Here is a 57,671-nt window from a genome sequence, read left to right as displayed (position 1 = left end):
TTAAGTGTTTTCTTCCTAGCTTGATGCGATTCTTGTGATATCTCTTCGACTGCGGTTGACCTCTCTTGTGTTTTCTAGAAAGTTTTTTTTGTAGGCGTTTTCAGGCCTTCTCATCTTTTCTTAGATACCTTGGGTTTTCTATTTGATTACCTTCAGAATCCGTGTAGAAGTGATTTAGCCCGACATCTAACCCTAACTCTTTACCTGTGAATTCGACAGATTCTTTCCGCTCAATCTCAATACAAAACTGAGCATAGTAACCATCGGCTCGACAAACTAATCTAATACGCTTAATTTGTTTGCTTTGGTAGCAGTTTAAGTCTCTTGAGCCTACAAGTTTAAGTTTACCTATCCCAGTTTTATCTGTAATAGTCAGGATTTTTCTGTTTTCAGAAACCCGCCACCCACTGGTTTTGTATTCGACAGAGCGACTAAATTTTTTGAACTTTGGATATCCCTTTTTACCTGGAATTCTTTTCTTGCAGTTTTCATAAAATCGACTAATGCTGGCCCAAGCTCTTTCAGCCATTGACTGCCGTTCGCGAAGCGTGTGCGAAGCACGTAGCCATCGAGTTTAACTTAGCTACAAAAGGTAGTTCCGGATTATCAGCTAAGACTTGGCAATACTTATTAAGAGAGAAAATCGATTAACATGATCTTCTCTAGGTGCATCCATCCAGTATCTTAAACATTTATTACGGATGAATTGTCCTATGCGTATTGCTTCGTCTATTGCCAACAACTGATGCTTATGCGCTTTAATCTTAAATTCGTAGACTAGCATTTATCGACCTTTTAAATACTGCTAAACTCATTATATTTATTTAACTGTACAAATGTCAACTACAAAATTGCCTAACTACAATAACAGTTGTAGAGCTGTATACAATCTCACTGTACATCTAGTTTTTGTGACAAAGTACCGACGCAAGGTATTTAGTGAAATCATGATATGTAGATTGAGTGAGGTATTTAGCTCTGTTGCTCAAAAATGGGATTCTAAGATTATTGAATTCAATGGGGAGTCTGACCATGTTCATTTGTTACTTAGTTACCCTCCTCACAAGTTATTGAGCAATAAGATTGCTAATTTAAAAGCCACAGCATCTAAGACACTGTGGCGTGAATTTGAATCAGAGCTAGCTAAAATTTATAGAAAACGGGTTCTCTGGACAGGTTCTTATTTTGTTGCCAGTTGTGGTGGTGTTACGATTGAGCAACTTAAAATCTACGTTCAAAATCAAGATTGTCCGGATTCATCCCATCACTAAAAGTGAGGGTCTTCTCCGAACATTAAGATAAGATTGTCTTTATTCCTAATTTGGAGTGAAGCCCCAACTTCAGCACAGTCAGTTAGGGGACTTCACCCCTCTAAACCCTAAAAAAACAGATTAATTTGAGGCAACAGCGATCGCAGATCAATTTCTAGAATTTGAGTTTACTCTCAATACTGGTCAATACTGTAACGGGTTTGTCTTGTCGATTAGCTCAATAAGTGCTTTTCTTTTGAAGATACAGCAGAAGCTTTCATGGGTTTGAATTTAGTATACTCTAACTTTCTTTGTATTGGTTGTCTATATTTTTTGGAGGGTTGAATTAGTTTGGAGGTTTCATTTAATATTGCAAATACAACGATGCCAACCAGAACTAGAGCAACAGCGACCATATAGATCAATGTAGCTGTAATCAGATAAATTTTTCGGAAGATGCTTTGACAATTCACAAGTTTTTCCTAAAAAAAGGTCAATATCAGTTCAAAAGGCTCCATAATTTGTGATTGCTTTCCCCCCAGTGTATAAACTTTAACCCTCTAGCCCAACCAAAGTCAGTGAAGATTTATAAAGTTTATACTGAAAATGGTAGTCTAGCTAGAATATATGCAGCAACACTTTTAGTCTGTTTTAACAGAAGCTTTACAATATTGGCAATAACAATCCCTTTTATCTTTATATCTGGGGGGGTTATGTAAAGCGATCAACAAAATTTTGAGTTGAATTGAAGGGGTCTAGGATGAGGATTAGATGATCAATTTCTGTAAGCTTTACCTGTACACCATCAATCGAGAAAAGTCAACTTTAACCCCCGTCCAGATAGCAGTAAAAGCTGATAATCAGCAAGCTAGATGGAATCATCGGTAATTTTACTGAATGATTGCCCCCCAGAATAACATCCAATACTTAAATATTTGCTACATACGATTGGATTGATAGGGTGATGGGGAGATAGGGAGATAGGGAGATAGGGAGAAAAAAGATATGTAGCATCGGTGCTTCGGTATTTGATATAACATTTCAGCAATTCTTTAAACATCATAAAAATCGGGTAAGCACTGCCTACCCTAGTAATCGTTTTTAGTTTTTCAACCCTTAACAAGTCCTTGGCGATCGCCAAAATTTAACCTTAATTCAGTATACTGATGAGATGATCGCCGACCCGCAGGGCATTCGCAATCACCGTTAAAGCAGGCATCACACCCGAACCAGAGGGGAAGAAACTACTATCAACGACATACAAATTCTCAACATCGTGAGTCCGACAATTGGAGTTCAAAACAGAAGTATTCGGGTCTTCACCAAACCGACAAGTTCCGCACTGATTTGCCATCACTTGAACCGGAACTTCACCCCGAGGATAAACATTCGCCCGTTGTTTGTCAATAGATTTCAACACCTCTAGCCAGCGATAAACAAGACGGTCATGGGCTTCTGCATTATTAGAAGTATAATCAAGATAAAGCTTATTTTCCGACACCCGTACTCTGTTATTGGCATCGGGTAACGTCTCTGTTTGCGCCCACCAGCCAATAGAACGCATGGCTAACTGTTTTAATCCAGACTGGGGTATTGCTTTCGTCAACACAGAAAAAATCGGGGGAGACTCTGCAAAAATCACATCTTGTAACAATCCACCTGTATTGTAAATGTGACCCATGGGATAGGAAAAATTCTCATCCCCCCAATAGAAATCATTCACCGCAACAGACCGAGGAAACTGACCCGAATTCGGGGCGGCATCCAATTGGACAATTGCCGTCATTTGGTGTTTCATTAAATTCCGGCCCACCTGGTCAGAACGATTGGCGAGTCCTGTTGGGTATTTTTCATTGGCAGACCGCAACAATAATACGGCTGAATTAATCGCGCCACAAGCCAGGACGATAATATCCGCAAAAATCAAACAGGATTGTCCGTTAATTTCTACTTCTACAGCTTTAACTTCGGTTCCCGAAGCATTCGTCAGTAAGCGAACCGCCTTTGCACCAGTTTTCAGCGTCACATTCGGATGTTTGAGGGCCAAATCAATCCCATAAACCTGAGAATCACTTGTGGGGTCATCTTCTTGGCGCGTCCATCCCATCGGTAGAGAAGTCGGATGTAGACCTTTTTGGGCAACAGCATCAACCAGCTTTTGAATACAAGGTTCGTGACTAATCGCGGGATAAGGATAGTCTGCACTGTGAGGCGGTTCTGTGGGGTCGTTTGTGACTTGACCATGAACCTGATAAAGCTGTTCGGCTTCTGTGTAATAGGGTTCAAAGTCATTATATTTTACAGGCCATTCGGGAGAGATGCCTTCTTGGTGTTTGACTTCTTCAAAATCCCGTTCACGCATTCTGAGTAATGCAGCGCCGTAAATCTTGGTATTGCCACCGACTGCATAGTTCATTAAGGGAGAAAAAGATTCACCCTCCGGGTCGTACCAGCGTTCAGGCGCACGATATCGAGCTTTTTTGAAAATATCAACTTCGGCTCTATTCTGCTCCTCTAAAGGCATGAAATCACCCCGTTCAAGGATGAGAATTTTCTTTCCTGTCGGTGCAAGTTTTTGAGCTAAAGTGCCGCCACCTGCACCTGTACCAATGATAATAACGTCGTAGTGTTGGTCGTCGATAATCATAGGAGTAATCCGTAATTTCAGTTATTAGGGTTTAGGGCTTAGTATCAGTATTCACTTTCTTCTGGTCAGGGCAATTTTATAGATTGCCCCTACTGTTCCCTGTTTGCTTATTGCCAGATGTAGATGAGGAGAAATAAGACAATCCAAATCACATCAACAAAGTGCCAAAATAACGAAGTTGCTTCAAAACCGAAATGACCTTTATCATAGTTACCGGGATAGAAAGACCGTCCTAACATAATCCCTTGTAACAAAACGCCTGTTAAAACGTGTAAGCCGTGAAAACCCGTTAACAGGTAAAACATTCCGCCATAAACACCACTGGTAAAGCCAAATTCTAAGGCACTCCATTCAATCGCTTGTCCGGCTAAAAAGTAACTTCCCATCGCCATTGTTGCAAAAAGAAACAAACGAAACAAACTTAAATTATGGCGTTTGAGGGCGAGTTCAGCAAAGTAAATGACAAAACTACTGGAAACCAGAACGACAGTATTAATTGCAGGTTCTCTAACTTCTAACCCCTCAACTCCAGCGGGTAGCCAGTCTACTGTCGTTGTTTTGTAGGCGATATAAGCCGCAAAGAAACTCAAGAAAATAATACTTTCTGACAGTAGGAACACCACAAAGCCAAACATACTATTGGCTTCTTCGTCGTGAACGTGTTCACCCACTGCCTCGTGCAAATATTCTTCTAGCTGTTGAGAAGTTAAGGAACTATTCGTTGTCATAATTCTTTCTCCGTAGAGGCCTATGGTATATGCCCTTGTTGTTTATTGGTCGTATGTGGACAGTTAACAGTTCGACAGTAACCCGTCAGCAATTCTCAACATTCACGGGTTACTGTCACAATTCCCCTACTCAACGGGTTCAGGGGCAGGTGAGGGTAATTTCACATTGGGGTCATTAGCGGTTAACGGTTCAGACTTCCCATAACCGTAGGGTTCATTAATCACAATGGGGATAGATTCAAAGTTCTCAACCGGAGGTGGAGAAGGGACTAACCATTCTAAACCTATCGCCTGCCAAGGGTTAGCAGGAGCGGGTTTACCTTGCGTCCATGAACTGACCATATTGAGAATAAACGGCAAGGTTGACATCCCCAACAAAAACCCCCCCAAACTGGCAATCACGTTCCAGAAGGTATATTCAGGGTCGTAGGAAGACACCCGACGCAGCATTCCATTTAAGCCTAACGGGTGCATCGGTAAAAAGTTGAGGTTTGTACCGATAAACGTTAACCAGAAATGCAACTGACCCAAACCTTCGTAATACATCCGCCCGGTCATTTTCGGGAACCAGTGATAGATGCCAGCATATAGCCCCATCGTCACGGTACCAAACAGAACGTAATGGAAATGACCCACCACGAAGTAAGTATTGTTGACGTGAATATCGACGGGAACTGAGGACAACATAATGCCTGTAATTCCCGCAAACACAAACATCACCAGCGCCCCTAAAGCAAACAGCATCGGTGTATTCAGACGCAGTTTACCGCCCCAGATGGTTGCCACCCAAGCAAACACTTTAATTCCGGTCGGTACTGAAACACACATGGTTGACAGCATGAAAATCAACCGCATCCAACCGGGAGTTCCACTGGCATACATATGATGCACCCAAACCAAACCGCTAACCCCGGCGATAATCATCGAGGAAACGGCGACGACTTTATAGCCAAATAAGGGCTTACGAGAATAAACGGGGAAAATCTCGGAAAAAATACCAAAGACAGGCAGAATAATCACATAAACCGCCGGGTGAGAATAGAACCAAAACAGGTGTTGGAAGATAATCGGATTTCCACCATCTGCGGGGTCAAAAAAGCTGGTACCAACCGTTACATCAAACAGCAACATTACCGCCCCGGCCGTTAAGGCAGGCAGTCCAAAAAGTTGAATAATTTGTGCCGCCCAGACCGTCCAAACATAGGCAGGCATCCGAAAATAGGTCATTCCCGGCGCCCGCATTTTGACAATGGTGGTGACAATATTCAAAGCACCCATAATCGAGGAAACCCCGGAAATGGCAACGGCAAGAATCCAAACCGCCTGACCATTCAGCCAAAATCCTAACGGAACTTGGGTACTCACGGGGGGATAAGACCACCAACCTGATTGTGCTGAACCCGAAGGCAGGAAGAAACTTGCCATTGTCAGAATCCCGACAACTGGAATCATCCAAAATGCGGCCGCATTCAGCCTCGGAAACGCCATATCTCGCGCCCCAATCATAATCGGAACGAGATAGTTTGCCATCCCGGCTAAGGCGGGAAACGTCCACAAAAACAGCATGATGGTGCCGTGCATTGTGAACATTCCGTTATAGAAGCTGCGTTCGATTAAATCGGATTCAGGGGTCATTAATTCACCCCGAATAATCATGGCTAAGATGCCGCCAATTAAAAAGAAGAAAAACGACGTCACCAGGTATTGAATGCCAATCACCTTATGGTCGGTACTAAAGCTAAAGTAGGTTTTCCAAGTGGTTACTGTTTCTGCGTGCGAATGACCCGCAGCAGGTTTATTTTCGAGGGGGGTACTACTCATTGATGAATTTTCCTAATGTATATTCTTTCCGTTAACAGTTATCAGTTGTCAGTTCTTTTGCTTGTCACCTGTTGACTGTATTTAGTTGTGATAGTTAACGAGAGGGGCTGGGGCGGGTTTAATCGTCGGCCAACCGACTTTAATGGCTTCGTTTTTTTCTTCGGCGTATTCAGCAGCGGCTTGGTTGGGGGCTGCTGTGGGGGGTTGACTTGCCGCATTTGCTAACCATTGTTGATAGGTGTCAAGAGATTCCACCACTACGTTTGCTGTCATTGTGGCGAAATAGGTACCGCTAAATTGAGAATCAGTCAGTTGATAAGTCCCCTCACGAATGGGGGTAAATTCAAAGTTGATGGTCTTGCTGGGGATGATATCTTGTTTGAGACGAAATGCTGGAATGTAAAATCCGTGGAGAACGTCTTCTGATTTTAATGCCAGTCGAACTCTTTTATGGGTGGGTAAGTGAAGTTCGGTACTGGTGATGTTGTCTTCCGGATAACGAAATACCCAAGCCCATTGTTTACCAATCACTTCGATATCTTCTATGGGTTCCCCCGTTGAGGCTACGGGCGCGGCATAGGCGGCTTCCACCCCGACTGGCATATGCAAATGAACCACTTCCATCGGCCCTTTGATTGCCATTTTTTGGTAGACTTGGTAGCTATATCCGGCAATCCAAAACACCAATAAAATTGGAATTGCAGTCCAAATTATTTCTAAGGTGACATTCCCTTCAATATGAGGGCCGTCGCTCATGTCATATTTAGCTGCCCGATGGAAAATAACGGAATAGATAATGGTTCCAGTGACTCCCAAAAAGATGAAGGCACCGAGAGTCACTAAGAAACTAAATAAATCATCGACCAGGATAGATTCTGCTGCCGCTTGGGGGGGTAGCCAGGAATAGGAAAGTTTTCCAATTCCTATACTAATAACGGCTAAAACAATCGCAATTACCGTTAAAATTAACCACTTGCGAGTCGAATTTTGAGGGGTTGACCCTCCTGTTAAATCACCAGACATAGGAATAAACCTCTTTTACAGTTAACAGTAACCAGCGACCAGTTTTTACAGTTAGCAGTTAGCAGTTATCAGTGTTGACAGTGATTAAAATTTTCGGTTCACGGGTCACTCTATGCACGAACTAAGCCTCGCCGTCAACTGCTGCTGAGTCTCCAGTTTGCGCTGTTCACTATTGACTGAAAAACTGTTTCCTGTAACCTGTTCCCTGTTTACTGAATTTATCGCAGCACAATATTCGGATTTTCACCCATTCTTAAGAGTTGGTCAGCGGTGTTGTGAACTCCGAATTCAGCCGCCAGTTGCGCCCCTAATGTTCCGTGAACAAACATCACCAATAAGATAGCGACTCCTGCCATCAAATAACTCCACTGGACTTGGCGGGTTCTGTCTTTGCGCCAGTAAAACCGTTGAAACCCTCGCCAAATTGTCATTCCAACCATGAAAGCAAACAGGAAGACACCCCCAACACCATGCCACAGCATGGTTTCCATTGCTTGCATTCCCCAAGCACTTTTAACATCAGTATAGGGATTTGCAAGCATGATTTCATAAAAGCCTGCTGCGACGGTGAAGATGGTAATAATGGCGGATGCTAGCATATTGTACCAACCGACATCAAAAAAGCTCGCCCGGGCTGCCGGAATCGCTAAAAATTTGAAGACGGGTTTTTCAAACGGATACAAAACTCCAACAAAATCAAAGGCGATCGCAATAATGAATAAACCTAAGGTAAGATGCACTAAGTTAGGGTGAATGGGAATCGCATAGGGTAAGCCGTTTGCTCCTAGCGATTGTAATTGGTTCATTAGTTCAGCATCCATTATAGAATACCCTCCTTAATCGCTTCAACAACGGGAACTGTATGGAGTCCGTATACCCAAACAAGTTCATCGCCGAGATAGACCTGGAAGCCGACTAACAGACATAGCGACAGTCCAAGTGCTAGATAAGATATTGGTAACTTTTGGGGATTTTTCAGGCGAATAACATACCGCCAACCTGTAATCGCAGCAAGAATTCCCGCTAACGACCAGCCAATTAATGTATGTAAATTGAGAGTCTGTTCGACTGCGTTGTACGGTAAGGCTAACCCGGCTTCCGCCTGACCAAAAATAATGGCGATAAAGATAGAAATTGTAGCGAAAAACAGATTCCACCAACTCACTTCATACAGACGTGTATTGCGTGTGAAATAGCCAATCACATCGCACAAAACAGCAAACAATACCATTGCAATCACAAAATGCACAACGATGGGGTGCATCGTGTCGGGATAGGGTAAATTGTGATCGTTCAATGAGGTAAATAGAGACTCGAACATGGTATTCTCCTCGGCATCCGTACTAAACCTCGGTCACACCTCACAAGTAAAGGCTTGCAATAATGTATCGAGACACAACTAATGCTTGAATATTTCTATTACAAATTTTTAAGGACAATCTGGACTTTTGACAGTATCAAGGTTAACATTCTGAAATATTGACAGACTGTCAGTATTTTGATGAGATTAGAATTGATCAACTGTAACAATTTAAACAGAAGCTGCTATCCTCTGACTTAATGGGGTTTTTGACGACTTCTCCTCAGTTTACAGAGACAATCAGCTCTCTAATCTTACCGCAAAAGTTTTTTATTTTCACGAAAAGTATCAAACTGCCTCATTCTTAATTTTTTCTTCAACAGTTTCAGACTTACGCCTCCCCGAATCAGGGAGACACGAACCCCCGAGACACCAAGAGCGCATCTTTGTCTCTTAATGTCTCTATCGCTACTGATTTTTCTGGTTTCCTGTTCTCCCGTATCCGACGATTCTATTCACCGTAATGGGCGTTGGTGACTTTTCCTCGAAACACAAAATACTGGTAAATATTGTAAAACAACATCACCGGAATTAAAGCCCCGATAAAAATCAGCATAAACACCAACGAACTTGGGTCAGCCGCCGCCTCATAAATGGTGATTTGAGTGGGGATAATATAGGGGAAAACAACCAAACCCAGGCCGAAAAATGTCAACACAAACAACAAAATTGTCCAAATAAACGGCGTTCTCTCGGCTTCATTGTTCAGGCTGCGAATTAACTGCCAAATCAAGACCACAGCTAACACGGGAATCACCGCAAAAAGATAAACCAACGGCTTAGAAAACAAGCGTTCGCGGGCAAAATCTGAGAAAATTGGAGTACCAATGGTAATAATAACCGCACCCACTAAAGTCGTCACCGCAGACAATTTAGCGGTTGCATAATGGATATTTTGCAGTTCTCCTTCTGTTTTCCAAATCAGATAAGTTGAACCAATCAAAACATACCCTTGAATTAAAGTTAATGTGATTAACATTGTTTGCCAAGTTAACCAATCAAAATGACCGCCAATAAAATGACCCGCAGCATCAACTTTAATCCCTTCTAACACCCCGCCCAAAGCAAATCCTTGACCCATAGCTGCTAGAAAACTTCCCACTCCAAAAGACACATTCCAGATAAACTTGTTGCGGGCTTGTTCACGAAACTCAAACGCCACCCCTCGAAAAATAAAGCCAAAAATCATTAAAAAAATCGGGATATAAAGGGCGTTGAGAATTGTACCATAAGCCAGGGGAAACGCTCCAAATAAAGCCCCTCCCATCAACACCAACCAAGTCTCGTTCGCATCCCAAATATTGCTCAAACTCGTCATCAAAATGCCCCGACGTTCTTCGCTAGAAGACGTGAGAGATAAAATTCCCACCCCCAAGTCAAAGCCATCTAACATCACATAAAGCAATAGAAACAGGGCTAAGATTCCAAACCAAATTTGAGGCAAGAAATAGGTTAAAGTTTCCATTTCCTCTCCTTTATTGTTGGGCTTCTACAGGACGTTCATCCGGAATAAACTCCCCCGGTTTTGTATCAACAGCAGGTTGTTCTTCACCCGGAAGCGGAAGATCAAAATCAGGCCCTTTTCTAATAATTCTACTTCCGAAATAAAACGCCGCAAATAATAGAACGGCATAAACGCTGGCAAAACTAATGAGCGTTGTTAATACATCTCCGGGTGGTAAATTAGAAACGGCATCTGTGGTGCGAATATAGTTATAAACCGTCCAGGGTTGACGTCCGACACAACGCACTGTCCAGCCACATTCTACGGCAATATATCCCAACGGCGCGGCTAAAATCCAGCCCCACATTAACCAAGATTGTTGAGTAATATTTTCAGCCGAAAATTGACCCCGTAGCCATTGAATGATACTCACGAACATTAACCCCGCAAAGTAAAACCCAATCGCAATCATTATCCGGAAACTGTAATAAATTAGTCCCAACAAATGAGGACGATTTTCTGGAGTCCATTCTTTTAACCCTTGAACAGGTTCAGAGAGTTCTTTTTTGAATTCTAAAATGTAGCCCAAAGCATTCGGAACTTTGACTTCCCAATCATTTTGCTGCGTTTTTTCATTGGGAATGGCGAGCATACTCCAGTCAGCAGCAACCCCGGCAGGAATCGTTTCCCATTGGGCTTCCATTGCCGCTAATTTTGTCGGTTGATAACGATAAACCTGTTCGCCGCTGAGGTGTCCGACGTAGAGTTGTAATGGGGCAATTAAAATCGCCGCAGCCAAGACAATTTTTAACGAAGTGGCAAAGAAAGCTTCATGGCGTTTTTTGAGAATGTACCAAGCACTAATTCCCCCAATTACAAATAGTGTAGTTTCCCAAGTTGCTAACACCATGTGCATCACACTATTGGGCATATAGGGGTTGAAAATCGCTTGAAAATAGTCTTGGACAATAAACTTCCCGTCTACAAATTCTCCTCCGGCTGGAGTTTGTAACCAAGAGTTGGCAACTAATATCCAAAAACTGGATAAATTTGCCCCAAATGCGACAAGAATTGTTGCCATATAGTGAATGTAGGGATTAACCCGTTGCCAACCAAACACCATAATGCCTAAAAAAGCGGCTTCTAGCATAAATGCCATAGATGCTTCAAAGCCGATAATACTTCCAAAGAAGTTACCAATTGCCTCCGAAAGCGGTGCCCAATTGGTTCCGAATTGAAACTCCATCGGAATTCCACTGGCTACCCCAATCCCAAAGTTGAGAATGTAGAGTTTTGACCAAAAGCGGGCGTGATAGTAGTATTGCGGATTGCGGGTTTTCAGCCAAAAACCTTCTACGATAACGAGGTAAACTCCCATTCCTGTAGTGAGGATAGGCCACAGCATATGGAAGGTCGCAGTTAACGCAAACTGCATTCGTGAAAGTACAAGTGTGTCGGACAAAAATTGCATAATGACTTTCGTGCATTAGTACCGAATCTGATGTTAGGCCAAGTAGAACTTGGTTTATTTGTGAAGTTTCGTGAAACAGATAGCAAGATTGGTCAAAAACAAGCCATGAATGGTTACATTCTTGCCATTAACTCTATGACTTACTGTCCTCGGTGACTTTAGTTTTTCTTCAGATTTTGAGTGGATTGATTTTAGTTGAATTGCTGAAAAACTTTCCATAAAGGCACTTGAGGAAACTGTATCCGCACAATTGCGAGTATTTTAAACTTGAAGTTTATGTGTAGAGTCTTGCTGTTTATTTTGATGGGTTTCTCTGAAGTGAAGGGTGAGTTTGCAGCAGTCTCCATTAACGACTTATCCAACAACAGGAATAATTTTGGGGTTTTAAGTTTAATTAAAATTAAATTGTGTGTTTGAATGACTTGAGGGGGTTTGATTTAATTGCCAAAAGACAACAGGTTTAATTAAAATGTGTTTAGAGATGGGATTTGAGAACTCCATTTAGATAAGCTTCAAGTTAAAATCAGCCAAATATTCTATTCAATAGAAACGACTTAAACAAAATTAGATCGTGCGTCAGAAGTTGATTGTCAAAGCCGACTTAATCTTCTCAAACGGGGTCAGGGGCGAGTCAGAACCTATCCTCTGTGAATGAATTTCTAGTCAGACTCGTTCGTAGATCCGGATTCTGTGCCACAATTAACTTAAACGCTCTGTTGTGTTACAGCACAGTCTATGTCTAGTGCAATAGTGATCAATGACTAGGTTCTGCGACACTAAGCTTGATTTTGACAAGGTTACATCAATTGGATAATGAGTGAGAAAAGCACCATAAGTTAATTTAAAATATACCTATAGACTCTCAATCTCATTCTTATTTTTTTCATCAAAAACCTCTGTTTTTCCTCAAAGAATCATTTTCTTAACTTGGAAAAATGTGAATTTAAAATCAGAACCTTATTCCCATTGACTGCTGTTGAATTTGATAAAACCGATTGTTTTAGACGCTAAACCCTCCTATGCAAATGATTGGTCAACTTTTAGATAGACGGTATCGCATTGTTCAAATACTCAGTTCAGGGGCATTTGGACAAACTTATCTTGCGGCTGATACTCGTCGCCCAGGTCATCCTCAATGTGTGGTTAAACAGCTTCGTCCTCCGAATAATAATTCTAAAATTCTGAAAACGGCGTTACGATTATTTGAAAAAGAAGCAGAAATTTTAGAAAAGTTAGGACGACATAATCAAATCCCTCTGCTTTTAGCCTACTTTAAAGAACAAAGTAATTTTTACTTGGTGGAAGAATATATCGAAGGACATTCTCTTAGTAAAGAACTGGTTCCGGGTACTCCTTGGCCAGAAGAAAGAGTAATCAAGTTATTAGAAGAAATATTAGAAATTCTTCTCTTTGTTCATGAACAAGGGGTAATTCATCGAGATGTTAATCCGTCTAATATTATTCGTCGTCGTTCGGATAAAAAATTAGTTTTAATTGACTTTGGTTCAGTCAAAGAAGTGAGTCATCAATTCTTAAATGGGAACAATCAATCCATGCGGACGATTGCGACTGGAACCCCGTCTTATATGCCGATTGAACAGTTTCAAGGGAATCCTCAATATAATAGTGATCTGTATGCCGTGGGAATGATTGCTATTCAAGCCATTACCGGGTTAGAAGCTTCAGATTTACCCAAACTTCAAGATCCAAATCTCTCTAACCCAGATGATATAACCTGGCGAAATCGCGCTCGGGTGAGTGCAGGTTTAGCGAAAATTATTGATAAAATGGTACATCATTATCATGGAAAACGTTATCTAGCTTGTAATGATGTAATCTCAGATTTAAGGAAAATAACCGGACGATCTGATTTTACCTATATTCCGAATTCGGCTTCTTTAAATCCCGATAAAAGGATAACCAATTGGGGAAAAATTGTAGGATTAACGGCAACGGGATTAGTCGGATTATTAGTAGTTTTTGGATTAATTAAAGCTTTTAATCGTCCTGATCCGGTTAAAGCAAAAGTGGCTTTTTCTCAAGGGGTAGAAAAGCTAGAAAAAGGAAATCCTCAAGCCGCAGTGAGAACCCTAACTCAAGCGATCAACTATAATCCAGACAATCCTGAAGCCTACCATCAACGGGGAAATGCCTACTATGATCTCGAACAATATCAAAACGCGATCGAAGATTATACTCAAGCCATTCAACTCAATCCTAACTACACTAATGCTTATTTTAATCGCGGATTAGCCCGTTATGATGCTCAAGATTTATCAGGCGCGATCGCAGACTATTCTAAAGTCATCGAGTTAGAACCTAGTGATGTTGATGCTTATTATAAGCGAGGACTCGCTCACTATTCCCTCGAAAATTATCAAAAGGCGATCGAAGACTATAGCGAAGTCATTCGGATACAATCGGATCATCCCCTGGCTTATCGTTCCCGAGGAATAGCCCGAGTCAATTCAGGGGATTTGCAAAGCGGATTAGCCGATTATACCGAGGCTATTCGACTGGATTCTAAAAATTTTTTAGCCTACTATGATCGGGGTCGAACACGCTTTCATTTAGGAGATTATCAAGGCGCCCTTGCCGATTATGATCGGGTAATTGAACTGCAACCTGATAACAGTTCTGTTTACGGAAATCGCTGTAGTACCCAAATTAATTTAAGCAAACATCAAGCCGCTATCGATGATTGTACCAAAGCGATCCAACTCGAACCGAACGCTGTGGCTTATAATAATCGCTGTGTTGCTTATTTGAATATATCCGAACTTGAAAACGCTTTAGCCGACTGTACCAAAGCCATTGAACTGACACCAACTGATCACAAAGCTTATAGTAATCGGGGTATGGTTCAAGTTGCCCAACAAGACTTTCAAGCAGCAATCGCAGACTATACAAAAGCGATTGAACTCAACCCAAATGATGCTCAATCTTACAGCAATCGCGCTGTTGCTTACTATGAACTTCAAGATTATAATCAGGCGATCGCGGATTATGTTCAAGCCATTCGTCTCAAACCCGATTATCCCAATGCCTTCTACGGACGAGGAATTGTGCGAGTGGCTTTAGGGGATAAAAGCGGTGCAATTAATGATTTTCGTACCGCCGGACAACTTTATTTAGAACAGGGATTAACTGGAGGATATCGAGATGCTCAATATCAAATTCAACAGTTAAAATAAACGGATCAACTGGGAGATTGATCACAAATCCTGATCCGGATAGTTCTGAGCATCAGAAGTGAAAAACTTCCCAAAACAACAAACCTGAAATCACCAGTAAACTGATTCCGGCTGCCCGTTCGAGGGTTTTGGGTTCAATACGACTGGCTAACCATCGCCCGACTAATACCCCCAGTAAACTGGTCAGAATAAGGGCGCTTCCGGCACCGGCAAAAACAACCCAAGGCTGATGAGATTCTGCTGTCATTAACAGCGTTGTTAATTGAGTTTTATCACCAATTTCCGCGAGAAAAATTGTTACAAAAGTAGAGGCAAAAATTGCCCAAGCATTTTTAGGTTTGCGGGGCTGAGTAGGTTGAGAAATCGGAGAGTCTTGAACTAGAGATGATGTTGGTTCTGTTGTTTCCTTGACCGGGAGTTCAGGAGAACTCTCGTTAGAGAAGTTTGAGGGTTGGTTAGACGAAGGGAATAACTCAGAAGATGGTGTCACAGTTTATCAAAAAATAGTCTGTTCTACTGATTCAATCATAATCTTTTCAGATTTGCCCCAAAGATGCAAGCCTATCGGTTCAAGAGGTGATATTTTCAGGTTCTTCACACCCATCCCACCTGATCATTATACTGCTTCATTTCAGTTGAGTCAGCCCCATAAACCCCTTCAATTTGCTGCTGACAACAATCAATCGCAAAGTCGTTCAACTCTGGAGGTTCTATCCCGAACATTTCTGTAAACACTTCCGGTTGAACTCGACAGAAGCGAGGACGGTTAGAGTAGATGCTACATTCTCGGTTTTGGTGGTTGTAGTGAATGCACCATCCATCTTCTCCGACTAAACTCAAATACAATTCTAACTCCTCTGAGCCGAGATATTCATCTAATTCTGGACGTTCTGAGGGTTCGAGATAACAGCAAGCCCCACAGTTTTTAACACATTGCCAAGTTGCCATAATAATTGATTAAAATTAAGGATGTTTTCAACGTTTAATGTTCGGAGTCGGTTGATTTTTTTTGTTTTTTAGCGGCTTCTTTTAAATTAGGATCAGGAGGATTAGGCCGCTTCAGATTTTGATTTTCATCGGGGGGCGAGGGATTTTGGGTAGAGGATTCTGAGACTATTTCTTCGGCAGAATCTTCGGATTGAACGATTTCGGATTCTTCAGAAGCAGATATCATTTGTTCAAAGGGACTGGCTGAAGAAATATCCGGTTCAACAGTGACTGTAATTTCTTGAAATTCGTCTTCGGATGGTGTTTCTAATCCCGGTGCAGAATCGATTTCTGTTAGATCTATTGCTTCTATTTCCGCTACTGCTGAGGTTTCTGATTGTTCAGTTGGGGGAGTGACATCTTCTTGAGCAACAACGGTTTCTAGAGTTGGCGTTTCTTCAGTTTCCGGTTCAACTTGGGCTGCTTCTGTTTGATTTTCTTGTGAAGTTTTGACAGGGGAAACAGGAGAAGAAGGTGGGTTTTTACGCCGATTAAATAAACCTGTAATCGAGCGAAATACTCGTGATAATCGTTTAGGCTGAGATGCAGGGGGTGATGGGGTTTGGGGTTGAGAAATTGTTTCTGTTTCTTCTTCTGTTTCTTTTTCTATTTCTTCGTCTACTTCGTCTTCCCATTCAATTTTTGTTGCTGAAATAGGTTCAGTTTCGGGTTTATCAATGACAGGTTCATCTTCCGATTCAATTGCTGTTTCAGAAGTCAATTCTGGTTCGGCAGACGGTGAAACGTCTTCAATAACTTCAGGAATTTCTGAGGGAATTTCTGAGGAAACTGGAATTTGGGGTTCCGTTGTAACGGTTTCAGGTGGAGATTCAACACCAACAGGCTCGGGGGTTGCTGGCGGTGCAACGGGGAGAGCGCCATCTTGGTCAAAATTGTCAACTTTGGGGACGGGGATAACCTGGGGTTCCTGGGCTTTAACGGCAAATAAACCCTCGACTTGTTCTTGCAGTTTTGCGGGAACAGGGGTTTTTTGTGATATCGGAGTGACGACTCGTCGCAAATACAGAGTTTGTAAGCCAAACCAACCGAGTAAAGCGACACTCGCGATTTGACCCAGGAGGACAGCTCCCGTGATACGTCCGGCACAGACCCACAAAATCAGTGCATAAAAAAATCCCACGCCACTCCAGAAGAAGTCATTTTTGCGATGAACTTCTGGAAAAAAGAAAGCGGCCATGTAAACGGCGAAGCTCCCCAAACCAACAGCAATCGCCAGAATATGTGCCAGCATTGTATCCTCCAGCCTATCGACAAATCTCTACTGATATATTTTACAAGGCAGAGGTCGCTCCCGTGATCGGTTTATTGAAATAATTGGTTGAAACTCGAATTGATCAGATATTATCCCTTTTGTTTGCTCTGAAATCCCCTAAATTGGCGAGGGGTGTGACCTGCATCACAATCAATGCGTTAATTAGGTCATCTTGAATATTGTGTTAAATCATTTAGAATTTTAGTCAGATTTTGTATTATCTTTGCATACACCAAAGTTCGGTGCAGTAGAATTTTTTTTTGGAGGAGTTGATTATGTTTGAAAAACTACTGCTAGCGGCTATCCTCACACTTTCTCTTTATCTGAATGCAAAGATTGAGTGGTCTAATCCGGTTAATCTCTTACAATTGCGAGTACAAGCCCCTCAAGTGGAACTGTTGAGAATTGTGATGTTTCAAAACTTTAACATTCGGTAAACATTCGTTAAACTTATTGGATGTTGCGGATGGGTGCATAAACACCTGCTGCAATTACTAATAAAGTGCAGATTGACTGACATCTGCATTATTTTTAGTGTTCATACAGAAGCCTGATTTATTTGTTTAAGAAAACTCTCATATAACGTTCATCGGTAGCTTACAGTCTAGGGTTAGTCTGGGAATAGAACAAAGTCTAAACTTTTTGGATTCGCAGGAGTGTAAGAATGGTTTCTATGAGCTGGAAAAAAACTCGGACTTTCCCCCGAACACAGACCCATCAAAATGTTGTTCATTTTTTAAGTGATTGGCAATGGGTTAAGCAAATTAAGCAAGCCTTATCTGAGAATCGTTTTTGTTTATATCTACAAGAAATTACTCCACTAACAACATTAGATTATCGTCGATTTTCTGAAGTGTTACTTCGTTTGAGAACAGAGAATAATCAACTCATTTCACCTGCTCGTTTTCTAGGGATTGCAGAACATTATAATCTCAGTTCACAAATTGAGCAACGGGTAATTACGACTTTATTTGAACAGTTAGCCCAAGCTCCTACTCATATTTTAGAGAACCATCGCTTTTCAATCAACTTATCCCCTGCTTACTTAAGAGATGAGCGCTTGTTTGAGTATATTCATGGTCAAGTGAGTGAGTTTGAACTGTCTCCTGATCTAATCTGCTTTGAAATTTCAGAGCGTTTAGCACTGGAAAACTTAAGGCTGGCTTCTGATGTCATTACTGATTTACAAACTCGTGGTTATTGTTGTGCTTTAGACAATTGTGGCAGCAATATGTCCTCTTTTCATTATCTTAAATATCTTCCTGTTGATTATTTAAAGATTTCCGAACGCTTTATCAAAAATATGGGTCAAGATATTACAGATAAAGCAATTGTAGAACTGATTAATTATCTGGGTCAGAGAATGGGGTTACAGGTGATTGCTAAAGGAGTTGAAAATGAAGAAATTTTTAATGAAGTAAAAGCATTAGGTTTGGATTATGCTCAAGGTTATTATCTTTGTCAGCCCAATAAAATGAACTTAAATCGATTATTTTAGAAAGGATAATGCGATAAGTCTATATTGCTTCAAACCATTAAAAAGCTCAGTTTTTTTAATTAAGTTGTAATTTTTTATAGCCTTTTAAAGCTTAATAAAATAGTGGGTAGGTTTTATTTTCCCAAAATATCAATTTAATATAAAAGGATTAATCATGTCTAAACTCTTGTTATTCAAGCCGAAATGGTTTCCTCGTCGCTGGTTTTATCCTGTACTCTCTATCTGTACTGCATTAACATTTTGGATCAATTCACTTCCTGCTGTACAAGCGATTCCGATTGAGAAAATCATTTTTCATGGTGTAAGAATTCTTCAGCTTTCTACGATTTCTGATCGTCAGGAAGTTGCACTCGGAAAACAGATTAATGATCGCATGGTAGGTCGTGAATTTAAACTATATCCGAGTCCAGCTTTAACTCAGTATATTGATTTAATTGGTCAGCGATTAGTTAAAGCGAGTGAACGTTCAGACATTCCGTATACTTTTCAAGTGGTTAATGATGATAAAGTGAATGCTTTTGCGACTATGGGCGGCTTTGTCTATATTCATAAAGGGTTAATTTTAGCAGCAGATAATGAAGCAGAACTAGCGAGTGTTATTGCTCACGAAATTTCTCATATTGTCGGAGAACATTCTCTCAAACAAATGCGTCAAATTGCGATTGCTCAAGGAGTGGCTTCAGCCGCAGGATTAGATAATAATTTAGCTGTACAAATTGGGGTAGAATTGGCATTAAGACGTCCGAAAAGTCGAGAGGCAGAGTATGAAGCAGATCGCTTAGGAATCATTACTTTAGGAAAGGCGGGATATGCTCAACAAGCCGCTTTAGATTTTATGGGAAAATTACTCGGAAGTGGTTCTCCACCCACGATTTTAAGCACTCATCCGGCGACTTCAGATCGAATTTATAACCTACAACAATACCTCGATCCTCGTTTAGCTGAAAGAGGAGTTGGGATGAATAGTGCGGCTTATCAGGAGGTTGTACAACGTCTGATGTAATTCCCAAAATCGTCAAGAAGATCTGAAAAGCTTCTTAACATAAAAAAATCAGCAAAAGAGGTCTTCTGTCCGCTACAATGGATTAGATTCATAAACGACTCTGGGTCGTAAAATAGAGGGGTTTTGAGTCTAACCTGAATATCGGATATCTTATGAACAGCGATTTTGCGAGCCAACAGAAGGGAAATATTTTAATTGTTGATGATTTACCGGATAACTTACGTCTTTTATCAGAGACATTAAGCGATCGCGGCTATGAAGTTCAGTGTGCGATTAATGGAAAACTTGCATTAATGGCTGTTCAAAATGCCCCTCCTGATTTGATTTTACTCGATATTAAAATGCCAGGACTTGATGGCTATGAAGTTTGTGCTGAACTCAAGTCTCAAGTCAATACATCAAATATTCCAGTGATTTTTTTGAGTGCTTTAGATGATGTTTTTGATAAGGTTAAAGCGTTTCGTGTGGGAGGAGTAGACTACATTACTAAACCCTTTCAAGTTGAAGAAGTGTTAGCGAGAGTCGAAAATCAACTCACGATTTGTCGGCTACAGAAACAACTACACGCCCAAAACTTAAAGCTCCATCAACTCAATCAAGACTTAGCTCATTCTAACCAAGAACTTGAACAATTTGCCTATATTGCTTCTCACGATTTACAACAACCGCTACAAACGATTACCGGGTTTGCTGAATTACTTCTATCTTTAAAATCAGAAATTATTTTAGAAGAAGAAGCCGACGAATATGTGACTCCGATTTTAGAAGAAGGAATTCGGATGCAGGGATTGATCAAAAATTTATTAGAATACAGTCGAGTGGGAACCAAACGTCAAGAACTGCAACCCATTGATTGTAATATAATTTTAGCAGAAACCTTAAAAAATATTCATCATTCGATTGAAAAAAGTCAGGCAATTATTACTCATCAAACCTTACCGACAGTCAAAGCTGATAAAATTCAACTCGGACAATTATTACAAAACTTGATTAGTAATGGGATTAAATATTGTCGTCCTGGTGTTATTCCTCAAGTCACGATTTCGGCGGAACAAAAACCCCAAGAATGGATCTTTATCATTCAAGATAATGGTATTGGCATAAAATCCGATTACTTTGAGCGAATTTTTCAAGTCTTTCAACGCTTACATACCGTTCAAGACTATCCAGGTACTGGAATCGGATTAGCGATTTGTAAGAAAATTGTTGAACGTCATGGCGGAAAAATCTGGGTTGAATCCGAGTTTGGTGTCGGAACAACTTTTTACTTTACCCTCCCTATTTAAGTAAACTTAAAAGTAACTATGAACTCAGAAAACTTAACTATTCAAACCCTGACTGAAAAACTCAAACAAACAGAAACCGCTCTTTTAGAAAGTGAAAATCGCTTTCGAGATTTGTTTCATTTAGCCCCAATTGGCATGGCAGAAGTGTCGCTAGATGGGCAGTTTTTAGAGGTCAATTCATCCTTTTGTGAGTTTATTGGATACAGTAAAAAAGAACTTATGCAACGGGGATTTAATCAGATTACACACCCCCATGATCGAGATGTGAGTATGGATTATTTTTCTCGATTGATTCAGGGAGAATTTAAGCAATATAACCTCGAAAAACGCTATCGCCACAAAGAAGGGCATTGGGTTTATGGAATTCTACACTGCTATCTGAGACTCGATCCAGTCGGAAATCCATTTTCGGTGATTACACAAGTTCAGGATATTACTGAATACAAAAAAATTGAAGAAGATCTCAAACAACAGAAAGAATATCTACGTTTGGTTTTAGATAATATTCCTCAACAAGTCTTTTGGAAAGATACTAATTTAGTCTTTAAAGGATGTAATAAAAAATGGGCTGAATACGCTCAGTTAGAAAGTGCAGAATCTGTGATTGGAAAAACGGACTATGATCTGTTTAAAAATTGGGAAGTTGCTGAATTTTATCGCCGTCAAGATCGCCGAGTTATGGCATCAAAAAAACCCGAGTTAAATGTGATTGCACCCAAACAAAAACTAACGACTGATGGTAGACAAATTTGGCTAGATATCAGTCGAGTCCCGATGTTAGATACTGATGGATATGTAATCGGGATTATTGGTGTTTTAGAAGATATTACCGAACAAAAAGAGATTGATGAAAAACTGCGACTGACTCAGTTTTCGATAGACAAATCAAGGGATTATGTGCTGTTTACTGATATCAATGCTCGTTTTTTTTATACCAATGAAGCGGCGACAAAAACCCTCGGATATTCTCGGGATGAATTTTTGCAAATGCAGGTGAAGGATATTGATCCAAATGCGTCTGAAAATCAATGGTCTATCTCTTGGGAAAATTTAAGACAACAAGGTTCATTTACCTTTGAATCTATTCATAAAATGAAGTCAGGTGAACATATTAGCGTCGAAATTACTTTAAGTTATTTAGAATATAATAATAAAGAATATGGTTGTGCTGTGGTGCGAGATATTAGCGAACGCAAACAGACTGAAATTGTCTTACAACAAGCCAAAGAAGCCGCAGAAACCGCCAACCGTTCTAAAAGTGAATTTTTAGCCCGAATGAGTCACGAACTTCGCACACCGTTAAATGCAATTTTGGGTTTTACTCAACTAATGAATCGTGATTTGAAACGGAAACAATCAGTTTTATTGCAAGATCATCAAGAACATTTAGAAATTATTGGTCGAAGTGGCGAACATTTATTAAATCTGATTAATGATGTCTTGGAAATGTCAAAAATTGAAGCGGGTCAGATTTCGCTCAATTCTATCCACTTTGACTTACTTAAATTGCTACATTCTCTGCGAGATATGTTAGAGTTAAAAGCTCAATCAAAAGGATTAGAATTACTATTTGAAATTGACTCAGATGTTCCTCAGCATATTCAAACCGATGAAAGTAAACTCCGTCAAGTTTTAATTAATTTATTGGGAAATGCGATTAAATTTACAGATACAGGCTGTATTATTTTACGGGCTAAAACTGTTAAAAATTCAAAAGCTAATCGGCTCATTTTTGAAGTTGAAGATACAGGATCAGGTATTTCTCCAGAAGAACTTCAATATGTTTTTCAACCCTTTATTCAAACGGAAACAGGACGAAAATCTCAACAAGGTACGGGTTTAGGTTTATCTATTAGCCAAAAATTTATCAAGCTTATGGGAGGGAAAATTACGGTTAGCAGTCAATTGGGTCAGGGAACTTGCTTTAGATTTAATATTAATTTTAAACCTGCTCATACTTCTCAAATTTCCTCAAAACCTGCGAGTAAACAAGTCATTGGATTAGCCGAAAATAAACCGAATTATCGAATTTTAGTAGTTGATGACAACTGGACTAATCGACAACTGGTGGTGAAATTGTTGAAACCGCTCGGATTTGAAGTTCAAGAAGCAGACAATGGTCAAGAAGCAATTTCAATCTGGGAAAAATGGCAACCCCATTTAATTTTTATGGATATGCGAATGCCTGTGATGGATGGGTATGAAGCGACTCAATATATTAAACAACATTTGCAGGGTCAAGCTACCGTGATTATTGCTTTAACGGCTAGTGTTTTTCAACAAGATAGAACGGTGATTTTATCCGCAGGTTGTGATGATTTTGTTCGCAAACCTTTTCGAGTTGAAGTGTTGTTTGAAAAAATCTCTAAACATTTAGGGGTAAAGTTTTTGTATGAAGAAACTCCCGATGTTGATGAATGTGGAAATACTCAACTTCCTCAAAAAATAGAAATAACTGACCCCTCTCAACTCACCTCTGAAGTGTTAGCTGCAATGCCTGAAGCCTGGATACAAGCCTTGCATCAAGCCGCGACTAAACTCAATAGTAAGTTAATCACTGAAGTTATCGCTCAAATTCCTGAAACTCATGCTTCTCTAGCCAAAATATTAACCCAATTAGTGAATGATTTTCGATATGATGTGATCATTGAATTGACTTCAAAAATCCAGAAATAATGTCAAATTCCATACAGTAATGTTTTGAGATTACGATTTTTTTCATTGTTAAATTCTCGAATAAATTTCAAGCCTATTTTCTCTGCAACACGGCGAGAGGCTGGATGATTTTTGGGCATATTAATATGAAGATGATCTAATTTTAAAACCGTAAAAGCATAGTCTTTGAGTGCTGTTGCAATTTCGGTTGCATATCCGTTTCCCCAATAGGGATAATGAATAATATAACCCAAATCGTTAACCCATTCATTGGCAACTTTTGATTTTAAAATTCCTGCATCTCCGATTATTGTTTCTGTATCTTTTAATAGAACTAAATAACGACCAAATCCGTTGAGTTTATAACTCTCTAAAGTGCGTTTTATCCAAGCTTCAACTTGGGATTGATTGAACGGTTGCGGCCAATAACTCATAGTTTTCGGTTCGGATAAAATGCTGAGAATCTTATCTAAATCATCCGGTTGATATTCTCTGAGAATAAGACGATGAGTTGGGATTTGCATAATTTTTTATCTCAATTTCATCTCAATTTTTGCACTAATATATCACCGTTTTTTCCGCCTGTAACTAAGGTTTGACTATCTGGAGTAAACGCCACGGGAGGATAAGCGGCTAGAGTTTTTAATAATCGTCCCAAGGGATGGCGAGCGCTAATATCCCACAGTTTCACGATACCTTCTCGACTCGCACTGGCTAATAATTTACCATTCGAGCTAATGGCAATTGAAAGGATTTCATCATCATGTCCCTTGAGTGTATGTAGAGTTTCTCCTGTGTAAAAGTTCCATAATTTGATGGTCTGATCACCGCTTCCACTGGCTAACATTTTTTGATCTGGACTAAATGCTAAACTATAAACTCGATCTGAATGTCCTACTAAAGTATAAAGACTTTTTAAGTGACCAAACTGCCAAATTTTAATCAATCCATCTGCACTACCACTGGCAAATAAACTATTTTGAGGATGAGGTTCATAATTATAATTATGATTTAAGGAGGCTAAATTTCTGTTATTTTGACCAAAGGTAACGCATAAAACTTGATCTGAATGTTCATCGAGTCGATAAAGTAATTCACCATTTCTTTGATTCCACAATTTTAAGGTTTTATCTTCACTTGCACTGGCAATAATACAACCATCAGGACTATAAGCAACAGCATAAACGGCACCACCACGATGACTATAGGGTGATCCCGAATGACTAAAAAACCGATCTGCCATGGTGCGATTTTTTAAATTCCAAGCGAGTATCGTTCGATCAAAACTTCCACTGACTAATCTATGACCATTCGGGTGAATTGCAACGGTATTTACGAGATCTCGATGGGCTAAAAATCGATGTAAAAGTTGTCCAGTTTTTAAGTTCCAAAGTCGGATACTACAATCTGCACTACCACTCACTAAAATATAACCTTTTGGGCCAATTGCTAGGGATCTAACGGGTGCAGAATGACCCTGTAAATGCTGGAGATTTTGACTCAGTTGACTGACGTTTTCTTCAGAATTATTATTTTTATTTCTTCCGGATTTAAAAGACAAAATTGAATGGGTTTGAGCGGGAGCATTAGGAATAAATTTGATCGATTGACTGGCGATTAAATTGGAAAAACTGGGATGATTTTCAGGTTGAGAGACTAAAGCTAATTCAATCCAGTTTTGTTTAAAGTTAGAGACGAGTTTTTCTGCCTCTATTTCGGTATTGCTAATAAATTTAAGTGTTGTTTCGTGTTGACAACATTCAGATAAAGTCGGGCTTGATTCTGTTAGTTTTTTCAAGACTTCTTCGGCCGATTGATAGCGATTTTGTACTAAGTCTTGTAGCAGTTTATCTAAGATTGTAGCGAGTTGATCGCTAATCGTGTTTCCGGTTTTCAGTAGATGAGATTGCCAAATTAATTCTCCGGTAAAACAGTCAAAGAGTTGATTGGGAGGAACTTGGGTTAATAGGTGAATACAAGTCACGCCTAAGCTGTAAAGATCGCTGGCGGGATAGGCTTTTCCACCGCGAATTTGTTCGAGAGGGGCGTAGCCAACTGTTCCGGTAATGGTGCCGGTTTGGGGTTGAAAAATATTCTGATTTTGTTTGGCAATCCCAAAATCAACTAAGACAAATTTTCGATCTTTTTGTCGTCGAATAATATTTTCCGGTTTGAGATCACGATGAATAATATGATGGTTGTGAAGAAAGGCTAAAATGGGAAGAATGTCAATTAAAAGTTCTTGAATTTTAGGTTCACTAAAAGGCCCTTGTTCTGCAAGTTCTTCGGCTAAATTTTGTCCAGGAATGTATTCTTCCACCAAATATAAACAGCCTTCTTGTTCAAAGGAAGCCAATAGAGAGGGAATGCGATCATGTTCTCCCAACTCTTGTAACCGTAAGGCTTCTTGATGAAATAATTCAATCGCTTTTTGTAGCTTAACTGTTTTGTATCCGTGAGAGGAAAATTGTTTGATAATGCAGGGTTTTTTTTGATTTCCCAGGTCAATACCTAAGAAGGTACGACTCATTCCACCTAAGCCAATTTCTTGCCTCGCCTGATACCGTTTTTGCAGGAGCAAAGTTGAACCACAGGTTTGACAAATGTCGATCTTGTGACCATTCTCAGGTTTATTGCAATCGGGGTTAAAGCAGTAGCTCATAAGCACAGCATGAGCAGTCTAACACTGAATTTGTGTCTTCTAGTATGAAGGGTATTGAGTGCAATCGAGAAAAATCTTAAGGATTATTTAGCGTTCTTTTGAGTTTCTCAGACACAAAAATCAACCCAGTTTAATGGTATAATATAATAAAAATCTAATGATAATTCAGAATCTCATCCAAATTCCACAGTTTAATGCTTTTATCCTCACTCCCACTGACCAAGGTTTTACCATCGGGACTAAAGGTAACGGTATTGACTGCCCCTGAATGTCCTGAAAGTAAATTGAGTAAATCTCCGGTGCCTAATTCCCGTAGCTTAATCAAACTGTCGTAGCCTCCACTGGCGAGAATATGACCATTCGGACTAATTTTAACGGAATTCACTGCATAGGAATGACCGGAGAGGGTTCGCAATAGCTTCTGAGTGCGAATTTGCCAAATTCTAATGGTTTCGTCTTTTCCCCCACTGACGAGGGTTTCACCATCTGGACTGACGGTTAAGGTCAAAACTCCGCCTGTATGTCCTTCCAGGGTGCCAATTAATTCCTCATTTTGCAATTTCCACAACCGAATGCTATTATCAGCACCATCACTTGCCAGGATATCCCCTTTGGGAGAGATACTAAAAGTCTTCACCGAACCCGCATGACCCGTTAGCGTCCCTTTCAGTTGTCCGGTTTCCACATCCCACAACCGCACCGTTTGACTATAACTACTGCTATGACTGATAATTGTTTTAGCATTGGGAACAATGGCAACGGGCATAAATCCAGAGTCGAGGCGAGAATAACCCGTTATCAAAGTTCGCAGCAGTTTACCGTTTTTCAGACTCCAAATTTTGATGGTTCCATCTCCGCCACCGGTCGCAAAAAATTCACCATCGGGACTGACGGCGACATTTTTCACCCCAAAGGGATGACCTCCCAAAGTGAGTAAACAGTCTCCGGTTTTGAAGTTCCAGACTTTAATCTTACCGTCTTCAGAGGCACTAATCAGGATTTTTCCATCCGGACTAACTGCGACCGATTTTACACCGTCGGCGTGACCACTTAAGGTAAGATTCTCCATTATCGTGAGGACTGTTTGCTGATGACTGCTTGTCTGAACCCTAACACAACAAGAATATTTGATAGCGTCAGGAAAATCTCTGCACCTCCATGTAACCAATCAATATTCGCCAAAGTGTCGTGATAGACCATTTTGGCATAGATGCCAGCCGGAATCGTAACTCCCACAAATACTAACGTGCCATAAAATCCAATTAATGCCAAGCGGGGTGTCTGTCCTGAACGAGTCAGAAACCACAAAAAACCTAAATAGGGAAATAAAGAAAGGGCAAAGAGGGTGTCTTTTGATAACATTGTTCTAGCTGCTGATGTTACTCTTTAACGGATCGAAAACTGCGCCAGATGTACCAAGCCGCAATACAGAGGGTAACATTCCCGAGTACCGTCATCGCCGCCTGAAGCGTGACCATCCACTCAAAGGAAGGGGGATTATCAAAATAATGCCAGGTACAAGCACACATGGCGCTGACAAGGGCGGGTAACATTGCCACCGAAAGTCCCCACCATGCTTTATTCTGAGTCACTTCACCATACCTCCAAATAAACCAAATTGCTGCCATCCACTCGAGAACACTGGAAACGTGAATGATCCAGGTGGGAATTGAAAGTGCGTGCATAATAGAATTTTAGCCAAGTTGACTGCCAATTTACTCTGCTATCAATGCTTCATTTATGGTAGTCTAACATCTAAATCTCAACTGCTGTTTTTTTTGGTTTCACCCCGATGGGTTACGGGTTTGGTGTTGAGAATTAACTTTGGGTTGAAAATCTCGTCGTCATAAATTTGAATATGGAAAGGGTCGTTTGTAGTGGGTATTATGGCAAAGGAAACGGTGGAGATGAGGCATTACTCGCATCCTTATTACAGATGTTACCCCCTTCTGTTGAACCCCTCGTACTGTCGGGAAACCCCACCCAAACCCAAGAGCGTTATCAGGTGGCGAGTTATGATCGCATGAATGCTTTGGAAGTGTTCCAGGTTCTGCGAGGGGCAGATGCTTTGATTTGGGGGGGTGGAAGTTTAATTCAGGATGTCACCAGCGCTATTAGCCCTTTTTATTATGGTGGATTAATGGGTTTGGCGCAACAAATGGGCTTGAAAACAATTGCTTGGGCGCAAGGTATCGGCCCTTTACAACGTTCGATCACCCGTAAATTAGCTCAACGTTGTTTTTCTAATTGTACCACGATTAGCGTTCGCGATCGCGCTTCGGCACAGTTATTATCAGACTGGCAAATTCCGTTTACAATTGCCCCTGATCCGGTTTGGGCATTGGACTCTCAGCCTGTTCCGGGTTTATGGGATTTACCCGCTCCTCGTGTTGCTTTAACGTTGCGTCCTCATCCCCAATTCACGCCTGAACGTTTAAGTCTTCTAACTCAAGCTTTAGTTTCGTTTCAAAAAGCAACCCAAGCTTTTATTTTACTCCTTCCCTTTCAACCCAGTCAAGATTTAGCGATCGCTAAATTATTTCATCGCGCCCTTCCCAATCATAGTCAAATTCTCACCTTAGAAGATCCACGTCAACTCAAGGGTGTTTTTCGGGGTGTAGAAATGGTAATTGGAATGCGATTTCATAGTTTAATTATGGCAGCCACACAAGAATGTCGATGTTTTGCCCTCAGTTATGATCCCAAAGTCACGCAGTTAATGGAAGAATTAGAATTTCCGGGATGGGAACTCTCCCAACTCCCCCAAGATGCAAATGCGATCTGTAAAACCTGGCTTGAATGTTATGCTAACGGCGATGCACTCTCAACCGCTAAAATAGAATTTCTCATCGAGCGATCGCAAATTCATCAAGAAGTTTTGTATTCCGCTTTTTTGTAGGGAAAAGGCAAGCTAGCAATAGGCAAGCTAGCAATAGGCAATCTTGCAATAGGTAGAAGGTAAAACCCAGAAAATAGAGGGATTAAAAATGTCAGAAATCAAAGACTTTCAAGACCTTATCATTTGGCAAAAAGGCATGGAGATTACTGAAAAGTGTTATTATCTTACTAAATCTTTCCCCAAAGAAGAACTCTATAGTATGGTTCAACAGATTAGAAAATCATCAGCATCCATCCCCGCCAATATTGCGGAAGGTTATGGAAGACGAAGCTCGGGAGATTATGCTAGATTCCTAAATATTGCTCAAGGTTCGATTAACGAACTGAAAACGCATCTTCTCTTATCTCAAAGGGTGGGGCTTTGCGAAGACAAAGATATTGAATCAATCATTTATTTGCTTCAAGAATAAACTCGGATGATTTATACTCTTGTTAACAAACTGAAGTTTTAAAAACTCTTTTCTCTTACTTTCTGCCTTTCCCCTTTCCCCTTTCCCCTTTTGCCTTAGTTTTAAAAACTCTTTTCTCTTACTTTCTGCCTTTTGCCTTTTGCCTTTTGCCTTTTGCCTTTTGCCTTTTTTTATTTGGAGGTGTAACCATTGGGAAGAGTTCGAGTTCGTGAACACGTTAATCCCTTAGCTCAAAAATATCAAGTTCCGATTGATCCGCCCGACTGGACGAAAATTTATGCTAAAGTTCATCAGCCTTTACATCTGGATCTCGGTTGTGGTCGAGGGCGGTTACTGTGGAATTTAGCACAAATCGAACCCAGTTGGAACTATCTCGGGCTTGAAATTCGAGAACCGTTAGTTGATGAAGCCAATCAATGGCGAGATGAACAAGGATTAACGAATTTACATTATTTATTTTGTAATGCTAATAATTCTTTAAAACCGATTCTCGACACTTTACCTGCGGGAATTTTTCAGCGAGTGAGTATTCAATTTCCTGATCCTTGGTTCAAACGACGTCATCAACGCCGCCGCATTGTTCAACCCGAGTTAGTGGCAGAAATTGCCGATTATCTTACACTTGGCGGTGAAGTCTTTATTCAGTCAGATGTCAAAGAAGTTGTTGAACAAATGTGCGATTTATTTTCTGAACATTCAGCGTTTCAACGTTTAGGCAAAGATTGGCTGTCTGAAAATCCCCTTCCCCTTCCCTCTGAACGAGAACGTTCGACTATCTCTCGGGGAGAACCTGTTTATCGTATTTTATTTGAACGGTGTTAACATGAAAAAGTTTTCGACTTTAATGACTGTATTTTTGTTCGCAGAAACCAGCTTTTTTTTAGGAATATCGACAGCTTTAGCCTTAAAGACTCTGGCATTATCGTCTCATTTAGAGTATCAAATTTCTCAAAATTTTGATTTACTCAACTTGGAAGGATTTGGAGAATTGAAAATTGGTTTAACCGCAGCCGAAGTCACGCAAATCTTGGGAGAAGTAGGAAGCAAAGGAGAGCAAAAGTTTTGGGGGGCGGATGGTTTGTATCATCAAAACTGGAATTATCCCCGACAAGGAATTACCTTAAATATGGCAGCCGAAACCGAAGAAGGTTCTGCTGTTGTGAGTTCTATTCGAGTTCAAGCCCCTTCTCAACTGCAAACCAAGCGAGGTGTTGGTATTGGGGATTATTCAGCAAAAGTTAAACAAGTATACGCCCCAGAAGAAGATGCAGCCGCACCAATTTCGTCTGATTATTTCGTTGCAGGTTCAGTGTATGGCGGGTTGATTTTTGAGTTTCAAAATAATCAAGTCAAGGAAATATTTTTAGGGGCGGTGGCGGAATAAAGTCGGATGATAACATTGTTTTGATCTGGAGAATCATCACCAAGATACCAAGACAGAAAAGATGGGATCTTAATTGTTTTTTGTGTCTTTAGGGTTGAGATTCTTGATCATTGTATATAAAGTTGACTATACATTAAGTAGAACATGAGCTATAGTATCTAGGTTCAGTTCTTTAAATCATCACTCAATTATGGCCGAAAGTTCTAAGCCAACCTTGACTATTTCTAACGTTAATCTAGTCCAAAAATACACGCCTTGGCTTTATTCCTTCTGGAAATTTTCTCGCCCTCATACAATTATTGGAACCAGTTTTAGTGTGTTGGGATTGACTCTTGTTGCCTGGAGTGATAAAATTAATGGAACATGGGAATATGGAGATATTGTATCCACTCTCCTCGTGAGTGTGATTTTAAGTTGGTTAGCTTGTGTGTGTGGCAATATTTATATTGTGGGACTCAACCAACTCGAAGACGTTGAAATAGACCGTATTAATAAGCCTCATTTACCCTTAGCATCCGGTGAATATTCGCCCTTTCAAGCCAAAGCAATCATCATCACCACCGGAATACTCGCGATTATTTTAGCCGCGTTACAAGGCAAATTTCTCTTAGCAACAGTCGGAATTAGCCTCACCCTGGGAACCGCTTATTCCTTACCACCGATTCGCCTCAAACGATTTCCGTTTTGGGCAGCGTTGTGTATTTTTACCGTGCGGGGTGTAATTGTCAACTTAGGGCTTTATTTGCATTTGAGTTGGGTTTTATCCGGAAGAATCACCGGAGAAATTCCCGATATCAGCCCCCCCATTTTAACATTAACGCTGTTTATTTTAGTCTTCACCTTTGCGATCGCCATTTTCAAAGATATTCCCGATATCGAAGGCGATCGCCAATATAAAATTACCACTTTTACCATCCGTTTAGGAACAGTTGCCGTTTTTAATTTATCCCGTTGGGTGTTAACAGTCTGTTATCTCGGGATCATCTTCTCGCCGATCTTTTTACAAAATTGGGTGAATTCGATCTTTTTAGTCAGTAGTCATGTTGTTATCTTAGCGTTATTGTGGTGGCAGAGTACAAAAGTTGATCTCGAAAAAAAAGAAGCCATTGCTGATTTTTATCAGTTTATTTGGAAGCTGTTTTTCTTGGAATATTTTCTGTTTCCCCTCGCTTGTTTATTCGGATAACGCTTTGACAGCGATCTCCCCCACTGTTTCAAGGTAGGGCTGTTTCTCCAGAAAAAAGCGCATCAATCAAACTGTGGATCACCGTTAGACGTGTAGAATTTCTCTGAGTTTTCAGCTTGCCAAAACTGAGTCACATCATGTCCTAATTCCTGCAACATTTTTCGCAGTAAAGGCAAACTCAAGCCAATAACATTGGTGTGACAGCCCTCTATTTTCTCAATAAACACCCCTCCTTTTCCTTCGATCGCAAAACATCCGGCACAATTTAGAGGTTCTTCTGTGGCGACATAAGCCTCTATTTCGGCATCACTAACTTCAGCAAAATAAACCGTTGTCACCCGAGAATAAACGATAGTTTTTTGTTGTCCGAAATCAATTAACGCATGACCTGTAAACAGTCTACCATAATGAGATCGCATAACTTTCCAACGGGCAATCGCTTCTGTTTTATTTTCAGGTTTTCCGTAGATTTCCCCATCTACTTCTAAAACCGAATCACAGCCTAAAATCAAAGCAGAGTTTGAATGAGGAATCGAATCTGATAATGTTGTTGTGAGTAGATTGGCTACCGCTTCCGCCTTACAACGAGCGAGAGTTTTGACTAATTCAGCCGGATTATTTAACTGAATTTGTGACTCATCAAAACCACTCGGACAAACTCTCGCTGGAATGCCAAGATTTTGTAATAAACGGCGACGGGCAGGGGAAGCAGAAGCTAAAATAAAGGTGATCTGATTTTCCGTTGCCATCTGCTGAAAACTTTTGATTCTAAATTTTATAAAGAGTTTAGACGTTCACAAGGAACGTCTGAGGAATCAAAAAATGTTTAAATTAATAGACATTAAAAGACTTAACCATTTGTTCGAGTTTATCGTGGGCTTTTTGCCAGCGTTTTTCTGTGGCTGAAACATTTAAAGTAAAGAGTTGATCTCGACTCACCGTAACACTCGCAAAATCATGGCGTTTTTGATTGGGAAGTGTCACCGCATATTCCAATAAATAGTAAGTTTGATCGCCCTTTTGACGAGATTCTGCGTTAATTAATTCTGCTTCCCGCCCTGATCCCGGAGGTGCGATCGCATTTTTACTCAGTTTGTATCCCACATCAGTCGCTGTCCCCAATTCATCAAGTGCTTTTTGATCGGGAATGGGACTAATAACAACACTGACATTTTCAGTTTGTTCGATCATATCGTGAAACACGACATCCGGCCCATCAGAAACATTCACCTGAACCCAACCGTTGGGGTAAAGAAACTCGTAGCCATCCCCAGTATCGACAAAAGAATTTAACCCGGCGGCACCGATTGAAACACAGCCACCGAGAGTAAGGCTGATAATGACAAAAAGTATAGCTGTAATTCGTTTCAACATTTGAGCATTTCCCAGTTTTGTCTCTCACCATTGTCTCACGAAGTCTGCTTGGGGTATAGAAAATTGGTGATTATTTGCTACAGAGGATTAATAGAGTTCAGAGGGAGATGAGGTTTAGGGGGAGATGGTGGAGAGAAATTCCTAGTCTTTTTTGTTGATTCTTTGGCAAAGTTTAGCATGATCGGGTTCAGGGGGTAACGTAATCAGTAACCCGACATTAAAAGGAGATTGATGTAAATTTAATTGAGATGAATTGTACAAATTTCTGACTCTCCCATCGGTATGATCATGATTTAATACTTAAGTTTCCGACTTAAAGTTCCATCTGGGATGGTCATTAGCATTTTTCAATGCCACGCTAGAATAGCATTAGCGTTGAAGACTAGAAATAAAGGGGTGTGGATATCCAAAACGTTTCAGCCGTTTGCATTGATATAACTTGAAAGAATCTTTAAGGAGAAGACAACAGTGTTACAGGGGTTAGAAAATCTTCTATCTGCCCATTCTTACATACCACACGGTCATTGTTACCTTTGGCAGACTCCTCTTGTGGGACTGCATTTGGTGAGTGATGCGCTGATCGCCATTGCTTATTTTTCGATTCCCGCGATGCTGATCTACTTTGTTCGTAAACGGAGTGATCTGCCTTTTTCCAGCGTTTTTGTCTTATTCAGTGCTTTTATCATTCTCTGCGGTATCGGGCATTTACTCGATATTTGGACGCTTTGGTATCCATATTATTGGATATCGGGGCTAGAACGGGCTTTGACGGCGTTTGTTTCTGTATACACCGCTTTACAATTAGTGGAATTATTACCGAAATTTCTCGCTTTGCGATCGCCTGAACAACTGGAAATCCTTAATATACAGTTAGAACAGGAAATTGCCGAACGACAACAAATTGATGAAACTCTGCAAAGTATCTTATCGGGAACCGCTTCAGTGACTGGGGAAGATTTTTTTCCAGCTTTGGTGGAGAACCTCGCCACCGCATTAAATGTTCCCTATGTGTTTGTCTGTGAGAAAGTTAATGAACCGAGACAGGGGTTGCGTAGCGTTGCATTTTGGTCTGGAGATCATCTAAGCAATAATTTTGAATACAACAACGAGACACCTTGCAATATTGTCATCAAAACTCAACAACTTTGTTACTATCCGAAAGATTTGCAACAGTTTTTCCCCAATAATTCATTACTCAAACAACTCAACGCCGACAGCTACATGGGTGTTCCTTTGTTTGATAACGATCAAAAGGTAATTGGTAACTTATCTATTCTTGATGTCAACCCCCTAAAGACAGATAAACGAACCCGAGCCATTATGTCTGTTTTTGCAGCACGTGCGGCGACTGAATTGCAACGCAAATGGGCAGAGGAAGACAAACGTCGTGCTTATGAACAGTTAGAATTTCGAGTAGAGGAACGAACCGCAGAACTGGTGGCCGCGAATACAACTCTTGAAACCGAAATTAGAGAAAGAATTGCAGTAGAAGCAGCGATCCAATTAATGGTACAACGAGAGAAGGCAACCACTCATATCATTTCTAAAATGCGTCAAACTCTAGATTTAGAAACTATTTTTCAGGTCACGACAGCAGAGCTACGTCAGGCAATTGCCTGTGATCGGGTATTGATTTATCGTTTTAATTCTGACTGGAGCGGAAATATCGTTTCCGAGTCGGTTGCTCCGGGTTGGAAGAGGTTATTTCATACCCAGGCAAATACCCCTGAACTGACTCAAATTACAGTCAATCAAGACAATTGTGCAGCGGCTAAATTTCAAGGTTCTGATGGACTCATTCAAGACACCTATCTACAAAACAATCAAGGCGGAATTGATCGTATAAAAAACAATTATTGCTGGGTTCCTGATATTTATCAAGCCGGATTTGACGCTTGTTATATAGGATTTTTAGAACAATTAAAAGCCCGATCCTATACAATTACACCGATATTTTGTGGTGATAAACTTTGGGGAATGTTAGGGGTTTATCAAAATAGCAATCCCCGCGCTTGGCAAGAAAAAGAAGTAAAGATTATTACCCAAATTAGTAATCAACTGGGGGTAGCAGTACAACAAGCCGAACTGTTTGCTCACACTCAACACCAAGCCGAAGAACTCAAACAAGCAAAAGAAACAGCGGATGCGGCGAATCAAGCCAAAAGTGAGTTTTTAGCCAATATGAGTCACGAACTCCGTACTCCTCTCAATGCTATTTTGGGCTTCACTCAACTGATGCAGCGAGATGCTTCTTTAAAAGCTGAACACCAACAATATATCAAGATTGTCAACAAAAGTGGTGAACATTTACTCGGGTTAATTAATGATGTATTAGAACTGTCTAAAATCGAAGCCGGACGCACCACCTTAAATGAAACAGAGTTTGATCTCTATCAGTTGCTCTGTTCCCTAGAAACCATGTTGAAACTTAAAGCTCAAGCCAAAAAATTATCTCTTAAATTTGAAATTGATTCTCAGATTCCTCCATTTATTAAAAACGATGAAAGTAAACTTCGTCAGGTTTTGATTAATCTTCTAGGGAATGCAATTAAGTTTACAAACAAAGGTCATGTTACCCTGCGAGTTAGGCATCATAAATCAGAACAGCTTAATACTCTGATTTTTGCGGTCGAAGATACAGGGCCAGGAATTTCCCCAGAAGAAATTCAGGATTTATTTAAGGCGTTTAAACAAACAAAAATTGGCCGAGAATCCCAAGAGGGTACGGGTTTAGGGTTGCGAATTTCACAGAATTTTGTGCAGATGATGGGCGGTAAAATCACCATTGAGAGTGAAGTCGGAAAAGGGAGTTGTTTTAGCTTTGTGCTTCCTATTTCTGTCGTTGAAACCACCCCAACCGTTCCATCTCCTGATATTAGTCAGGTCTCAGGTTTAGCACTGGGACAACCCAATTATCGGATTTTGATTGTGGAAGATCATCCAGTCAATCGTCTTTTATTATTGACTTTATTAAGTGAAATTGGTTTTGATGTCAAAGTCGCTGAACAGGGTCAAGAAGGGATTAAGATTTGGCAAGAGTGGCATCCAAATTTGATTTTTATGGATATGCAAATGCCCATTATGAATGGTTATGAAGCGACTCAAAAAATCAGGGAATTTGAGAAAGAATTCACACCAGATAGTCCTCATATCCCCATTATTGCAATTACCGCCAGTACCTTTTCTGAACAGCGAGATCAATGTTTAACTTTGGGTTGTGATGACTTTATCAGTAAGCCCTTTCAGCGAGAAGAACTGTTAGAAATATTAAGCCTTTATCTAGGGGCAGAATATTGTTATAATCAGACCGAAAAAGATCAGATAGAGTCTACGTCAGAGTCTACCCAAAATCAATCTGATCACCCGTTAAAAAGAACAGATTTTGCGATTATGTCCTCAGAATGGATTGATCAATTTTACCAGGCTGCTGCTCAAGGTAGTGATGATATCTGTTTAAATCTGATTAAGCAAATTCCCTCTGAACACTCGGTATTGATTCAAGAGTTAGCCGCTTTAGTGGAATCTTATCAATTTGACGAAATTATGTTATTAATTCATTCGTAAGCCTGGAGAACGTATTGAAGGAAAACTTATGCAATATTCAACTCAACTCAATCAAGATTTATTTCCATTAATTTCAAAAGAAGTATCTAATGAGATTAAGATGGGTGATGACAACCTTTTAGTCGAAATAACTGTTGATATTTTGATTGTGGATGATGTACCCGAAAATATTCGTCTGTTGTCCAGTATTTTGGCAGATCATGGATACCCAACTCGAAAAGCAACCAATGGTGTGATGGCATTGAGAGCCGTTAAAAGTATTGAACCGACTCTGATTTTACTTGATATTAGAATGCCAAAGATGAGTGGTTATGAAATCTGCAAACAACTTAAATCTAATCCTAAAACTGCTCATATTCCGATTATTTTCTTGAGTGCAACAAATGAGATTGAAGACAAAGCAAAGGCTTTTAAAGTTGGGGGGGCAGATTACATTACCAAGCCTTTTTATGTGGAAGAAGTCTTAGCTAGAATCACACATCAGATCAAAATTATTACCGCTCACAAAACTATTCTTCAACTCAAACAGCAAATAGAACAACAGGTTTAAAACTACATTTAAGCTACTTTATAACCTTCTCATTTCAAATTGTTTAAAGTGGTATTACATGATTCACTCACCGAACTTCCCAACCGAACTTTTTTGATCAAGCGACTCGAAGAAGTCTTAAAGCAACAGCAGATGTATCCCAATGCTAAATTTGCTTTATTTTATCTTGATTGTGATGGCTATAAAAATATTAATGATTCTTTTGGTTATGCTGTAGGTGATCAATTACTCATTTCAATTTGTCAACGCTTGAAATTGGCTATACGTCAAAATGATTTTATTGCCCGTTTAGGAGATGATGAGTTTGTGATTTTACTCCCTAATATTGAAAATTCTCATGTTCCGCTTAAAGTTGCAGAACGTATTTTTGAAAATTTTAGGACTAAATTTTTTATTCAAAACAGAGATTTTGTGATCTCATTTAGTTTGGGTATTCTCGTCGATTTATCACCCTATAAAACTGCGAATGATATTCTTAGAGATGCTGATAAAGCTCTGTTACAAGCGAAATATTTAGGAAAAGATCGATATCAAGTTTATAAGCCTTCCTGCTATTAGTCAAAGCTAAAAATTAGTCGTGATATCATTCAATACAACTACTTTTAATGCTTTAATAATTTGATTTTAACCCGATGTTAACAGCGGTATTAGATAGCCAACCGATGATTGATGATGAAACACGACAGCTTGTTTTAAAGATTTTTGCAGCGAGAGCCAGCGCCGAATTAGAACGTAAAATATTTATTTGAGAAACGTGGACAAATTAAAGTTAAAGGCTGGGGATAAATGACGACTTATTGGTTGAAAAAAAGTTGAAAGTTCAGATATTCTATTAAGACTTTATTATATTTTGAGCAAAAAATCTCAAAGCGTGATAAATCATTTCTATAGGTAGAGTCTAGCAAATTTAGCCTCAACTGCTCGTATTTTCTGCTCGTATCATAGACCACTGCTTACGAGGGAAAATTCAGCCTATGATTGAAAAAATTTGCAATAACTTGCAGTACACCCAAACTAAACAAGACTAATGAGAGAACTTGACACAGAAAAAACAATCAACCTGCTCAATACCATCATGGAATTTGAACTTGCAGGTGTTGTCCGCTACACACATTATTCTTTAATGGTAACAGGGCCAAATCGTTTGTCTATTGTACAATTTTTCCAAGCACAAGCTACAGAATCTCTACTTCATGCTCAACAAGCGGGAGAAATTCTTACCGGTTTAGAAGGACACCCGAGCCAAAAAATTGCTCCCATTGAGGAAACATTTCAGCATACAGTCAAAGATATTTTACAGGAAAGCCTCAGCCATGAGAAAAAAGCACTTTCACTCTATAAAGACTTGCTGGATGTTGTAGAAAATTCCAGTATTTATATCGAAGAATATGCTCGGACATTGATTGGTCAAGAAGAATTGCATAGCATAGAAATCAAAAAAATGTTACGAGACTTTGCCTAGTTTTTAGAGATTAATAGAGAAGGCGGTCGCTAATTTTATGAGTCATAATTATGACTCATTTCCCCTAAAAATTGGCGATCGCTGAAACTAGAGGTAGCTTGGCATGGCACAATAGTACAAATCAGCGCCCAACTGACCGCAGAGTTGCGGAAAAAGAATATTTTTGACGAATAGGCAACAGTTGGCTGTAAGCTGTTTGACAGCATTTGTAAGGATTCAAAATGGCAACGATTAACGACAACTACCTCAAACTCAAAGCAGGCTACCTCTTTCCTGAAATCGCCCGACGGGTGAATAGCTTTATCGAAGCAAATTCTGACGCCAAAATTATTAAACTCGGAATTGGCGATGTCACCGAACCTCTACCCGAAGCCTGTCGCACGGCGATGATTAAAGCGGTTGAAGAAATGGGCGATCGCAATACCTTTAAAGGTTATGGCCCCGAACAGGGTTATGCGTGGCTACGGGAAAAAATTGCTCAAGAGGATTTTCAAGCCAGAGGATGCGATATTGATGCGTCGGAAATCTTCATTTCTGATGGTTCTAAATGCGATACAGGCAACATTCTTGACATTTTTGGTAAAGATAATATCATTGCGGTTACTGACCCCGTATATCCGGTCTATGTCGATACAAATGTCATGGCGGGTCATACAGGTTCGGTCAATGAACGAGGTGAATTTGACGGTTTAGTTTATCTTCCGATCACCGCAGAAAATAACTTTACGGCAGAAATTCCTAGTCAAAAAGTTGATTTAATTTACTTGTGTTTTCCCAATAATCCTACAGGCGCAACAGCGACTAAAGACTATCTAAAAACTTGGGTTGATTACGCCAAAGCAAACGGCGCAATTATTTTCTTTGATGCGGCTTATGAAGCATTTATTACTGATTCCAGTTTACCTCATTCTATCTATGAAATAGACGGGGCGCGAGATTGTGCGATTGAGTTTCGATCTTTTTCTAAAAATGCCGGATTTACCGGAACTCGTTGTGCTTTAACAGTGGTTCCCAAAACCTTAACGGCGAAGGCATCTGATGGTTCAGATGTGGAGATTTGGAAGTTGTGGAACCGTCGTCAGTCTACGAAGTTTAACGGGGTTTCTTATGGGGTTCAACGGGGCGCAGAAGCCGTTTATAGCACTGAGGGAAAAGCACAAGTCAGGGCGTTAATTGACTTCTACATGGAAAATGCCACGATTATTTGTGAACAATTAAAAGCGGCTGGTTTATCTGTTTATGGTGGTGTTAATGCGCCCTATGTTTGGGTGAAAACACCTCATGGTTTATCGAGTTGGGATTTCTTTGATAAGTTGCTCCAAACTTGTAATGTTGTTGGCACACCGGGTTCTGGATTTGGGGCGGCAGGTGAAGGATATTTCCGTATTTCTGCTTTTAATAGCCGAGAAAATGTCAATGAGGCGATGAAACGAATTACGGAGAAGTTTAAGGTTTAGTATTAAGATTAGGTGGGCAATGCCCACCTCATTTTCAGACTGAAATAAAAACACCTTTTTGAAATTAAATCAATAATAAAAATGGTACAAATACAGACAAAAAAAATAACGCTAGATGAATTTATACAGTTAGAAGAAACTGAACCTGCAAGTGAGTATATTGATGGAGAGATTATTCAAAAACCAATGCCACAAGGAAAACATAGCACTATTCAAACCGAATTATCAACTGCAATTAATACTGTATTAAAACCACAAAAAATTGCTAGGGCTTTTTCAGAGTTGCGATGTACGTTTAGTCAAAGCTCAATAGTACCAGATATTTCTGTATTTATACAGAGTCGAATATCTCGTGATGAAAGAGGTGAAATCGCTAATATATTTCCATTAGCTCCAGATTGGATTATTGAAATCCTTTCACCTAATCAAAGTCAAACAAAAGTAACGAAAAAAATCTTAAATTGTTTTAAATTTGAAACTCAAATGGGCTGGTTAATTGACCCAGAAGAAAAAACAATATTTGTTTATCTTCCCACACAAGCACCCGCAGTCTTTGATGAACCCGAACAACTACTTCCAGTTCCTGAGTTTGCCCATGAACTACAACTCACGTTAGGTCAAGTCTTTGATTGGTTGTTAGAATAAAGATTGTTTTTCTCAATCCGTAGCGAGGTTGTCTTTCAAAAATCAGCTTCATATGACACAATAGATTAAGTAGCAACCGCAATTTTGATCAATGTCTTCAAATCCTGCTTCTCTCGATTTTCCCTTTAGGCGTTTGCGGAATGTACGAACTAAACTATTACGCCTTCATAAAGCACTGTTAGAATCTGAAAAAATTGAGTACGAAAAAGTTAATGGCCCAATTCGTTCTCGGGGAGAATTTTTTCAACTGGTGCTTGGAGACGAAATGTTTAGTTGGTTGCGTCCCTTTTCTCAATTAATCGCTCAAATTGATGAAGTGATGGCAGCGAAAGATGAGCCAGTTACTCTACAACAAGTCAATCACCTCTTAGAAGAAGCTCAAGTTTTGCTTCGCCCTTCAGAAAATGGAAATGTTCGAGAAAAACGCTATTTTGAAGCGATTCAACGCGATCCAGATATTGCGTTTATGCACGCTGAACTCTCTCAAATTCTCGCCTCTAAAAATTAATCTCTTGATGTCTTTATTCATTGTGAGTCTTGATCAGTTTGGGTTCAATTTGAATCAATATAGAGTCAGCCAACCCAAGCAAATGTTCAAGCAATGTATTGAGTTGGCTAGGATCATCTGAGTTCTTCGTTAATTCAATAAAAAATACTCTCGAACCCAGATAAACCGATCAGACAAACTATTGGAAACCAAACTGGATAATGGCTCCTAAAAATTCATAAAAGGTAACTTGTTCATCTCCATTTTGATCGGCTTGCTGTAAAAGAACTTTGAGTTCCTCTGTCTCCACAGGTAAATACAACTGATCAGCAATTTTTAATGCTTCCTGAAATGACAGTAAACCATCGCCATCTGTATCAAATTCTCGAAATTTTTTGAGAATATTATAATCTGGCTCTATTGCCATCAAAAATTCTTCAAACTCAATACAGCCATCTTGATTCGCATCAAGGTGTTTAAACTGCTTGATTAACTTTTCTTTCTCTTGCTCTAGCAGATATTGCAAATATTCCTCTAGCACGATTTTACCATCGTGATTGCTATCAATTTGAGCAAAGGATTGTTTGAGTTGTTCTAATTTCTCAGGAGAAAGTAGCTCTTTTGCCGCCTCTGATACCTCAAATCCAAAACCTTCAGAATTCATTCTTCCTATTTGTTCAACTGACTATTTCCTTACAGCTAAGGAGTTTATCACAAACATTCCTCAATTCCCTGAGTTAACCCAATATCATCTGCTTTGTGGGATTTCACTTTCCTTCTGACTCATAGGTTTGAGGGGGTTCGTCTAAGTTTCCCTTTCCTCAGTCATCTAGAAGCCAGGAGAACAACTATCCGACGGAAGACTATCCATTTAGACATCACCAGCACTTGTTGTGCGGTTAACCCGTCTCTTACATGACATTGGGGTGAGATTACTCTAGATGATCTTTGTATAAAGTTTGTAACATTTTTTCAAGTTGAGCTTCAGGACAATAATCAATTAACGAATCAAAAGCTTCTACTAATTTTGCAGCACCTTCTCCTAATGTTGGACTCATATCCCAAACATCCTGAACCCACTCAGAGGAAGACTCATCATAAAAAATTAAACGTTCAAGTTTTTGTTTTGCTTCTTGTTTTGAGATAGACATTGATTTTCTGTTAGCGATCACAATCCTACTTATTTTGGAAACCGTAAAGTTCAAACTGGAGTTTTATATTAATAGTTATCTTATCGCATCAAGGTTCAAAATACAAGAAAACTTAAAAAGTCTTTCAAAATTCATTCTTCTTCTTTGTTTCCGGGTGATTTAGGATGATCTTCTCCCCACTTTCCAGAAGATTCCGCAGCTCGTTTTGTCGGTTGGGGTTTTGTTCCATATTTTAGCAGTTCTAACTGTTGAGGTTGGGATTGATATTTATTCTGATCAACTGAATACTTGTTCTGACCTTTTCGCCGTTGTGATGTTCGTTCTTCGGCTGTATTTTCAGTCACAACTTCATACAAAATAGCCTGTTTATTGGCTTTACTTCCCTTTCGTAAAACACGCCCTAAACGTTGAATATATTCTCGTTGGGAAGCCGTTCCCGATAAAATAATTGCAATCCGAGCGTCAGGAACATCAACCCCTTCATTCAACACATGAGACGCCACTAAAGTTTTATATTCTCCTTGGCGAAACTTAGATAAGATTTGATGACGTTCTTTAACCGGAGTTTGATGAGTAATTGCTGGAATTAAAAAATCCTGAGAAATCCGATAAACAGTCGCATTATCCCCGGTAAAAATCAAGATTCGTTCTGGATAATGTTGAGAGAGTAAATTTGTCAATACTCGCAGTTTTCCCTCAGTACACAGTGCAATTTCTTTCGCTTGACGATGGGCTAACATCGCCCGTCTTCCCGTTGGAGAGCGCGAACTAATCATCACAAAATTTTTCCAGCCTTCTAAACTCCCCAATCTAATCTTATTGTCTTTAAGGAAATCATTTCTAATCTTAATTTGCTCCTGATAAACCTTCTGTTCTTGTGGAGAAAGGCGCACGAAAATCTGGACATTTTTATGTTCAGCCAATGCAACTCCGGCAAGTTGTTCCGGTGTTTTATGATAAACATTAGGCCCAATTAAATAATGTAAATCACTATGTTTTCCATCCGAACGATCTGGAGTTGCCGTTAAACCCAAACGATAAGGAGCAATTGCATATTCAGCAATAACCCGATAAAAATCCGTGGGTAAATGATGACATTCATCAAACACTAACAACCCATATTTATTCCCAATTGTCTCAGCATGAATCGTTGCACTATCATAAGTTGCCACTAAAATCGGGGTTTTATCTCGTGAACCTCCCCCTAATAAACCAATCTCCAAATCCGGAAAAGCCGCCTTTAAATGAGCATACCATTGGTGCATTAAATCCAAAGTCGGAACAACAATTAAAGTGCTGTTTGATGTCGCTTGCATTGCCATTTGAGCCAGATAAGTTTTTCCCGAAGCCGTTGGCAAAATTACCACTCCTTGACTTTGGGCTTGTTGCCATGCTGTTAAAGCTTCCTGTTGATGAGTATAGGGTTTCATCTCCACGCTCGGAACAAATTCCAAAGATTTAAAATCTTCCGCCTGATCAACAAAATTGACATTTTCAGCTTCTAATGATTTGATTAAAGAACGATAATAAATTGCCGGAATGCGAAATTTTTCTACCCGATCATCCCAAGTTGCAAAGTCAATCCAGGCTTTTCCTTTTGGAGGAGGATGCAAAATCAGGGTACCGCGATCAAAGGATAAAATTGGAGTGCGAGGCATAAGATTTATCGCTATCAGTGAAGGGTGGAAAGAATTGACCAACGGTCACAGCAGGCTCCGTCGTTTTACGGCGGAGTAATCTGTGACTTAAACATCTATTTTAATGATTAACACTAAATTTAACGATGTCTAACAATCAAAAGCAAATTTTCGGCTGGCTGATGTATGACTGGGCAAATTCTGCCTATATCACCACTGTTGTTGTTGCTGTATTACCCGCCTATTTCGCTGCTGTTGTCGTGCCGAAAGGGGGGATTTCCTTTGGTGGAACCCTTTATAGTGCAACCACAATTTGGGGATTTCTGATTAGTTTATCAGCTTTTATTGTTTTTTTAATTGCTCCGGTGATGGGAGCGATTTCAGACTTCTCAGCTTCTAAAAAGAAGTTTCTCATGGCATTTTGCTATAGTGGCAGTTTTGCGACTTGTTTATTATTCTTTTCACAAGCCGGGGATTTAGTTCAGACTATCATTTTACTTCTCATTGCTCAAGTCTGTTTTGTGAGTGCTAACATTTTTTATGATGCTTTCCTACCCAGTCTAGCTTCTGAAGATCAAATGGATTGGATTTCAGGGAAAGGATTTGCTTATGGTTATGTCGGAGGAGGGTTACAATTTGCCCTTTCACTCGGGTTAATTGCAGGACATCAAGCTTTAGGAATTTCTGCTGAACTGGCGGCTAGATTAGCAATTTTAATGGCGGGATTCTGGTGGGGTGGCTTTTCAATTTTTACCTTTTTGTATCTTAAAGAAGCCCCTACACTGGAGAGATTACCTGTAGAATATCGTCATCTTCCCTCTGGAATTGCTTATCTAAAAGTGGGACTGATTAGAACTGTTGTTACCCTGAGAAAACTGCAATATTTTAAACAGTTATTATCCTTTTTGATTGCCTATATGATTTATAATAATGGTATTCAAACTGTTGTTGTCATGGCAACAATTTATGGAACTGAAGAATTAAAATTCTCAACAAATGTTTTGATGATTACCTTGTTAGTCATTCAGTTTGTGAGTGTTGGAGGTGCATTGGCATTTAGTAAGTTAGCCGAGAAAATATCCGCTAAAAAAGCCTTAATGGTGAGTTTAGTGGGTTGGTCATTTGTGGTGATTTATGCTTACTTTTTGACCACCCCAACTGAATATTTTATCTTAGGGGGAATTGTCGGATTAGTTCAAGGCGGATCTCAATCTCTGAGTCGATCTTTTTATGGTTCAATTATTCCCGTTCACGCTGCGGCTGAATTTTATGGATTTTACTCAGTTTTTAATAAAGGATCAGCAATTATTGGGCCATTAGTTTTTGCTTTAATTCGTCAAATTACAGGAACCGCCCGCACTTCTATTCTCTCCTTAATTATTTTCTTTATTCTGGGTTTAATCATTTTAGCAGGTGTTAATGTCGAACAAGCCAAAGCCGCAAAAGCAGCCAGTCCTTTAAATTAAGTAAATTTAGAGTTTATCTTTGAAAAGAAGTGTGACAATTACTGATAATTTGGAAATTTTAGGTTAGGATTTAAACTTAAAACCTCTCATCTTTTGTTTCTCAGTTCAAGTTACCCCATTTTCTGCTGTGAAACCCGATCAACTTGACCTCAAAATGGCGAGTCAATTTGCCCAGTTTGCTTTGGGATGTGTCTTGCGAGAATATCCACACGTTCAATTATATTGGCTAGACAATGGTGAAGATTTTATTCCTCATCGCCAACTCACTCCGGCATTTTATGGCTGTTTAGACTGGCATTCAGCCGTTCATAATCATTGGATGCTTGTGCGGTTAATCCATTTATTTCCTCATGCTTCATTTAATCAGACAGCCCGAGAAGCAATTGCCCAAAATATTACCTCTGAACAGATTAACACCGAAGTTAACCATTTACAATCTCAGCCTCGGTTTGAATGTCCTTACGGTTTAGTATGGCTTTTACAACTCACCAGTGAATTAAGAGAATGGCAAGATATTCAAGGCAAAAAATGGCTGGAAATTCTCCAACCCTTAGAAACCGTTGCTGTCCAAAATCTACAAAAATGGTGGCAAAATTTATCCTATCCTAACCGTACAGGTAGCCACGCTCAAACAGCATTTGCTTTCGGTTTAATTTGGGATTGGGCAAGCGCTCATCACCCCACTTTAATCCCAGAAATTGAGCAAAAAATCCGTCAATTTTATCTCAATGATTGTAATCATCCTCTACATTTAGAACCCTGGGGATATGATTTTCTCTCACCAACATTAGCCGAAGCCGACTTAATGCGACGCCTTCTTTCTCCGGATGCTTTTGCCACTTGGTTAACTCAGTTTTTACCTAAACTTCCCACTGAAAAACAAACCGATTGGTTGCCGCCTCTTTCTGTAGAAAATCCCCACGATTATGCCCAATCTCATTTTGATGGTTTAAACTTAAGTCGGGCTTGGATGTTAGAAGGTATTATTTCAAAATTACCAAGTTCTGATGCTCGTATACCCGCCCTAGAAGCCGTTGCTTGGGTGCATCGAGAAATCGGTTTAAATTTAGTCTCTGCGGTTGACTACAGTGGGAGTCATTGGTTAGGCAGTTTTGCGATTTACCTGACGACAAAGCGAGGATTACCAATGCACAATCATTAAGATTTTCTCAGAATTCTGAAACTGAAGTCTGATTGCAGAATTCTAATTTAATAACTTTTCTTTCTCTATCTAATTTTATGACTGAGTTAAGACAAAATTTGATTACAAGAGATTGGGTGATTATTGCCACTGAACGAGCAAAACGTCCCCATGAATTTACTCAAAATGAAATCCCCACTCTGAAAATTCCTGTGTATCGTTCAGATTGTCCGTTTTGTTTGGGTAACGAACATCTAACCGGAACCCCTGAATCTTTGCGACTTTGTGAAGGCGTAGGAAGTGATTGGAAAGTACGAGTTGTGGGTAATAAATATCCTGCTTTATCTCAAACTGGAGAACGAATTAGAAATATTGACGGTATTTTTCGCTCCTTATCGGGTGTCGGTTGTCACGAAGTCATTATTGAACATTCTCGCCATGATTTAACCACCGCTTTAATGAGTATTGAAGACATTTCAAGTATTCTCCGAGTTTACCGGAAAAGATACTCAGATTTACGTCAAGATTCTCGAATTGAAACCATTGTAATTTTTAAAAATCATGGACGAGGAGCAGGTACATCTCTGGAACATCCTCACTCCCAAATTGCTGCTTTACCTATTGTACCTTATCAATGGCGCGATCGCACTCAAGAAGCAATTCGCTATTACGATGATACTGGAGAATGTATTTTTTGTCATACCTTACAAGAGGAACTAAACACCCAAGAACGGATTGTTTTCGAGAGTCAATATTTTGTCGCCTTTATTCCCTATGCGGCTCTTTCTCCCTTTCATATTTGGATTTTTCCCCGTCGTCATTCTTCCTCTTTTGATGAGATTACGAATGGAGAAATTACCGATTTATCTCGAACTCTCAAAGTCGTTTTAGCAAAACTTTATTATGGGTTACAAAATCCAGATTACAACTATACAATTCGCTCTATTCCAACTTCTGATAAGTATGCAGAATATTTTCATTGGTATATTGCTGTTGTGCCACGAGTTTCGCTATCAGCCGGGTTTGAGTTAGGCAGTGGAATGTATATTAATACCGCTTTACCTGAAGAAAGTGCAGAATTTTTGCGAAACGTTACGATTCCCCATGATGAAAATTCTGATGATGATGATTTTAATAATGATAATTTAGTTTATCTGCGACATTAACTCCTTCAAAAATATGTAAGTAAATCATTCATTCCTCACAATAAAGGCGGGTTTATTTAGATTTTTTGTAAAAACATTTTGGTAAACCCGCCCCCGTGAAATCGTTAACTCTCTACAGAAAACGCAGCCGTTGATTCAGGTAACTGAACTTTTGTTCCACCCAAACCACAATATCCATTCGGATTTTTTGCCAAGTATTGCTGATGATAACTTTCAGCAAAATACAACTCAGGAGCTTCGATAATCTCAGTTGTAATTTCTCCATATCCTGACTTAGAAAGCTCCTGCTGATAGGCATCCCGTGAGGCTTCCGCAGCGCTTCGTTGCTTGTCAGAATAGACATAAATTCCAGAGCGATACTGAGTTCCGACATCATTGCCTTGACGCATTCCTTGAGTCGGATTATGGCTTTCCCAGAACACTTTCAGCAACTTTTCAAAACTGATCACATTCGGATCATAAACCACCAACACCACCTCATTATGACCCGTTAAACCTGTACAAACCTCTTGGTAAGTTGGGTTAGGCGTGGCTCCTGCTGCATAACCGACAGCCGTGATATAAATCCCCGGTTGCTGCCAAAATTTGCGTTCAGCACCCCAAAAGCAACCCATCCCAAACATTGCCTTTTCCATGTTTTCGGGATAGGGAGGTTGTAGAGGGTTGCCATTGACGAAGTGATTCTCCGGTACTGGCATCGGTTGCGAACGTCCGGGTAGAGCATCTTCTGGCTTCGGCATCGCCACTTTTTTGTTAAATCCAAATAGTCCCATAAGTTTTAATTCAGTATTTGCATGACTACTTAATCTTACTTAACATTGTATAGAAAATCGCAGCCCTGATCATCCGTCAATGGTAAAGTGGGCAAAATTCATCAAACTGGGTGAGTAAGCTGTTAATATTCTGTTTTGTGGGAAGAAAACGAGATTGTTTGAGAAAATATCAATAATAGAGCTTTACTGTGTAGTATAAATTTAACAAAAATATGTCTGAAGATTCAGTAAATATTTTGATCATTGATGATCATCTTAATAATCTCCGAATGCTATCAACTTTACTCAGCCAGAGAGGATATCAAGTTAGAAAAGCCCGGAGCGGATCGATTGCATTAGAAACTGTTAAAGTTAGTTTACCCGATCTCATTCTTTTAGATATCAAAATGCCTGACATGAGCGGCTATGAAGTTTGTCGTCAACTCAAGGCCAACCCCGAAACTTGTGAAATTCCTGTGATTTTTATTAGTGCGCTTGAAACCACTTTTGATAAAGTAAAAAGCTTTCAAGTCGGAGGAAATGACTACATTACTAAACCTTTTCAAGTGGATGAAGTGCTAGCACGAGTAAAAAATCAATTGACAATTAAGCGACAAAAACAACTTTTAATCAAACAAAATCAACAACTTAAACAAGAAATTCGCGATCGCCAAAAAGCAGAAGCAGAAATTCAGTTCTTATTAAAAATGACTCAAGCGGTCAGTGAAGCCTGGGATTTTGAAACCGCTTTGGAAGTCACTTTGGCTGAAGTTTGTCAGGCGATTAATTGGGACTATGGAGAGGCTTGGATTCCTAAAGATTCTGTCATCGTTTACAAAGCTAGTCAAATTCATTGTTGTACAGATGGGTTAATTCAAGAATTTCAAAAGTATAGTATGAAGTTAGAGTTTGCTTCCAATGTAGGATTAGTTGGGCGGGTATGGTTCTCTCAAAACTCTGAGTGGATTGAGGATATTTCCTTAGAATCTGAGGAAATATTTGTTCGCTTTCAAATGGCTAAAAAAATAGGATTAAAAGCAGCTTTTGCAGTACCCATGATGTTTGGTAACAATTTTTTAGCCGTGTTGGTCTTTTTTAAAAAAGAGGCAATATTAGCCAATCCTCATGTGATCAAACTGGTGAGTGGAGTGGCGGCGCAACTGGGGGCTTTAGTTCTACAGAAAAAAGCAGAAGAAGCCTTACGAACTGCTTACATAGAATTAGAACGTTTAGCTAAAATTGATGGTCTGACTCAAATTGCTAATCGTCGTTATTTTGATGAATATTTGGAACGAGAATGGAAACGACTCGCTCGTGAAAAACAACCTTTATCTCTAATTTTATGTGATGTCGATTGTTTCAAACTTTATAATGATTTTTATGGACATCCAGCCGGCGATAATTGTTTAAAAGAAATTGCTCAAGCGATTTCCCGAGCAGCAAGGCGTCCGGCGGATTTAGTCGCTCGTTATGGTGGCGAAGAATTTGTGATTGTTTTACCCAATACTACATTAATTGGAGGTTTAAAAGTTGCAAATTTAATCCGCCAAGCAGTTAAAAAGCTCAAAATTCTTCATGCAAAATCTACTGTAGATTCTTTTGTAACCGTGAGTTTAGGAGTTTCCACTACCATTCCTCATTTAGAGCTTTCCCCCAAAACTTTAATTCGAGTTGCTGATGAAGCTCTTTATAAAGCTAAAAATAAAGGTCGTAATTGTGCAATTGCAACATCATTATAAAACGCTCTAAATCTTTAAAGATTAGGGAGATGATGAATAGTGATAATCGTCACCGGATTTAAAGGAGAAAATCGAGTTAAATTGCTAATCGGAACTGAACGGGATAACTGAACTTGTAACAACTGATAGCGCCAAGTAGGTTCAACTCTAATTCGTTCTTCTAACCAACTGAGGGCTAAATTCAAATGTTCTAATGTCGCCAAAGCTAAAACAATGACTCCTCCTGAAATTAGCCGCAGACTAGATAACCCTAAAATTTCCTCTAAGTTTCCTCCACTTCCGCCAATAAAAATCCGGTGAGGGGCGCGTAAACGATGCAAAATAGCAGGTGCTTCCCCATGAATTGAAATCACATTATGAGTTTTAAATCGTTCTCTATTCTGCTCAATTAATGCTGTTCCGGCGGCAGTTTTTTCCACCGAATATAGCGTAGAACTCGGAAATAAACGCGCAATTTCTATCGAAACTGAACCTGTTCCCGCCCCAATATCCCAAATAATTTGCTCCGGTTGTAATGCTAGTTCTCCTAATATTAACGTTCTCACTTCTCGTTTGGTCATTAGCCCAGGGCGATCGCTAAAACTACAAAACAAAGAGTCTGGTATTCCTAAAAACGGAACTTGAGATAAATCTAAACTCCGAGAAACACTAGACTCTCTTAACAACACAACCACATTTAATGGCGCAAATTTCTGAGTCGAAATAGCCGCAAATGACCAGTGTTGAACTCGCTCATCCGTCCCCCCCAAATTTTCACAAACCCAAAACTGATAAGCGGTTGCTAAATCCAGAGAAGATAGTAGACAAGCGATCGCATTTGGGGTATGATAAGTAGTATCTGTGAGAATGGCAATTTTTTCTGCTCCTTGTTGTAGGGCTTGAGTCAGTTGATCAAAAGAACGTCCATGTGTACTAATAATCTGAGCATCCTGCCAAGGAACTTTTACCCGATTAAATGCCAATTGAATTGAACTTATATGAGGATGAAAAGTTAATTTTTCCGGGGGAAATTTTGCTAATAATAACCGTCCTAACCCAAAGAATAGCGGATCACCAGATACCAACACAACGACAATCGGATCAATGTCTGGCGTATTTGTTTCAAAGGCTAGTAAATATTGCTGAATTTCAACTAAAGTTTCGGTTAAATCTTGTAGTATTATTCGAGATGCTCGATGATTAGGAAAATAACGAAGATGGCGATCACTTCCTACTAAAACTGTTGCTTGATCAACAATTTGTCGCACAGACTCGCTTAGTCCTGCTTCTCCATCCAAACCAATTCCAACCACCTGTATCGTCAATTTATCTCACTAGCCATCCGTTACCATATCCGTTAAAAAAGCATAAACCCAAAATCACCAAACATCAACCCATCCGTTAGAATATCCGTTTACAAAAAGCATAAATCCAAAAAACCTAGCATTAACCTATCCGTTACAAAACGCCAACACCATTAAAGCATTTAAAATCGCCGCAGCAACAGGAGATCCCCCTTTTCGCCCTTCTATTCTAATTTGGGGAATCGAAGTTTGAGCCAGTACCTTTTTTGATTCTACAACAGAAACAAACCCGACAGGAACACCAATAATTAACGACGGTTTAACCAAACCTTGACTCACCTGTGAACATAACGATAATAAAGCAGTTGGCGCGTTACCAATCACAAAAATTCCATCAGGAAATTCTTCTGCAACCTTTAAGAGTCCGGTTTCGGTGCGGGTTTTGCCGGGAAGGGGGTTTGAGACGTGTTCAATGGCGCAAATCAGGGGATTTTGAAAGGTTTTGGCGATCATTCCGGCAATTCCTTGCTTGACCATGCTGACATCTGTAATAATAGGCTTACGATTAGCTATGCTGGCAATTCCCTGCTCAATTGCACCTGGACTAAAACGAATCAGTTGGGCGAGTTCAAAGTCTGCGGTAGCGTGAATGGCTCGACGAACGATCGCATATTCGTTTGCTGTAAAGGAATGTTCGCCGATTTCACGATCAATGATTTCAAAGGATTTTTGAGTGATTGTTCCATCGAGTTGTTGAATCATAGTTCAGTCAAATCTTAAGTTATAAATTAAGTTAAATTGAGTGAGAGTTGCTGATAGTCGCTTTCTGGTTTAGATATTTTGAAGTGACTGTTTTCTACTGACTCAATCATACATTTTCCCACAAATTCCGCCAATTTAACCGGAACAGCATTTCCGATCATTTGTTCGAGATCGGTTTTAGAACCCTCAAAAATAAACGTTTCGGGGAAAGTCTGAATATAGCTTCTTTCTATTGTGGTTAACGGACGAATATTCGGAGTGATTTCTACCGGATCTTTGGGATGTTTTTTGTAGGTTTTCGGAATAGGACGGTTAACCCCCCTAACAGTTGGACTGGGTTCGTCAATGCTAAATATTCCTCGACGTTGATAACTTCTAGGATGTCTGTAATAATAGTTTAATCCCAATTTATCCCCCAAATAATCTCGAACCGTTGTTGGTTTTGAGGATAATTTTGATTCAAAATAACTCAAAAAACGATTATCTTTTCCGTGAAGTTCTCCCACCCAGAAAAACCGCTTTCTTTTTTGAGGAACCCCGCATAAACTCGCATCAAAAACCTTTTCAGTGAGTCCATAACCCGACTGTTTAAATAATACTTTTGCTTGAGTATATTGACGACTTTTTTTAAATAAGGCTACATTTTCAAGAATAAACCATTGGGGTTGAATTCTGGTAATAATATCAGTAAAGGCGAGAGTCAAATCACCCCGTCCTAAATTTTCATCTCGTTTTCCCGCACTGGAAAAATCTTGACAAGGAGGCCCGCCCACAATTATATTAGGGGTAAAAGGTTTGATTAAATTCACCGCAGTTTGAACATCTTGAAGGTCGCCAGAAAAAATGGGATGAGCGAAGTTTTTTTGATAAACTTTAATCGCACTTTCCCAATGATCAAAAGCGGCGACTATATTAAAGCCAGCCTGTTGTAAGCCGAGTGATAAACCTCCACACCCGGCAAATAAATCAACAACTCTCATCAGACTCAAATAGACAAACCTTCAAAACTCCAAAACAGGCCAACTTTCAGAGCGATAATAGTTCGTCATATCATCAAATTTGCGAAGTTCAGCCCGTTTGATGACGAGTTCTTGGGGTGAGTCTATCCATTGATGATTAAAATCCGACAAAACCGTATTGAGATGGTTCCGATCTAAATCCGATGGAATCGTCCCAAAATAGCCAAAGGTAATATGAGCAGTAAAATGATATTGCTGTTCAATACCCAAAGCCCTAAAACTCGGATTTTGATAAATAGCTCGCCGAAATTGTAAAATTTCCTCATAGGAAGCTTCATCTCGGGGTGCTAAACAAACACCAATAGCACGAGTCATCACAATCATTCCCAGAACTTGCCAACGAATCGGCTGATCGATTAAATTCGCTTTAAAAGCTGAAAAAGATTCAGCGATCGCCCCTTGTAACTTGTGTTCAAACTCAGGGTCTTGACAAGCATCCCGATAAGCATCATTCCAGATCAAATCAGCTAAAGTCAAGTGTAGACTATCGGGGGGAACCGGAACCCAAAACTGGGGATCTAATTTTTCCGCGAGTTGTTGCTGACAAGCTTGCAGATCGTCATAAAAACCGCGATTGTCTGGATCATCAGGAGCCGGAGGTGCAATGATGGTATAACCAGGAAACCGAACCGCTTGACGTCCGCCCTCGGGAAGTGGTTTATACTTGGGAGACTCCTGGATGTGATCTAACTGAGAATTATAAGTTTCTGGCAGCGTCATCCGCGCCACCCGATTCACGTAAACTTGGTAAGTATCGTCCAATCTTTTTCGCCTCTTGTTCAGAAACCGTCACCAATGCCAGTTTACCTCTACTGGGGAGATGATGAATTTTCTCTTGCCAAAGCTGTAGATGCTCTGCGCGAGTCCATTCTCGATCCTAGCTGGTCTACATTCAATTTTGACAAAATTCTACCCGATTCGGCAAATCCTGTTATTTCCGGCCTAAATCAGGCGATGACCCCGCCGTTTGGCATGGGAAACCGTTTTGTTTGGTTAGTCAATACATCGATCACTCAACAGTGTTCTGGGGAAGTCTTACAAGAATTAGAACGAACCCTTGCTGTCCTTCCAGAAACCACAACCCTGTTACTGACAACAACCAACAAACCCGATGGCCGACTAAAGTCTACCAAACTACTGCAACGTCACGCCACCGTTAAAGAATTTTCGCGAATTTCGCCTTGGAAAACCGATCAACTCGAACAGCGAGTCAAACAAGTCGCCGCCGAAGTCGGAGTCAGACTCACCTCACCCGGAGTTCAACTGTTAGCCGAAGCCGTGGGCAACGATACGCAACAACTCTACAACGAATTGGAAAAACTGAAACTCTATGCCGGAAACAACTCCGAAGCATTAAAACTCGAAGCGATCGCCACCTTAGTTCAGTCCAATACTCAAAACAGCCTCAAACTCGCCCAAGCAATTAAAGCCGGAAATACCGATCAGGCTTTAGAATTAATAGCAGCTTTGATCGATCACAACGAACCCTCACTCAAAATTGTGGCTACATTGGTGGGTCAATTTCGGACTTGGTTGTGGGTGAAATTGATGATTGATCGGCGAGTCAAAGATGAGCGAGAAATAGCCATTGCCGCAGAAATTGGTAATCCTAAGCGCATCTATTTTCTGCGTCAAGAGGTACAATCACTTTCAGTTCTACAACTCCAGTCCACCTTACCGCTATTGTTAGAGTTAGAAACCCAACTCAAACGCGGTGCTGATGAAATCTCAACCTTACAAACCCACGTAATCGCTCTGTGTACCCTATTTCAATCTCCAAGTAGAGGTTAGACACTGGGATCATTATGACATTTCCCACTCGGTTCGACCCTTTGAGTGTCTTGCCAAATCAGGTTACACAGCTTACAAAAACAGATAGTATCATTGAATTGCCAGTTACCCCAACACAGGGATAGCCATGCCAGACGAAAACCAACGCGACCTCCCTAAACAACTCGCTAAACAAGGTGATCCCAAAGCGATCGCCACGGCGATCAACCATTCCCTGAAACCGAAAGGCATTAGCGCCGATGTCATGCGGGAGAATGACTGTCTTCATGTCATGCTTGAAGGCGAACAAGTCCCCAATCATCAAAAAGCCTTAGTCAGCTTTATTGAGAACGGGATGAAAAAGCTGGACATTGACTCTGTACACACCGTCAAAATTTACGGACGAGAATTTGGGGATGATTTACCCGCTTGGGAAGATCAAATTATTCTCAAAGACTTTCCCGAAGAATCATTGGACTTTGAGGAAGAATTGATTCCTCCTGTACCACAGCTTGCAATTGATCAGGATGAGGAGGACTATTTGAACGAAGATGATATTCCTGAAGAAGTGCTTCCCGAAGATGTGATCGTTTCTGACGAGGAGGCTGAATACTATGATTTTGATGATGAAAGTATTGACGAAGAAGACATTGATGACAATATCGGGGTGAACTACAACCCGGAAGAAGACGACGACTTAGACGACGACTTAGAAGCAGAACCCCAACCAGTCCAGTCAGACAATAAGGGTAAAATACTGCTGTTTGTCGGACTGCTGATTTTGTTGGCGATCGCCGCCGTTGCCGGTTTACACTTGAGTGGGATTTATCCCCTTCCTTTTCTAAGTGGCGGAGATTCTGAGTCTGAAGAAGTCGAAACCTTAACCCCTGAAACTTCTGAACCCCCTCCCACCGCAGAAACCCCTGCTGCTGATCCGTGGGCGGAAGCGGTTCGGACTGCAATTAGTGCGGCAAACCTGGCTCAAACGGCTCAATCTCGAACTGAGTGGGAGAACGTCGCCAGCCAATGGAGACAAGCCTCGGAACTGATGGGACAGGTTCCCGAGTCGAGTGACAACTATCAAACCGCTCAACAAAAAGTTACGGAATACCAAGCCAACCGTGAAATTGCCCTTCAACGCGCCGCAGGTGCGCCCCAATAGGGACAAGTGAACCTCGAAACCCTACTTAAACTCAATCGTGTCATTCGGGTAATTGGTTTTGATGATGCTCCCTTTGAGCGCCATAGCGGTGAACCTGTCTCCATTGCAGGTGTCGTTTGTGGCGGAACTCGCTTTGAGGGGGTGGTTTGGGGACAAGTGCAACCGGATGGGTGGGATGCGACAGACACCCTTTGTCACTTACTGATTGGCGGTAAGTTTTTAGATCAGTTGCACCTGGTTTTAATTGATGGGATTGGTTTTGGAGGGTTTAATTTAATCGATTTACCGGAGTTGGCGAGTCGATTAGAAAGGCCTTGTGTTGCTGTGATGCGTCGTCCCCCCAATTTAAGCAAGATAGAACAGGCGCTACGACGTTTACCTGATGCAGACAAACGACTGCAAATTTTGCGCCGTGCGGGTCAAATTCATGCTTATCCGCCCTTTTTTTTTCAGGTTTGCGGTGAAGAACCGTTGGTGATCGCTCACGCTTTAGAGCGGTTGACAGATTGTGGTAAAGTTCCAGAAGCTCTGCGTTTGGCTCATTTAATTGGTGCGGCTGTGATCACAGGAGAAAGCGGCAGCCAAGCTTAATTGATAGAGACTCAACTGAGGTCAAAAACTTATCCTTTTTCGATAGGTAAATAATTCCGCACATATTGCCAGTGCTGATCTCCACAATGGGCTTTCAAAATATCTCGGGTTTTGACACCAATTACTAATTCTCCTTCAGGGGTATAAGAAAAGTCTTCGCCTGCTTGAATGCCGTTATTTGGGGTTTGGTTGAGAAGATTGAGAGTTTCGGCAACACAAGCTAGGGAATGATGTTCCTGTATCCAGTCGCAAGGGTCAGGAATATCATCGACAGGGGATTTGTACTCGTAGGTATTATTTTTTTGAGAAGATG

General features: G+C 40.2%; 54 protein-coding genes and 1 pseudogene (1 of these 55 running past the window's edge). 27 read left to right on the top strand and 28 right to left on the bottom strand.

Going from position 1 to position 57,671, the window contains the following annotated elements; all coding sequences use genetic code 11:
- Nucleotides 1-784 (bottom strand): annotated as a pseudogene (locus M595_RS32970) (RNA-guided endonuclease InsQ/TnpB family protein) (it extends 416 nt beyond the left edge of the window).
- Nucleotides 785-836: 52 nt separating this feature from the next.
- Here M595_RS32970 and tnpA point away from each other — a divergent pair.
- The gene (tnpA, locus tag M595_RS02895; protein WP_040483488.1) at nt 837-1,271 is read left to right on the top strand and encodes an IS200/IS605 family transposase; all 435 of its coding nucleotides are present in this window, start codon (nt 837-839) and stop codon (nt 1,269-1,271) included.
- A gap of 1,129 nt (nt 1,272-2,400) precedes the next feature.
- Here the strand turns inward: tnpA and M595_RS02885 are convergent.
- The 8 genes from M595_RS02885 to M595_RS02850 form a co-directional block, all read right to left on the bottom strand.
- Complete coding sequence (locus tag M595_RS02885) at nt 2,401-3,897, bottom strand: GMC oxidoreductase (RefSeq protein WP_023064513.1); 1,497 nt, start codon at nt 3,895-3,897, stop codon at nt 2,401-2,403.
- A 107-nt stretch (nt 3,898-4,004) separates the two neighbouring features.
- Complete coding sequence (locus M595_RS02880; protein WP_023064525.1) at nt 4,005-4,625, bottom strand: cytochrome c oxidase subunit 3; 621 nt, start codon at nt 4,623-4,625, stop codon at nt 4,005-4,007.
- A 126-nt stretch (nt 4,626-4,751) separates the two neighbouring features.
- On the bottom strand, nt 4,752-6,446 hold the full coding sequence (locus M595_RS02875) for a cytochrome c oxidase subunit I (protein ID WP_023064600.1): 1,695 nt from the start codon (nt 6,444-6,446) through the stop codon (nt 4,752-4,754).
- An 81-nt stretch (nt 6,447-6,527) separates the two neighbouring features.
- On the bottom strand, nt 6,528-7,469 hold the full coding sequence (locus tag M595_RS02870; RefSeq protein ID WP_023064486.1) for a cytochrome c oxidase subunit II: 942 nt from the start codon (nt 7,467-7,469) through the stop codon (nt 6,528-6,530).
- Between the two features lie 218 nt (nt 7,470-7,687).
- The gene (locus M595_RS02865) at nt 7,688-8,290 is read right to left on the bottom strand and encodes a DUF2231 domain-containing protein (RefSeq protein WP_023064482.1); all 603 of its coding nucleotides are present in this window, start codon (nt 8,288-8,290) and stop codon (nt 7,688-7,690) included.
- Nucleotides 8,290-8,790: a DUF2231 domain-containing protein gene (locus M595_RS02860; protein ID WP_040483486.1), complete on the bottom strand. Its 501-nt coding sequence runs from the start codon at nt 8,788-8,790 to the stop codon at nt 8,290-8,292. Before M595_RS02860 ends, M595_RS02865 begins: the two co-directional genes overlap by 1 nt.
- A 490-nt stretch (nt 8,791-9,280) precedes the next feature.
- Nucleotides 9,281-10,294, bottom strand: a complete 1,014-nt coding sequence (gene cydB / locus M595_RS02855) for a cytochrome d ubiquinol oxidase subunit II (protein WP_023064461.1) — start codon at nt 10,292-10,294, stop codon at nt 9,281-9,283.
- A gap of 10 nt (nt 10,295-10,304) precedes the next feature.
- A complete protein-coding gene (locus M595_RS02850) occupies nt 10,305-11,744 on the bottom strand; it encodes a cytochrome ubiquinol oxidase subunit I (RefSeq protein ID WP_040483485.1) in 1,440 nt (479 codons plus the stop codon).
- 30 nt (nt 11,745-11,774) lie between these two features.
- Here M595_RS02850 and M595_RS32655 point away from each other — a divergent pair, with 30 nt between their 5' ends.
- Together M595_RS32655 and M595_RS02845 are read left to right on the top strand one after the other, a co-directional pair.
- A complete protein-coding gene (locus tag M595_RS32655; protein ID WP_023064448.1) occupies nt 11,775-11,900 on the top strand; it encodes a hypothetical protein in 126 nt (41 codons plus the stop codon).
- A gap of 863 nt (nt 11,901-12,763) precedes the next feature.
- A complete protein-coding gene (locus M595_RS02845; protein WP_023064589.1) occupies nt 12,764-14,938 on the top strand; it encodes a serine/threonine-protein kinase in 2,175 nt (724 codons plus the stop codon).
- 52 nt (nt 14,939-14,990) lie between these two features.
- On the opposite strand, the gene M595_RS02840 is transcribed toward M595_RS02845, so the two are convergent.
- The 3 genes from M595_RS02840 to M595_RS02830 all read right to left on the bottom strand — a co-directional run bounded on the left by M595_RS02840 (nt 14,991) and on the right by M595_RS02830 (nt 17,177).
- On the bottom strand, nt 14,991-15,428 hold the full coding sequence (locus tag M595_RS02840) for a TMEM165/GDT1 family protein (protein ID WP_023064484.1): 438 nt from the start codon (nt 15,426-15,428) through the stop codon (nt 14,991-14,993).
- A gap of 104 nt (nt 15,429-15,532) precedes the next feature.
- Complete coding sequence (locus M595_RS02835) at nt 15,533-15,886, bottom strand: YkgJ family cysteine cluster protein (RefSeq protein ID WP_023064491.1); 354 nt, start codon at nt 15,884-15,886, stop codon at nt 15,533-15,535.
- 34 nt (nt 15,887-15,920) lie between these two features.
- The gene (locus M595_RS02830; protein ID WP_023064581.1) at nt 15,921-17,177 is read right to left on the bottom strand and encodes a Ycf66 family protein; all 1,257 of its coding nucleotides are present in this window, start codon (nt 17,175-17,177) and stop codon (nt 15,921-15,923) included.
- A 296-nt stretch (nt 17,178-17,473) separates the two neighbouring features.
- Here M595_RS02830 and M595_RS30970 point away from each other — a divergent pair, with 296 nt between their 5' ends.
- From M595_RS30970 to M595_RS02810, 5 genes are all read left to right on the top strand, one after another.
- Nucleotides 17,474-17,635, top strand: a complete 162-nt coding sequence (locus M595_RS30970; RefSeq protein ID WP_023064502.1) for a QAALIT motif small membrane protein — start codon at nt 17,474-17,476, stop codon at nt 17,633-17,635.
- Between the two features lie 227 nt (nt 17,636-17,862).
- Nucleotides 17,863-18,696 (top strand): EAL domain-containing protein, encoded by an 834-nt coding sequence (locus tag M595_RS02825; protein ID WP_023064465.1) that lies wholly within the window; start codon nt 17,863-17,865, stop codon nt 18,694-18,696.
- A gap of 154 nt (nt 18,697-18,850) precedes the next feature.
- Nucleotides 18,851-19,699, top strand: a complete 849-nt coding sequence (locus M595_RS02820) for a M48 family metallopeptidase (protein ID WP_023064536.1) — start codon at nt 18,851-18,853, stop codon at nt 19,697-19,699.
- A 152-nt stretch (nt 19,700-19,851) separates the two neighbouring features.
- Nucleotides 19,852-20,985, top strand: coding sequence for a response regulator (locus M595_RS02815; protein WP_023064520.1), 1,134 nt, complete (start codon nt 19,852-19,854; stop codon nt 20,983-20,985).
- An 18-nt stretch (nt 20,986-21,003) separates the two neighbouring features.
- Nucleotides 21,004-23,661, top strand: coding sequence for a PAS domain S-box protein (locus tag M595_RS02810; protein WP_023064507.1), 2,658 nt, complete (start codon nt 21,004-21,006; stop codon nt 23,659-23,661).
- A 2-nt stretch (nt 23,662-23,663) separates the two neighbouring features.
- Here the strand turns inward: M595_RS02810 and M595_RS02805 are convergent, their stop codons facing one another.
- From M595_RS02805 to M595_RS02785, 5 genes are all read right to left on the bottom strand, one after another.
- Nucleotides 23,664-24,164 (bottom strand): GNAT family N-acetyltransferase, encoded by a 501-nt coding sequence (locus tag M595_RS02805; RefSeq protein ID WP_023064609.1) that lies wholly within the window; start codon nt 24,162-24,164, stop codon nt 23,664-23,666.
- Nucleotides 24,165-24,181: 17 nt separating this feature from the next.
- Nucleotides 24,182-26,302: a serine/threonine-protein kinase gene (locus M595_RS02800; protein ID WP_023064456.1), complete on the bottom strand. Its 2,121-nt coding sequence runs from the start codon at nt 26,300-26,302 to the stop codon at nt 24,182-24,184.
- A gap of 154 nt (nt 26,303-26,456) precedes the next feature.
- Nucleotides 26,457-27,371: a WD40 repeat domain-containing protein gene (locus M595_RS02795; RefSeq protein ID WP_023064480.1), complete on the bottom strand. Its 915-nt coding sequence runs from the start codon at nt 27,369-27,371 to the stop codon at nt 26,457-26,459.
- Nucleotides 27,371-27,664, bottom strand: coding sequence for a DUF3593 domain-containing protein (locus M595_RS02790; protein ID WP_023064537.1), 294 nt, complete (start codon nt 27,662-27,664; stop codon nt 27,371-27,373). The genes M595_RS02795 and M595_RS02790 overlap by 1 nt, the downstream gene beginning before the upstream one ends.
- Nucleotides 27,665-27,681: 17 nt before the next feature.
- A complete protein-coding gene (locus M595_RS02785) occupies nt 27,682-27,987 on the bottom strand; it encodes a DUF2499 domain-containing protein (protein ID WP_040483484.1) in 306 nt (101 codons plus the stop codon).
- Between the two features lie 173 nt (nt 27,988-28,160).
- Here M595_RS02785 and csaB point away from each other — a divergent pair, with 173 nt between their 5' ends.
- The 5 genes from csaB (at nt 28,161) to M595_RS02755 (ending at nt 32,180) form a co-directional block, all read left to right on the top strand.
- The gene (gene csaB, locus M595_RS02780) at nt 28,161-29,201 is read left to right on the top strand and encodes a polysaccharide pyruvyl transferase CsaB (protein WP_040483483.1); all 1,041 of its coding nucleotides are present in this window, start codon (nt 28,161-28,163) and stop codon (nt 29,199-29,201) included.
- A gap of 88 nt (nt 29,202-29,289) precedes the next feature.
- A complete protein-coding gene (locus tag M595_RS02775; RefSeq protein WP_023064473.1) occupies nt 29,290-29,610 on the top strand; it encodes a four helix bundle protein in 321 nt (106 codons plus the stop codon).
- A gap of 189 nt (nt 29,611-29,799) precedes the next feature.
- Nucleotides 29,800-30,432, top strand: coding sequence for a tRNA (guanosine(46)-N7)-methyltransferase TrmB (gene trmB, locus M595_RS02765; protein ID WP_023064516.1), 633 nt, complete (start codon nt 29,800-29,802; stop codon nt 30,430-30,432).
- 1 nt (nt 30,433) lies between these two features.
- Nucleotides 30,434-30,994 (top strand): hypothetical protein, encoded by a 561-nt coding sequence (locus tag M595_RS02760; protein ID WP_023064588.1) that lies wholly within the window; start codon nt 30,434-30,436, stop codon nt 30,992-30,994.
- Nucleotides 30,995-31,184: 190 nt separating this feature from the next.
- The gene (locus M595_RS02755) at nt 31,185-32,180 is read left to right on the top strand and encodes a homogentisate phytyltransferase (protein ID WP_023064559.1); all 996 of its coding nucleotides are present in this window, start codon (nt 31,185-31,187) and stop codon (nt 32,178-32,180) included.
- A gap of 62 nt (nt 32,181-32,242) precedes the next feature.
- On the opposite strand, the gene M595_RS02750 is transcribed toward M595_RS02755, so the two are convergent.
- Both M595_RS02750 and psbP read right to left on the bottom strand, forming a co-directional pair.
- Nucleotides 32,243-32,929, bottom strand: a complete 687-nt coding sequence (locus M595_RS02750; protein WP_023064567.1) for a nucleoside triphosphate pyrophosphatase — start codon at nt 32,927-32,929, stop codon at nt 32,243-32,245.
- Between the two features lie 82 nt (nt 32,930-33,011).
- Complete coding sequence (gene psbP / locus M595_RS02745) at nt 33,012-33,554, bottom strand: photosystem II reaction center PsbP (RefSeq protein ID WP_023064514.1); 543 nt, start codon at nt 33,552-33,554, stop codon at nt 33,012-33,014.
- A 468-nt stretch (nt 33,555-34,022) separates the two neighbouring features.
- On the opposite strand from psbP, the gene M595_RS02740 reads away from it, so the two are divergent.
- The 7 genes from M595_RS02740 to M595_RS02710 all read left to right on the top strand — a co-directional run bounded on the left by M595_RS02740 (nt 34,023) and on the right by M595_RS02710 (nt 41,740).
- Entirely contained in the window at nt 34,023-37,118 is a 3,096-nt protein-coding gene (locus M595_RS02740) for a GAF domain-containing hybrid sensor histidine kinase/response regulator (RefSeq protein WP_040483482.1), read from the top strand.
- Between the two features lie 28 nt (nt 37,119-37,146).
- Entirely contained in the window at nt 37,147-37,668 is a 522-nt protein-coding gene (locus tag M595_RS02735) for a response regulator (protein WP_023064521.1), read from the top strand.
- A 48-nt stretch (nt 37,669-37,716) separates the two neighbouring features.
- A complete protein-coding gene (locus M595_RS02730; protein WP_023064449.1) occupies nt 37,717-38,226 on the top strand; it encodes a GGDEF domain-containing protein in 510 nt (169 codons plus the stop codon).
- 469 nt (nt 38,227-38,695) lie between these two features.
- Nucleotides 38,696-39,130, top strand: coding sequence for a ferritin-like domain-containing protein (locus tag M595_RS02725; RefSeq protein WP_023064467.1), 435 nt, complete (start codon nt 38,696-38,698; stop codon nt 39,128-39,130).
- 221 nt (nt 39,131-39,351) lie between these two features.
- Nucleotides 39,352-40,587: an LL-diaminopimelate aminotransferase gene (locus M595_RS02720; RefSeq protein WP_023064487.1), complete on the top strand. Its 1,236-nt coding sequence runs from the start codon at nt 39,352-39,354 to the stop codon at nt 40,585-40,587.
- Between the two features lie 81 nt (nt 40,588-40,668).
- Nucleotides 40,669-41,232 (top strand): Uma2 family endonuclease, encoded by a 564-nt coding sequence (locus M595_RS02715; RefSeq protein WP_023064548.1) that lies wholly within the window; start codon nt 40,669-40,671, stop codon nt 41,230-41,232.
- Between the two features lie 91 nt (nt 41,233-41,323).
- Nucleotides 41,324-41,740 carry a hypothetical protein gene (locus M595_RS02710; RefSeq protein ID WP_023064598.1) on the top strand — a complete coding sequence of 139 codons (417 nt, stop codon included), beginning with the start codon at nt 41,324-41,326 and terminating at the stop codon, nt 41,738-41,740.
- Between the two features lie 178 nt (nt 41,741-41,918).
- Here M595_RS02710 and M595_RS02705 read toward each other — a convergent pair whose 3' ends face one another.
- The 3 genes from M595_RS02705 to M595_RS02695 form a co-directional block, all read right to left on the bottom strand.
- On the bottom strand, nt 41,919-42,383 hold the full coding sequence (locus tag M595_RS02705) for an EF-hand domain-containing protein (RefSeq protein ID WP_023064510.1): 465 nt from the start codon (nt 42,381-42,383) through the stop codon (nt 41,919-41,921).
- A gap of 268 nt (nt 42,384-42,651) precedes the next feature.
- Nucleotides 42,652-42,870, bottom strand: a complete 219-nt coding sequence (locus tag M595_RS02700) for a hypothetical protein (protein WP_023064522.1) — start codon at nt 42,868-42,870, stop codon at nt 42,652-42,654.
- A 131-nt stretch (nt 42,871-43,001) separates the two neighbouring features.
- The gene (locus M595_RS02695; protein WP_023064574.1) at nt 43,002-44,528 is read right to left on the bottom strand and encodes a DEAD/DEAH box helicase; all 1,527 of its coding nucleotides are present in this window, start codon (nt 44,526-44,528) and stop codon (nt 43,002-43,004) included.
- 125 nt (nt 44,529-44,653) lie between these two features.
- On the opposite strand from M595_RS02695, the gene M595_RS02690 reads away from it, so the two are divergent.
- The 3 genes from M595_RS02690 to galT all read left to right on the top strand — a co-directional run bounded on the left by M595_RS02690 (nt 44,654) and on the right by galT (nt 48,280).
- Nucleotides 44,654-45,973, top strand: a complete 1,320-nt coding sequence (locus M595_RS02690; RefSeq protein WP_023064481.1) for an MFS transporter — start codon at nt 44,654-44,656, stop codon at nt 45,971-45,973.
- A gap of 127 nt (nt 45,974-46,100) precedes the next feature.
- Entirely contained in the window at nt 46,101-47,135 is a 1,035-nt protein-coding gene (locus M595_RS02685) for a DUF2891 domain-containing protein (protein ID WP_023064478.1), read from the top strand.
- Nucleotides 47,136-47,212: 77 nt separating this feature from the next.
- Nucleotides 47,213-48,280, top strand: a complete 1,068-nt coding sequence (galT, locus tag M595_RS02680) for a galactose-1-phosphate uridylyltransferase (RefSeq protein WP_040483481.1) — start codon at nt 47,213-47,215, stop codon at nt 48,278-48,280.
- A gap of 104 nt (nt 48,281-48,384) precedes the next feature.
- On the opposite strand, the gene msrA is transcribed toward galT, so the two are convergent.
- Nucleotides 48,385-49,053, bottom strand: a complete 669-nt coding sequence (msrA, locus tag M595_RS02675) for a peptide-methionine (S)-S-oxide reductase MsrA (RefSeq protein WP_023064590.1) — start codon at nt 49,051-49,053, stop codon at nt 48,385-48,387.
- 212 nt (nt 49,054-49,265) lie between these two features.
- Here msrA and M595_RS02670 point away from each other — a divergent pair, with 212 nt between their 5' ends.
- Entirely contained in the window at nt 49,266-50,771 is a 1,506-nt protein-coding gene (locus M595_RS02670) for a diguanylate cyclase domain-containing protein (RefSeq protein ID WP_023064597.1), read from the top strand.
- 14 nt (nt 50,772-50,785) lie between these two features.
- Here M595_RS02670 and M595_RS02665 read toward each other — a convergent pair whose 3' ends face one another.
- From M595_RS02665 to M595_RS02650, 4 genes are all read right to left on the bottom strand, one after another.
- Nucleotides 50,786-52,075, bottom strand: a complete 1,290-nt coding sequence (locus tag M595_RS02665) for a bifunctional cobalt-precorrin-7 (C(5))-methyltransferase/cobalt-precorrin-6B (C(15))-methyltransferase (RefSeq protein ID WP_023064499.1) — start codon at nt 52,073-52,075, stop codon at nt 50,786-50,788.
- A 126-nt stretch (nt 52,076-52,201) separates the two neighbouring features.
- Nucleotides 52,202-52,816, bottom strand: coding sequence for a cobalt-precorrin-8X methylmutase (locus tag M595_RS02660; protein WP_023064552.1), 615 nt, complete (start codon nt 52,814-52,816; stop codon nt 52,202-52,204).
- Between the two features lie 26 nt (nt 52,817-52,842).
- Nucleotides 52,843-53,796, bottom strand: a complete 954-nt coding sequence (locus tag M595_RS02655) for a DNA cytosine methyltransferase (protein ID WP_023064539.1) — start codon at nt 53,794-53,796, stop codon at nt 52,843-52,845.
- A gap of 21 nt (nt 53,797-53,817) precedes the next feature.
- On the bottom strand, nt 53,818-54,555 hold the full coding sequence (locus M595_RS02650; RefSeq protein WP_375339229.1) for a DUF1868 domain-containing protein: 738 nt from the start codon (nt 54,553-54,555) through the stop codon (nt 53,818-53,820).
- Nucleotides 54,556-54,630: 75 nt separating this feature from the next.
- On the opposite strand from M595_RS02650, the gene holA reads away from it, so the two are divergent.
- The 3 genes from holA to M595_RS02635 all read left to right on the top strand — a co-directional run bounded on the left by holA (nt 54,631) and on the right by M595_RS02635 (nt 57,358).
- Complete coding sequence (holA, locus tag M595_RS02645; RefSeq protein ID WP_023064526.1) at nt 54,631-55,626, top strand: DNA polymerase III subunit delta; 996 nt, start codon at nt 54,631-54,633, stop codon at nt 55,624-55,626.
- A gap of 127 nt (nt 55,627-55,753) precedes the next feature.
- Entirely contained in the window at nt 55,754-56,767 is a 1,014-nt protein-coding gene (locus tag M595_RS02640; RefSeq protein ID WP_023064599.1) for a hypothetical protein, read from the top strand.
- 6 nt (nt 56,768-56,773) lie between these two features.
- Entirely contained in the window at nt 56,774-57,358 is a 585-nt protein-coding gene (locus M595_RS02635) for an endonuclease dU (protein ID WP_023064551.1), read from the top strand.
- A gap of 29 nt (nt 57,359-57,387) precedes the next feature.
- Here M595_RS02635 and M595_RS30965 read toward each other — a convergent pair.
- Nucleotides 57,388-57,671 (bottom strand): hypothetical protein (locus M595_RS30965; protein ID WP_023064490.1); only part of this gene is annotated, 284 nt, incomplete at its 5' end.

The sequence above is a fragment of the Lyngbya aestuarii BL J genome, assembly GCF_000478195.2.
GTDB lineage: Bacteria > Cyanobacteriota > Cyanobacteriia > Cyanobacteriales > Microcoleaceae > Capilliphycus > Capilliphycus aestuarii.
This window is presented reverse-complemented; position numbering and strand designations above follow the sequence as displayed.

What these genes read in the sequence shown, in the direction of transcription:
- M595_RS02885 (WP_023064513.1), bottom strand. Translation starts at nt 3,897, where the DNA reads ATGATTATCGACGACCAACACTACGACGTTATTATCATTGGTACAGGT.
- M595_RS02755 (WP_023064559.1), top strand. Translation starts at nt 31,185, where the DNA reads ATGGCCGAAAGTTCTAAGCCAACCTTGACTATTTCTAACGTTAATCTA.
- M595_RS02810 (WP_023064507.1), top strand. Translation starts at nt 21,004, where the DNA reads ATGAACTCAGAAAACTTAACTATTCAAACCCTGACTGAAAAACTCAAA.
- M595_RS02870 (WP_023064486.1), bottom strand. Translation starts at nt 7,469, where the DNA reads ATGTCTGGTGATTTAACAGGAGGGTCAACCCCTCAAAATTCGACTCGC.
- M595_RS02830 (WP_023064581.1), bottom strand. Translation starts at nt 17,177, where the DNA reads ATGCTGGCACATATTCTGGCGATTGCTGTTGGTTTGGGGAGCTTCGCC.
- csaB (WP_040483483.1), top strand. Translation starts at nt 28,161, where the DNA reads ATGGAAAGGGTCGTTTGTAGTGGGTATTATGGCAAAGGAAACGGTGGA.
- M595_RS02800 (WP_023064456.1), bottom strand. Translation starts at nt 26,302, where the DNA reads ATGAGCTACTGCTTTAACCCCGATTGCAATAAACCTGAGAATGGTCAC.
- M595_RS02835 (WP_023064491.1), bottom strand. Translation starts at nt 15,886, where the DNA reads ATGGCAACTTGGCAATGTGTTAAAAACTGTGGGGCTTGCTGTTATCTC.
- M595_RS02735 (WP_023064521.1), top strand. Translation starts at nt 37,147, where the DNA reads ATGCAATATTCAACTCAACTCAATCAAGATTTATTTCCATTAATTTCA.
- M595_RS32655 (WP_023064448.1), top strand. Translation starts at nt 11,775, where the DNA reads ATGTTAGGCCAAGTAGAACTTGGTTTATTTGTGAAGTTTCGTGAAACA.
- holA (WP_023064526.1), top strand. Translation starts at nt 54,631, where the DNA reads ATGCCAGTTTACCTCTACTGGGGAGATGATGAATTTTCTCTTGCCAAA.
- M595_RS02710 (WP_023064598.1), top strand. Translation starts at nt 41,324, where the DNA reads ATGTCTTCAAATCCTGCTTCTCTCGATTTTCCCTTTAGGCGTTTGCGG.
- M595_RS02760 (WP_023064588.1), top strand. Translation starts at nt 30,434, where the DNA reads ATGAAAAAGTTTTCGACTTTAATGACTGTATTTTTGTTCGCAGAAACC.
- M595_RS02720 (WP_023064487.1), top strand. Translation starts at nt 39,352, where the DNA reads ATGGCAACGATTAACGACAACTACCTCAAACTCAAAGCAGGCTACCTC.
- M595_RS02670 (WP_023064597.1), top strand. Translation starts at nt 49,266, where the DNA reads ATGTCTGAAGATTCAGTAAATATTTTGATCATTGATGATCATCTTAAT.
- M595_RS02650 (WP_375339229.1), bottom strand. Translation starts at nt 54,555, where the DNA reads ATGACGCTGCCAGAAACTTATAATTCTCAGTTAGATCACATCCAGGAG.
- M595_RS02775 (WP_023064473.1), top strand. Translation starts at nt 29,290, where the DNA reads ATGTCAGAAATCAAAGACTTTCAAGACCTTATCATTTGGCAAAAAGGC.
- msrA (WP_023064590.1), bottom strand. Translation starts at nt 49,053, where the DNA reads ATGGGACTATTTGGATTTAACAAAAAAGTGGCGATGCCGAAGCCAGAA.
- M595_RS02715 (WP_023064548.1), top strand. Translation starts at nt 40,669, where the DNA reads ATGGTACAAATACAGACAAAAAAAATAACGCTAGATGAATTTATACAG.
- M595_RS02825 (WP_023064465.1), top strand. Translation starts at nt 17,863, where the DNA reads ATGGTTTCTATGAGCTGGAAAAAAACTCGGACTTTCCCCCGAACACAG.
- M595_RS02865 (WP_023064482.1), bottom strand. Translation starts at nt 8,290, where the DNA reads ATGGATGCTGAACTAATGAACCAATTACAATCGCTAGGAGCAAACGGC.
- M595_RS02785 (WP_040483484.1), bottom strand. Translation starts at nt 27,987, where the DNA reads ATGCACGCACTTTCAATTCCCACCTGGATCATTCACGTTTCCAGTGTT.
- M595_RS02850 (WP_040483485.1), bottom strand. Translation starts at nt 11,744, where the DNA reads ATGCAATTTTTGTCCGACACACTTGTACTTTCACGAATGCAGTTTGCG.
- M595_RS02750 (WP_023064567.1), bottom strand. Translation starts at nt 32,929, where the DNA reads ATGGCAACGGAAAATCAGATCACCTTTATTTTAGCTTCTGCTTCCCCT.
- cydB (WP_023064461.1), bottom strand. Translation starts at nt 10,294, where the DNA reads ATGGAAACTTTAACCTATTTCTTGCCTCAAATTTGGTTTGGAATCTTA.
- M595_RS02820 (WP_023064536.1), top strand. Translation starts at nt 18,851, where the DNA reads ATGTCTAAACTCTTGTTATTCAAGCCGAAATGGTTTCCTCGTCGCTGG.
- M595_RS02640 (WP_023064599.1), top strand. Translation starts at nt 55,754, where the DNA reads ATGCCAGACGAAAACCAACGCGACCTCCCTAAACAACTCGCTAAACAA.
- M595_RS02700 (WP_023064522.1), bottom strand. Translation starts at nt 42,870, where the DNA reads ATGTCTATCTCAAAACAAGAAGCAAAACAAAAACTTGAACGTTTAATT.
- M595_RS02725 (WP_023064467.1), top strand. Translation starts at nt 38,696, where the DNA reads ATGAGAGAACTTGACACAGAAAAAACAATCAACCTGCTCAATACCATC.
- galT (WP_040483481.1), top strand. Translation starts at nt 47,213, where the DNA reads ATGACTGAGTTAAGACAAAATTTGATTACAAGAGATTGGGTGATTATT.
- M595_RS02805 (WP_023064609.1), bottom strand. Translation starts at nt 24,164, where the DNA reads ATGCAAATCCCAACTCATCGTCTTATTCTCAGAGAATATCAACCGGAT.
- M595_RS02790 (WP_023064537.1), bottom strand. Translation starts at nt 27,664, where the DNA reads ATGTTATCAAAAGACACCCTCTTTGCCCTTTCTTTATTTCCCTATTTA.
- M595_RS02660 (WP_023064552.1), bottom strand. Translation starts at nt 52,816, where the DNA reads ATGATTCAACAACTCGATGGAACAATCACTCAAAAATCCTTTGAAATC.
- M595_RS30970 (WP_023064502.1), top strand. Translation starts at nt 17,474, where the DNA reads ATGTTTGAAAAACTACTGCTAGCGGCTATCCTCACACTTTCTCTTTAT.
- M595_RS02875 (WP_023064600.1), bottom strand. Translation starts at nt 6,446, where the DNA reads ATGAGTAGTACCCCCCTCGAAAATAAACCTGCTGCGGGTCATTCGCAC.
- M595_RS02690 (WP_023064481.1), top strand. Translation starts at nt 44,654, where the DNA reads ATGTCTAACAATCAAAAGCAAATTTTCGGCTGGCTGATGTATGACTGG.
- M595_RS02860 (WP_040483486.1), bottom strand. Translation starts at nt 8,790, where the DNA reads ATGTTCGAGTCTCTATTTACCTCATTGAACGATCACAATTTACCCTAT.
- M595_RS02695 (WP_023064574.1), bottom strand. Translation starts at nt 44,528, where the DNA reads ATGCCTCGCACTCCAATTTTATCCTTTGATCGCGGTACCCTGATTTTG.
- M595_RS02815 (WP_023064520.1), top strand. Translation starts at nt 19,852, where the DNA reads ATGAACAGCGATTTTGCGAGCCAACAGAAGGGAAATATTTTAATTGTT.
- M595_RS02705 (WP_023064510.1), bottom strand. Translation starts at nt 42,383, where the DNA reads ATGAATTCTGAAGGTTTTGGATTTGAGGTATCAGAGGCGGCAAAAGAG.
- M595_RS02845 (WP_023064589.1), top strand. Translation starts at nt 12,764, where the DNA reads ATGCAAATGATTGGTCAACTTTTAGATAGACGGTATCGCATTGTTCAA.
- tnpA (WP_040483488.1), top strand. Translation starts at nt 837, where the DNA reads ATGTCAACTACAAAATTGCCTAACTACAATAACAGTTGTAGAGCTGTA.
- psbP (WP_023064514.1), bottom strand. Translation starts at nt 33,554, where the DNA reads ATGTTGAAACGAATTACAGCTATACTTTTTGTCATTATCAGCCTTACT.
- M595_RS02655 (WP_023064539.1), bottom strand. Translation starts at nt 53,796, where the DNA reads ATGAGAGTTGTTGATTTATTTGCCGGGTGTGGAGGTTTATCACTCGGC.
- M595_RS02880 (WP_023064525.1), bottom strand. Translation starts at nt 4,625, where the DNA reads ATGACAACGAATAGTTCCTTAACTTCTCAACAGCTAGAAGAATATTTG.
- M595_RS02795 (WP_023064480.1), bottom strand. Translation starts at nt 27,371, where the DNA reads ATGGAGAATCTTACCTTAAGTGGTCACGCCGACGGTGTAAAATCGGTC.